The 53,385-nt window shown below is 65.5% G+C and carries 59 protein-coding genes (1 of these 59 only partly in view); 29 read left to right on the top strand and 30 right to left on the bottom strand.

Going from position 1 to position 53,385, the window contains the following annotated elements; all coding sequences use genetic code 11:
- Positions 1-763 carry the 3' portion of a hypothetical protein gene (locus WFK98_RS06270; RefSeq protein ID WP_266339642.1) on the top strand. 380 nt of this gene lie to the left of the window's left edge, so 763 of the gene's 1,143 nt are visible here — the last part of the coding sequence; the start codon falls outside the window, past its left edge; its stop codon occupies positions 761-763.
- A 164-nt stretch (positions 764-927) separates the two neighbouring features.
- On the top strand, positions 928-2,898 hold the full coding sequence (locus WFK98_RS06265) for a hypothetical protein (protein WP_336799648.1): 1,971 nt from the start codon (positions 928-930) through the stop codon (positions 2,896-2,898).
- A gap of 58 nt (positions 2,899-2,956) precedes the next feature.
- Here the strand turns inward: WFK98_RS06265 and WFK98_RS06260 are convergent, their stop codons facing one another.
- Positions 2,957-3,580: an FMN-dependent NADH-azoreductase gene (locus WFK98_RS06260; protein WP_266339640.1), complete on the bottom strand. Its 624-nt coding sequence runs from the start codon at positions 3,578-3,580 to the stop codon at positions 2,957-2,959.
- 113 nt (positions 3,581-3,693) lie between these two features.
- Between WFK98_RS06260 and WFK98_RS06255 the strand changes: the two genes are divergently transcribed.
- Positions 3,694-4,305 carry a TetR/AcrR family transcriptional regulator gene (locus WFK98_RS06255; RefSeq protein WP_266339639.1) on the top strand — a complete coding sequence of 204 codons (612 nt, stop codon included), beginning with the start codon at positions 3,694-3,696 and terminating at the stop codon, positions 4,303-4,305.
- 145 nt (positions 4,306-4,450) lie between these two features.
- On the opposite strand, the gene cydC is transcribed toward WFK98_RS06255, so the two are convergent.
- Both cydC and cydD read right to left on the bottom strand, forming a co-directional pair.
- Positions 4,451-6,106 (bottom strand): thiol reductant ABC exporter subunit CydC, encoded by a 1,656-nt coding sequence (cydC, locus tag WFK98_RS06250; protein WP_336799647.1) that lies wholly within the window; start codon positions 6,104-6,106, stop codon positions 4,451-4,453.
- Complete coding sequence (gene cydD / locus WFK98_RS06245) at positions 6,103-7,815, bottom strand: thiol reductant ABC exporter subunit CydD (RefSeq protein ID WP_336799646.1); 1,713 nt, start codon at positions 7,813-7,815, stop codon at positions 6,103-6,105. The genes cydC and cydD overlap by 4 nt, the downstream gene beginning before the upstream one ends.
- 207 nt (positions 7,816-8,022) lie before the next feature.
- Between cydD and WFK98_RS06240 the strand changes: the two genes are divergently transcribed.
- From WFK98_RS06240 to cydX, 3 genes are read left to right on the top strand one after another with little or no spacing between them, the layout of a single operon-like run.
- The gene (locus WFK98_RS06240) at positions 8,023-9,603 is read left to right on the top strand and encodes a cytochrome ubiquinol oxidase subunit I (protein WP_266339691.1); all 1,581 of its coding nucleotides are present in this window, start codon (positions 8,023-8,025) and stop codon (positions 9,601-9,603) included.
- A 15-nt stretch (positions 9,604-9,618) separates the two neighbouring features.
- Positions 9,619-10,770, top strand: a complete 1,152-nt coding sequence (gene cydB, locus WFK98_RS06235) for a cytochrome d ubiquinol oxidase subunit II (RefSeq protein ID WP_266339636.1) — start codon at positions 9,619-9,621, stop codon at positions 10,768-10,770.
- 15 nt (positions 10,771-10,785) lie between these two features.
- Positions 10,786-10,914, top strand: coding sequence for a cytochrome bd-I oxidase subunit CydX (gene cydX / locus WFK98_RS06230; RefSeq protein ID WP_266339635.1), 129 nt, complete (start codon positions 10,786-10,788; stop codon positions 10,912-10,914).
- A 110-nt stretch (positions 10,915-11,024) separates the two neighbouring features.
- Here the strand turns inward: cydX and WFK98_RS06225 are convergent, their stop codons facing one another.
- The gene (locus tag WFK98_RS06225) at positions 11,025-12,035 is read right to left on the bottom strand and encodes a hypothetical protein (protein WP_336799645.1); all 1,011 of its coding nucleotides are present in this window, start codon (positions 12,033-12,035) and stop codon (positions 11,025-11,027) included.
- A 66-nt stretch (positions 12,036-12,101) separates the two neighbouring features.
- Here WFK98_RS06225 and WFK98_RS06220 point away from each other — a divergent pair, with 66 nt between their 5' ends.
- On the top strand, positions 12,102-12,461 hold the full coding sequence (locus WFK98_RS06220) for a winged helix-turn-helix transcriptional regulator (RefSeq protein WP_336799644.1): 360 nt from the start codon (positions 12,102-12,104) through the stop codon (positions 12,459-12,461).
- Here WFK98_RS06220 and WFK98_RS06215 read toward each other — a convergent pair.
- Positions 12,458-13,444 carry a CorA family divalent cation transporter gene (locus tag WFK98_RS06215; protein WP_336799643.1) on the bottom strand — a complete coding sequence of 329 codons (987 nt, stop codon included), beginning with the start codon at positions 13,442-13,444 and terminating at the stop codon, positions 12,458-12,460. The two genes, WFK98_RS06220 and WFK98_RS06215, sit on opposite strands and share 4 nt — an antisense overlap.
- Before the next feature lie 242 nt (positions 13,445-13,686).
- Between WFK98_RS06215 and WFK98_RS06210 the strand changes: the two genes are divergently transcribed.
- Both WFK98_RS06210 and amaB read left to right on the top strand, forming a co-directional pair.
- Positions 13,687-14,970, top strand: a complete 1,284-nt coding sequence (locus WFK98_RS06210) for an NAD(P)/FAD-dependent oxidoreductase (protein ID WP_266339631.1) — start codon at positions 13,687-13,689, stop codon at positions 14,968-14,970.
- Between the two features lie 36 nt (positions 14,971-15,006).
- Positions 15,007-16,548: an L-piperidine-6-carboxylate dehydrogenase gene (amaB, locus tag WFK98_RS06205; RefSeq protein ID WP_336799642.1), complete on the top strand. Its 1,542-nt coding sequence runs from the start codon at positions 15,007-15,009 to the stop codon at positions 16,546-16,548.
- An 80-nt stretch (positions 16,549-16,628) separates the two neighbouring features.
- Here amaB and WFK98_RS06200 read toward each other — a convergent pair whose 3' ends face one another.
- The gene (locus WFK98_RS06200; protein WP_266339629.1) at positions 16,629-16,820 is read right to left on the bottom strand and encodes a CsbD family protein; all 192 of its coding nucleotides are present in this window, start codon (positions 16,818-16,820) and stop codon (positions 16,629-16,631) included.
- 60 nt (positions 16,821-16,880) lie between these two features.
- Entirely contained in the window at positions 16,881-18,086 is a 1,206-nt protein-coding gene (locus WFK98_RS06195) for an MFS transporter (RefSeq protein ID WP_336799641.1), read from the bottom strand.
- Positions 18,087-18,253: 167 nt separating this feature from the next.
- Between WFK98_RS06195 and WFK98_RS06190 the strand changes: the two genes are divergently transcribed.
- The 7 genes from WFK98_RS06190 (at position 18,254) to WFK98_RS06160 (ending at position 24,670) form a co-directional block, all read left to right on the top strand.
- Positions 18,254-19,141, top strand: a complete 888-nt coding sequence (locus WFK98_RS06190; protein WP_336799640.1) for a LysR family transcriptional regulator — start codon at positions 18,254-18,256, stop codon at positions 19,139-19,141.
- A 48-nt stretch (positions 19,142-19,189) separates the two neighbouring features.
- Entirely contained in the window at positions 19,190-19,792 is a 603-nt protein-coding gene (locus tag WFK98_RS06185) for an alpha/beta fold hydrolase (protein WP_336799639.1), read from the top strand.
- Between the two features lie 396 nt (positions 19,793-20,188).
- Positions 20,189-21,385 (top strand): substrate-binding protein, encoded by a 1,197-nt coding sequence (locus tag WFK98_RS06180; protein ID WP_266339625.1) that lies wholly within the window; start codon positions 20,189-20,191, stop codon positions 21,383-21,385.
- Between the two features lie 11 nt (positions 21,386-21,396).
- Positions 21,397-22,149 carry an ABC transporter ATP-binding protein gene (locus tag WFK98_RS06175; protein ID WP_336799638.1) on the top strand — a complete coding sequence of 251 codons (753 nt, stop codon included), beginning with the start codon at positions 21,397-21,399 and terminating at the stop codon, positions 22,147-22,149.
- Positions 22,142-22,846, top strand: a complete 705-nt coding sequence (locus tag WFK98_RS06170) for an ABC transporter ATP-binding protein (protein WP_336799637.1) — start codon at positions 22,142-22,144, stop codon at positions 22,844-22,846. Before WFK98_RS06175 ends, WFK98_RS06170 begins: the two co-directional genes overlap by 8 nt.
- 4 nt (positions 22,847-22,850) lie before the next feature.
- A complete protein-coding gene (locus tag WFK98_RS06165; protein ID WP_336799636.1) occupies positions 22,851-23,708 on the top strand; it encodes a branched-chain amino acid ABC transporter permease in 858 nt (285 codons plus the stop codon).
- Positions 23,705-24,670: a branched-chain amino acid ABC transporter permease gene (locus WFK98_RS06160; RefSeq protein WP_336799635.1), complete on the top strand. Its 966-nt coding sequence runs from the start codon at positions 23,705-23,707 to the stop codon at positions 24,668-24,670. The genes WFK98_RS06165 and WFK98_RS06160 overlap by 4 nt, the downstream gene beginning before the upstream one ends.
- Here WFK98_RS06160 and WFK98_RS06155 read toward each other — a convergent pair.
- Positions 24,667-25,488: an inositol monophosphatase family protein gene (locus WFK98_RS06155; RefSeq protein WP_336799634.1), complete on the bottom strand. Its 822-nt coding sequence runs from the start codon at positions 25,486-25,488 to the stop codon at positions 24,667-24,669. The two genes, WFK98_RS06160 and WFK98_RS06155, sit on opposite strands and share 4 nt — an antisense overlap.
- Positions 25,489-25,515: 27 nt before the next feature.
- A complete protein-coding gene (locus WFK98_RS06150) occupies positions 25,516-26,400 on the bottom strand; it encodes a FadR/GntR family transcriptional regulator (protein WP_336799633.1) in 885 nt (294 codons plus the stop codon).
- A gap of 220 nt (positions 26,401-26,620) precedes the next feature.
- Between WFK98_RS06150 and WFK98_RS06145 the strand changes: the two genes are divergently transcribed.
- Positions 26,621-28,585 carry an autotransporter outer membrane beta-barrel domain-containing protein gene (locus WFK98_RS06145; protein WP_336799632.1) on the top strand — a complete coding sequence of 655 codons (1,965 nt, stop codon included), beginning with the start codon at positions 26,621-26,623 and terminating at the stop codon, positions 28,583-28,585.
- 360 nt (positions 28,586-28,945) lie between these two features.
- Here WFK98_RS06145 and WFK98_RS06140 read toward each other — a convergent pair whose 3' ends face one another.
- Entirely contained in the window at positions 28,946-29,341 is a 396-nt protein-coding gene (locus WFK98_RS06140) for a PRC-barrel domain-containing protein (RefSeq protein WP_336799631.1), read from the bottom strand.
- Positions 29,342-29,739: 398 nt separating this feature from the next.
- Between WFK98_RS06140 and WFK98_RS06135 the strand changes: the two genes are divergently transcribed.
- The 3 genes from WFK98_RS06135 to WFK98_RS06125 are packed head-to-tail and all read left to right on the top strand — an operon-like array spanning position 29,740 to position 32,729.
- Entirely contained in the window at positions 29,740-31,242 is a 1,503-nt protein-coding gene (locus WFK98_RS06135) for a sensor histidine kinase (RefSeq protein WP_336799630.1), read from the top strand.
- Positions 31,243-31,275: 33 nt separating this feature from the next.
- A complete protein-coding gene (locus WFK98_RS06130) occupies positions 31,276-31,689 on the top strand; it encodes a response regulator (RefSeq protein WP_266339690.1) in 414 nt (137 codons plus the stop codon).
- A 2-nt stretch (positions 31,690-31,691) separates the two neighbouring features.
- Positions 31,692-32,729 carry a histidine kinase dimerization/phosphoacceptor domain -containing protein gene (locus tag WFK98_RS06125; RefSeq protein WP_336799629.1) on the top strand — a complete coding sequence of 346 codons (1,038 nt, stop codon included), beginning with the start codon at positions 31,692-31,694 and terminating at the stop codon, positions 32,727-32,729.
- 52 nt (positions 32,730-32,781) lie between these two features.
- Here WFK98_RS06125 and WFK98_RS06120 read toward each other — a convergent pair whose 3' ends face one another.
- Positions 32,782-33,495: an SOS response-associated peptidase gene (locus WFK98_RS06120; RefSeq protein ID WP_266339612.1), complete on the bottom strand. Its 714-nt coding sequence runs from the start codon at positions 33,493-33,495 to the stop codon at positions 32,782-32,784.
- A gap of 101 nt (positions 33,496-33,596) precedes the next feature.
- Here WFK98_RS06120 and WFK98_RS06115 point away from each other — a divergent pair, with 101 nt between their 5' ends.
- On the top strand, positions 33,597-33,782 hold the full coding sequence (locus WFK98_RS06115; RefSeq protein ID WP_266339611.1) for a hypothetical protein: 186 nt from the start codon (positions 33,597-33,599) through the stop codon (positions 33,780-33,782).
- A 1,232-nt stretch (positions 33,783-35,014) separates the two neighbouring features.
- Here the strand turns inward: WFK98_RS06115 and WFK98_RS06110 are convergent.
- From WFK98_RS06110 to WFK98_RS06100, 3 genes are all read right to left on the bottom strand, one after another.
- A complete protein-coding gene (locus WFK98_RS06110; protein WP_336799628.1) occupies positions 35,015-36,259 on the bottom strand; it encodes an NRAMP family divalent metal transporter in 1,245 nt (414 codons plus the stop codon).
- A gap of 110 nt (positions 36,260-36,369) precedes the next feature.
- Positions 36,370-36,942 (bottom strand): general stress protein, encoded by a 573-nt coding sequence (locus tag WFK98_RS06105; RefSeq protein ID WP_336799627.1) that lies wholly within the window; start codon positions 36,940-36,942, stop codon positions 36,370-36,372.
- Between the two features lie 17 nt (positions 36,943-36,959).
- Positions 36,960-37,256: a PepSY domain-containing protein gene (locus WFK98_RS06100; RefSeq protein ID WP_266339608.1), complete on the bottom strand. Its 297-nt coding sequence runs from the start codon at positions 37,254-37,256 to the stop codon at positions 36,960-36,962.
- Positions 37,257-37,562: 306 nt separating this feature from the next.
- Here WFK98_RS06100 and WFK98_RS06095 point away from each other — a divergent pair, with 306 nt between their 5' ends.
- The 3 genes from WFK98_RS06095 (at position 37,563) to WFK98_RS06085 (ending at position 39,822) form a co-directional block, all read left to right on the top strand.
- Positions 37,563-38,066 carry a YciE/YciF ferroxidase family protein gene (locus WFK98_RS06095; protein WP_266339607.1) on the top strand — a complete coding sequence of 168 codons (504 nt, stop codon included), beginning with the start codon at positions 37,563-37,565 and terminating at the stop codon, positions 38,064-38,066.
- Between the two features lie 141 nt (positions 38,067-38,207).
- Positions 38,208-38,828: a cysteine hydrolase family protein gene (locus tag WFK98_RS06090; protein ID WP_336799626.1), complete on the top strand. Its 621-nt coding sequence runs from the start codon at positions 38,208-38,210 to the stop codon at positions 38,826-38,828.
- Positions 38,829-38,862: 34 nt separating this feature from the next.
- On the top strand, positions 38,863-39,822 hold the full coding sequence (locus WFK98_RS06085) for an SDR family oxidoreductase (RefSeq protein ID WP_336800306.1): 960 nt from the start codon (positions 38,863-38,865) through the stop codon (positions 39,820-39,822).
- A gap of 36 nt (positions 39,823-39,858) precedes the next feature.
- On the opposite strand, the gene WFK98_RS06080 is transcribed toward WFK98_RS06085, so the two are convergent.
- Both WFK98_RS06080 and WFK98_RS06075 read right to left on the bottom strand, forming a co-directional pair.
- The gene (locus WFK98_RS06080) at positions 39,859-41,115 is read right to left on the bottom strand and encodes an NAD(P)/FAD-dependent oxidoreductase (RefSeq protein WP_336799625.1); all 1,257 of its coding nucleotides are present in this window, start codon (positions 41,113-41,115) and stop codon (positions 39,859-39,861) included.
- A gap of 51 nt (positions 41,116-41,166) precedes the next feature.
- Positions 41,167-41,367 carry a general stress protein gene (locus WFK98_RS06075; protein ID WP_336799624.1) on the bottom strand — a complete coding sequence of 67 codons (201 nt, stop codon included), beginning with the start codon at positions 41,365-41,367 and terminating at the stop codon, positions 41,167-41,169.
- A gap of 196 nt (positions 41,368-41,563) precedes the next feature.
- Between WFK98_RS06075 and WFK98_RS06070 the strand changes: the two genes are divergently transcribed.
- The 4 genes from WFK98_RS06070 (at position 41,564) to WFK98_RS06055 (ending at position 42,983) form a co-directional block, all read left to right on the top strand.
- On the top strand, positions 41,564-41,827 hold the full coding sequence (locus tag WFK98_RS06070; protein WP_336799623.1) for a helix-turn-helix domain-containing protein: 264 nt from the start codon (positions 41,564-41,566) through the stop codon (positions 41,825-41,827).
- Between the two features lie 339 nt (positions 41,828-42,166).
- Positions 42,167-42,421: a DUF982 domain-containing protein gene (locus WFK98_RS06065; protein WP_336799622.1), complete on the top strand. Its 255-nt coding sequence runs from the start codon at positions 42,167-42,169 to the stop codon at positions 42,419-42,421.
- 99 nt (positions 42,422-42,520) lie between these two features.
- A complete protein-coding gene (locus WFK98_RS06060) occupies positions 42,521-42,709 on the top strand; it encodes a hypothetical protein (protein ID WP_336799621.1) in 189 nt (62 codons plus the stop codon).
- A gap of 118 nt (positions 42,710-42,827) precedes the next feature.
- Positions 42,828-42,983 (top strand): hypothetical protein, encoded by a 156-nt coding sequence (locus WFK98_RS06055; RefSeq protein WP_336799620.1) that lies wholly within the window; start codon positions 42,828-42,830, stop codon positions 42,981-42,983.
- 178 nt (positions 42,984-43,161) lie between these two features.
- Here the strand turns inward: WFK98_RS06055 and WFK98_RS06050 are convergent, their stop codons facing one another.
- Positions 43,162-44,133, bottom strand: a complete 972-nt coding sequence (locus WFK98_RS06050; RefSeq protein WP_336799619.1) for a helix-turn-helix domain-containing protein — start codon at positions 44,131-44,133, stop codon at positions 43,162-43,164.
- Positions 44,134-44,841: 708 nt separating this feature from the next.
- Here WFK98_RS06050 and WFK98_RS27330 point away from each other — a divergent pair.
- A complete protein-coding gene (locus WFK98_RS27330) occupies positions 44,842-45,645 on the top strand; it encodes a glycosyltransferase family 32 protein (protein ID WP_420909638.1) in 804 nt (267 codons plus the stop codon).
- Positions 45,646-45,677: 32 nt separating this feature from the next.
- On the opposite strand, the gene WFK98_RS06045 is transcribed toward WFK98_RS27330, so the two are convergent.
- From WFK98_RS06045 to WFK98_RS05985, 13 genes are all read right to left on the bottom strand, one after another.
- Entirely contained in the window at positions 45,678-46,028 is a 351-nt protein-coding gene (locus WFK98_RS06045) for a hypothetical protein (protein ID WP_266339598.1), read from the bottom strand.
- A gap of 120 nt (positions 46,029-46,148) precedes the next feature.
- On the bottom strand, positions 46,149-46,394 hold the full coding sequence (locus WFK98_RS06040; protein ID WP_266339597.1) for a hypothetical protein: 246 nt from the start codon (positions 46,392-46,394) through the stop codon (positions 46,149-46,151).
- Positions 46,391-47,053: a lysozyme gene (locus tag WFK98_RS06035; RefSeq protein WP_266338547.1), complete on the bottom strand. Its 663-nt coding sequence runs from the start codon at positions 47,051-47,053 to the stop codon at positions 46,391-46,393. The genes WFK98_RS06040 and WFK98_RS06035 overlap by 4 nt, the downstream gene beginning before the upstream one ends.
- 124 nt (positions 47,054-47,177) lie before the next feature.
- Entirely contained in the window at positions 47,178-48,029 is an 852-nt protein-coding gene (locus WFK98_RS06030) for a DNA adenine methylase (RefSeq protein WP_420909642.1), read from the bottom strand.
- Between the two features lie 179 nt (positions 48,030-48,208).
- Entirely contained in the window at positions 48,209-48,892 is a 684-nt protein-coding gene (locus tag WFK98_RS06025) for a hypothetical protein (protein ID WP_266339594.1), read from the bottom strand.
- On the bottom strand, positions 48,892-49,320 hold the full coding sequence (locus WFK98_RS06020) for a hypothetical protein (RefSeq protein WP_266339593.1): 429 nt from the start codon (positions 49,318-49,320) through the stop codon (positions 48,892-48,894). Before WFK98_RS06020 ends, WFK98_RS06025 begins: the two co-directional genes overlap by 1 nt.
- The gene (locus WFK98_RS06015; RefSeq protein WP_336799618.1) at positions 49,317-50,141 is read right to left on the bottom strand and encodes a hypothetical protein; all 825 of its coding nucleotides are present in this window, start codon (positions 50,139-50,141) and stop codon (positions 49,317-49,319) included. Before WFK98_RS06015 ends, WFK98_RS06020 begins: the two co-directional genes overlap by 4 nt.
- 8 nt (positions 50,142-50,149) lie before the next feature.
- The gene (locus WFK98_RS06010; RefSeq protein ID WP_336799617.1) at positions 50,150-51,031 is read right to left on the bottom strand and encodes a hypothetical protein; all 882 of its coding nucleotides are present in this window, start codon (positions 51,029-51,031) and stop codon (positions 50,150-50,152) included.
- 20 nt (positions 51,032-51,051) lie between these two features.
- The gene (locus WFK98_RS06005) at positions 51,052-51,429 is read right to left on the bottom strand and encodes a hypothetical protein (protein ID WP_266339590.1); all 378 of its coding nucleotides are present in this window, start codon (positions 51,427-51,429) and stop codon (positions 51,052-51,054) included.
- Positions 51,430-51,470: 41 nt separating this feature from the next.
- Positions 51,471-51,836: a hypothetical protein gene (locus WFK98_RS06000; RefSeq protein ID WP_266339589.1), complete on the bottom strand. Its 366-nt coding sequence runs from the start codon at positions 51,834-51,836 to the stop codon at positions 51,471-51,473.
- A gap of 14 nt (positions 51,837-51,850) precedes the next feature.
- Positions 51,851-52,459 (bottom strand): hypothetical protein, encoded by a 609-nt coding sequence (locus WFK98_RS05995; RefSeq protein WP_336799616.1) that lies wholly within the window; start codon positions 52,457-52,459, stop codon positions 51,851-51,853.
- Positions 52,452-52,820 carry a hypothetical protein gene (locus WFK98_RS05990; RefSeq protein WP_266339587.1) on the bottom strand — a complete coding sequence of 123 codons (369 nt, stop codon included), beginning with the start codon at positions 52,818-52,820 and terminating at the stop codon, positions 52,452-52,454. Before WFK98_RS05990 ends, WFK98_RS05995 begins: the two co-directional genes overlap by 8 nt.
- Positions 52,821-52,833: 13 nt before the next feature.
- The gene (locus tag WFK98_RS05985; protein ID WP_336799615.1) at positions 52,834-53,226 is read right to left on the bottom strand and encodes a hypothetical protein; all 393 of its coding nucleotides are present in this window, start codon (positions 53,224-53,226) and stop codon (positions 52,834-52,836) included.
- Positions 53,227-53,385: the final 159 nt, after the last annotated feature.

The raw sequence follows: 53,385 nt of genomic DNA, 5'->3' as shown, positions 1-53,385 counted from the left end.
CGCCCCGACCGAGATCAACTCCAAGGCGAAGATCACGCCGTTCTCGAACATGGAAGTGACGGGGATCAGCGGCGGCGCGGCCGACGCGCCGGCTCCGGTCACCGTCGACGCCGTCAATGTCACGCTCGGCGACGTCATCGAAGGCGCGCCGAACGATGGCCAGCTGCGCATCAGCGGCGTCACCATCCCCGGCGAGGTCCTGAAGGCGGACGAGCAGACCAAGGATTGGGTCGAGCAGCTCGGCTATGACAAGCTGACCTTCGACGTCGGAATCGATGGCGCCTATGACAATTCCAAGCAGAGCTTCACCTTCCGCTCGATCAGCTTCGACGGCAAGGATGTCGGCAAGCTGGTGATCACCGGCACGTTCGGCGGCCTGCCGCGCGACAAGCTGCAGGATCCGGACAAGCTCTCGGAACTCGCCGCCACCGCCACGGTCGACAGCGCCAAGATCCGCTTCGACAATGCCGGCATCGTCGGCCGCATCATCGAGATGCAGGCGAAGGCGATGGGCGCCACCCCGGACCAGTTCGTCGAGCAGATCTCCGGCGCGCTGCCGCTGCTGCTCTCGGTCGTCGGCAACCAGGGCTTCCAGGATCGCATCGCCACCGCGGCGACCGCCTTCCTGAAAGACCCGAAGTCGCTGACCATCACCGCCGCGCCCGGCAATCCGGTCTCGATCATGCAGATCTTCGGCGCCGCCTCGGCCGCGCCGCAGACACTGCCGGACGTGCTGGCCGTCGACATCCAGGCGAACCAGTAAGCGCCGCGGACACAGGCGCCAGGAACGGACGTGCCAGGCGCGCCGAATGAATTCCCGGGCGGTGCAGACCGCCCGGTTTTTTCTATCCCGGATCGGGACATCTTGAATGTCACGGTCGATCGCGGCTCGCCGAGCCGCCCGGTCGTCCCGCCATGGAGTTACCTATGAGCCGTTCGTCGCTACGCGTCCGACTTCTCGCCGCCGGTGTCAGCGCCTTCGCCATGACGGCGTCGCTGCCCGCCCTTGCCGAGGAGCCGATCGAGACGGCGATCCGCAACTGGGTTTCGACGCTCGACGCCTCGCCCAACTGGGTCGCGGGCTTCTCCGAGCTTTCCTATGACGAAGGCCGGCGCACCGCGACGCTGCGCAACCTTACCATCCGCAGCGAGACGCTGGCGACCAAGCTCGAGATCAGCTTCGGCACCATCGCCATCACCAATTATGCCGAGGCAGCCGATGGCGGCTTCAAGGCGAGCGAGATCACGGCCGACAGCGGCAAGCTCGTGGTGGGCGAATTCGGCAGCTCGACGCTTTCGGATATTCGCGTCGACAACCTGTCGGTGCCGAGCTTCGTCAACTACGTGTTCGACCAGAACCGCATCTTCACCTCGCTCGCCAAGGGCTGGGGCATCATCGCCAAGGCTTCCGTCGACAGCATCCGCGTCGGCCGCATCCAGGCGACGGAGACCTCGGAAGGCCAGACCTCGGCCGCCAGCTTCGGCAGTTACGAACTGAAGGGCATGGCGAACGGCGTCATCGACCAGGTAACGATGGGGCCGATCTCGCAGGAGATGCCCTCGCCCGACGGACTGATCAAGTTCACGATCGACAAGATCGAGGCGCGCAAATACGACCTCGATGCCCTCTCCGCCGTGCTCGATCCCGACCGGTATGCCGGCGGCGTCGGCGATGGCAAGTGGCGCACCGCGCTTGGGCTCGAGGTCTACCGCAACTTCTCGATCGAGATGCCGGGCGCCTCGGTGCGCATGGGCTCGTTCGAAATGGAGAACCTGCGGCTGCGCCAGCCAAAGAAGAGCTTCACCGACTTCCTCGATACGTTCCTTTCCAAGCCCGACCTCCCCGATAACGAAGCGGCGCGGCTGGTGCGCGACAACTTTGCCGGCCTGCTCAGCTTCGCCGGGGTCGGTTCCCTGCGCCTCAGCGACCTCGACGTCACCGCCCCGGAAGTCGAGCGCTTCCATCTCGGCGATTTCCATTTCAACGACTTTTCCAGCGACGGCATCGGCGAGATCGGCGTGCACGACCTCGACGTCGCCATCCAGGACAAGGGTACGCTCGGCGCCGAGCGACTGGCGGTCGGCGGCTTCAAGTTCCCGTCGCCGGAACTGCTGGTCTCGTCGATGTATGCCAGCGAGAGCGGCATCGACTTCGATCCGATGCCGCTTATCCCGACCATGGGCTTCGCCGAAGCGGTCGGCGTCGACGTCACCCAGGGCGGCAAGAAGCTCGGCGCCGTCGATCGCGCCCGCATCGACCTCGGCGACTATATCGGCCCGGTCCCGACCAGCATCGCCAGCGACGTGCGCGGCCTCGACCTCGACCTGTCGCAGATCGACGACCGTCGCGCCCGCGAGATGATCAAGGGCCTCGGCTATGACCGGCTGGTCGCCGACTATGGCTTCCGCCTGTCGTGGCGCGAGGCCGACGAGGCGGTGATCCTCGACGGCTTCAAGCTGGCCATCAAGGACCTGGCGACGATGAATGCCGACGCGACGCTGACGGGGCTGACGCGCCAGGCCATCCAGGATCCCAAGCAGCTGGAAGGCGCGCTGTCGTCGCTGCTTTTCACGCGCGGCAAACTGTCGGTCGAGGACAAGTCGATCGTCGAGCGCGCCGTCGGGATGCAGGCGAAGAAGATGAACGTCGAGCCGGACAAGTTCCGCCAGCAGATCGCCGGCGCCCTGCCGCTGTTCCTGATGGTGCTGAAGAATCCGGGCTTCCAGGCGAAGCTGGCCCCGGCCTTGCAGGCCTTCATCAAGGCCCCGGGCACGATGACGATCACCGCCGCGCCGGCGACGCCGGTGCCGCTGTTGAAGCTGATCGAGACGGCCGACAGCGCGCCGCAGAAGCTGCCCGACCTGCTGCAGGTCGAGATCAAGACCACCAACCCGTAACAAAAAAGGCCGGATCCAGGATCCGGCCTTTTTCTTGGAATGCGCGCGGGATCGACGATCAGGCCGCGATGGAACGGGCCGTCTCCGACGCCTTGGCCTCGGCGGCCGCGACGGCGCTCGCCGCCTGCTCCGGACCGAAGGCGACGCCCTCGACGGTGATCTCCTCGACATCCTTCAGGCCGATGAAGGCGAGGATGAAACGCAGATAGGGCAGCTGGAAATCGGCCGGCTTCATCGGGCCTTCCGAATAGATGCCGCCCTTCGACTCGACCAGAACGACGCGCTTGCCGGTGACGAGACCGACCGGGGCGTTGTCGACATAGGCGAAGGTGCGGCCGGCGCGCGCGACATAATCGAGCCAGGTCTTCAGCGTCGAGGTGATGGTGAAATTGATCATCGCCGAGGCGATGACGATGATGTCGGCGGCGAAGAGCTCGTCAATCAGCGTGTCGGAAAGCGCGGCGATCGCCTTCTGCTCCTCGCTGCGCGCCTCGGCCGGCGTGAACACGGCGCCGAGATAGGCTTCGTCGACATGCGGCAGCGGATCCCGCGCCAGGTCACGGCGGACGACGGTTGCGTTCGGATTGTGGGCGACGAGGTCGGCCAGCACGCGCTCGGCCACCTTGCTCGAATGCGACGCGCCGCCACGCGGGCTCGACGTCACGAAAAGGATGTTGGTCATCGGTCTTCCCTTCACTATGTTACGGAAACCGGCCGAAACCCAGGGGGGAGCTGCGCCGATACCGTTTAGTAACATTAGCAAATGTTACTATCGGGTAACATCGAGTCAATGGGATGGATGTGAAAAGCGCTGAACAGTCTGTTCACAGCGGCGCGGCTGCGAAGCCGCAGCCGCCGCGCGAGCGCATTCTCGTGGCGGCGCGGGAACTGTTCGGGCGGCACGGCGTCCATGGCGTCGGCGTCGAGACGATCGCCGAGGCAGCCGGCACCAACAAGATGACGCTTTACCGACATTTCGAATCGAAGGACCTGCTGGTGGCCGAGTACCTGCGCGGCCTCGCCGCCGAGGGCGCCGCCATCTGGTGCGAGATCGAAACGGAGCATCCGGGCCAGCCGCTGGCCCAGATCGATGCCTGGCTGACGCGGATCGCCAACCATGTCGAGCACGGCAACGAGGCGGGTTGCGCGCTGGCGAAGGCGGCGGTGCAGATCACCGATCCGGACCATCCCGGCCGCGAGGTGCTGGATGCCAATACGCGCCAGCACCGGGACAATCTGATCCGGCTCTGCCGCGCCTCCGACCTCGCCGAGCCGGAATTGCTGGCCGATCAATTGTTCCTGCTGATCGAAGGATCGCGCGTCACCTGGCAGCATGTCGGCGACGGCCGCCCCGGCGCGGACCTCCCGACGCTGGCGGCCGGCATCATCGCCTCGCACCGGCGCTAGGGTCTCCTCCTTCACCTCTCCCAGAGGGAGAGGTCGACGGCCGCAGGACGGCGGGTGATGGGTTTAGGCCTCACCCGAGAGATCGCAGCCCCTCACCCGGAGCTTCGCTCCGACCTCTCCCGATGGGAGAGGTGAAGGGTAAGCCTCATCCCTCCAGCGCCAACGCTCCATCCTCCAACCGATAGACCCGATCGACCGCACCCTGCGGCAGGGCGGCGTGCGTGGCGAGCACCAGCGTGCGACCCGTGGTGACGGCGAGCAGGTTGGCCAGGAACGCCGCCTCGGTCGGCCGGTCGAGTCCTGCCGTCGGCTCGTCGAGCAGCAGCACCCTCGCCGGCGACAGCAGCGTGCGCGCCAGGCAGAGCCTCCGCGCCTGTCCGGCCGAAAGCGTCTCGCCGGATTCGCCGAGCCAGGTGTCGAGCCCCTGCGGCAGGCCGCGCACGAAGCCGTCGAGCCGGGCCTTTTCCAGCACGGCGAGAAGCGCCGCATCGTCGGCCGCCGGGTCGGCGATCCTCAGATTGTCGCGGATCGTACCGATGAACACGGGCGCATCCTGCGAAAGCAGCGCGACATGGGCATGGAGATCCGCCTGCCGGACTTCGCGGATACCGACACCGCCGATGCGGATCTCGCCGGCATCGACGTCGACGAGGCGGAGCAGCAGACCGAGCAGCGTCGACTTGCCCGAGCCGCTCTCGCCGACGATGGCGACGCGCTCGCCCGGATGCAGGGTCAGGTCGAGGCCGGAAAGGACCTGCTGGTCGCGGCCATAGGTGAAGCCGACCTTGGAGAAGACGATATCGCCCGTCTCGGGCAGCGCGACCGGTCGGGGAGGATCGATGACAGACGGACGCATGTCGACCAGCGACTGGACGCGCTTCGCCGCCGCGCTGGCCGCGCCAAGCCGGCCGGCACCGCGCAGGATCGGCCCCGAAACCTCGAAAATCGCCATGACGGCAAGCAGCGCGCCAACGAGGACAGGCCCCGAAACGCGGCCCGCTTCCAGCACGGAAAGGCCGACATAGAGCGTGGCGACCGCGGTGGCGCCCGTGCCGAGCACGACGAAGGCAGGCCCGAAGGCGATGCGCCGGCCCTGGCGCAGCCGCGCCGTCCGCACGGCCGCAGCCGCCTCGTCGACCGAGCGGCGGGCGCCGTCGACGGCGCCGAGCGCGACCAGATCCGCGTGGCCGTCGATGCCGTCAAGCACGGCACTGCGCAGGTCGGCCGCGGTGCGTACCGTGGCGGCGCCGCTGCGGCGGCCGGCGAGCACGATCAGCCCGGGCAGAAGCAGCGTCGTCAGGCCGAAGCCGATGAGCGCTACCGGCAGGCTGTCCGGCAGCACGATCCACAGGAACAGGCCGAGCCCGAGGGCGCCGAAAATCGCGGTCGCGACCGGGGCCACGACCTGCAGGAACATCATGTCGAGGGTCTCGACATCCGCCGTCAGCCGGGCGACGAAATCCCCGGTCCGGTGCGCCGCTGCCCGCAGCGGCACCAGAGGGATCAGCCGCGAAAAGATCCGGACACGAATATCGGACAGGATCTTGAAGGTGGTGGCATGGCCGGCGAGCCGCTCGCCATAGCGCGAGACGATGCGCAGGAACGAGAAGCCGCGCACCATGGCCGAGGGGCCGAAGAGGTTGAAGGTCAGCGCCGAGGTGGCGAGCGCAGCCCCGGTCAGGAACCAGCCGGAGACGCCGAACAGGGTGACGCCGGCGGCGAGCGTCAGGCAGGCAAGCAGAAGCGCCAGCAGAAGCCCGCCGGACCGCTTGGCGTAGAGGCTGAACAGAAGCCGCATCATGCCACTCCCAGCATGGACGCCGAGGCGGGCGCCCCGGCGCGGCTGACGATCCGCCTGCGGTCGTCGATCTCGCAGATCCGGTCCATCAACGCCGCGACGGCGGTCGAATGGGTGGCGATCAGCAGGGTGCGGCCGGCGGCGAAATCGAGCACCGCGCGCATGACGCGGGCCTCGGTCTCGCGATCGAGATGGGCGGTCGGCTCGTCGAGCAGCACCAGCGCCGGATCGCGCAGGAAGATGCGGGCGAGCGCTACGCGCTGCGCCTCGCCGCCCGACAGGCCCCTGCCCCGTTCGCCGACCGGGGTATCTAGCCCTTCCGGCAGCCTGTCGGCGAAATCGAGCACGCAGGCGCGCTCGGCCGCCGCGCGGACCTCGGCGTCGCTGGCGTCGGCGCGGCCGAGCCGGATATTGCTCGCAATGGTGCCATGGAACAGGCGCGAGCGCTGGCCGAGCACCGCGACATGGCGGCGAAGCGCCGCCTCGTCGATGTCGGCAAGCGACACGCCGCCGAGCTCGACGCGGCCCTGATGGGCGCGCAGACGGGCCAGCACCTCGATCAGCGTCGATTTGCCGATGCCGCTCGGGCCGAGCAGCGCGACCGTCTCGCCCGGCGCGATATCGAGCGACGCGTCGGCGAGGATCGCGCCGCGATCCGCCGCCGCGACGGTCAGGTGGCGCACCGTCACGCCGACGGCGCCGCGCGGGCTCCAGTCAACGCCCGGAATTGCCGCGGCCTCATCGACGGCCGGCAATGTCTCGAACACCGCCGAGAGGTTCGTCACCGCCGCCTTGGCCGAGGCGCGATCGTGATAATGGGCCGCGAGCGTGCGCAGCGGCATGTACACTTCGGGCGCCATCAGCAGGCAGAACAGGCCGGCCTGCAGGCCGAGCTCCGCGCCGCGCAGATCGAGCAGGCCGATATAGGTGAGCCCGACATAGAGCGCGACGCCGGCGACACCCAGCGCGGCAAAGAACTCGAGCACGGCCGAGGAAAGGAAGGCGATCCTGAGCACGGCGAGAGTGCGCGTCGCGAATTCATCGCTGGCGCTGCGGACGCGGACGATCTCGTCCTCGGCCCGACCGAACAGCTTCAGCACCAGTAGGCCGCGCAGCCGGTCGGCGAACATGCCGGAAAGCCGCGACAAAGCCGTCAGATGCTGGCGGCTCGCCGCCTCCGCGCCCCATCCGGCAAGCGCCATGAACAGCGGGATGAGCGGCGCCGTGACGAAGAGAAGCAGGCCAACCGCGAGATCGACCGGCATCAGCCCGACGGCAAAGGCGACCGGCACCACGGCGGCGGCGACCATCGCCGGCACGAAGCGGGAGAAATAGCCATCAAGCGCCTCGACCTGGTCGAGGATCTGGCTCGCCAGTTCGCCGGAGGCGCGCTGGCGCATCCAGTCCGGCCCGCGCCGCATCAGCGCCGCGAACAGGTCCTTCCGAATCGCCTGCTTGATGTCCTCGGCGGCGCGTATGCCAGCCGCTTCGCCGGCCCAGCCCAGCACCGCCCGCAGTGCAACCAGACCGAGCAGGCCCAGCATCGCCGTTGCCTGCGCCGCACTCGCAACATGGTCGACGATGGCCCGATGCAGGATGGTGGCGAGAAGATAGGCCTGCGCGACGGTGAGGCAGGCGCTGACGAGCGGCACCAGGATCGCCAGCCCCATGGCGCGACGACCGACCCGGCCGCGCGCTTTCAGCCACTTCATCACGGTCGGATCAGAACGGACAGACTTCGCGCCTGCTGCGGATTCGGAGGTGTTCATGCACCAAGCTTACAGTGTTCAGGATCATCCGGGCGCTGCCTGTGCCAATCCACCGCACGCGGCAGCTCGCTGCATTGATTTCGCTCAATGTTGCGTGCCTTATGAGCCGGTAGCTGTGAAATCCTGGCGACTCAAAAGGTATAGGCCATGATTGATATCGATATTGTTACTCTGTCGCGGCTGCAGTTCGCTGCCACCGCGATGTATCATTTCCTCTTCGTGCCCCTGACGCTCGGGCTCTCCTTCCTGATGGCGATCATGGAGAGCGTCTATGTTATGACCGGGCGCGAGATCTGGCGCCGCATGACGCTTTTCTGGGGCACCTGCTTCGGTATCAATTTCGCCATGGGCGTCGCTACCGGTGTCGTCATGGAGTTCCAGTTCGGCATGAACTGGTCCTATTACAGCCACTACGTCGGCGACATCTTCGGCGCCCCGCTCGCCATCGAAGGTCTGATGGCCTTCTTCCTGGAAGCGACTTTCATCGGCCTGTTCTTCTTTGGCTGGGACCGCCTGTCGAAGGTGGGGCACCTCATCGTCACCTGGCTGGTCGCCTTCGGCGCCAATTTCTCGGCGCTGTGGATCCTGATCGCCAATGGCTGGATGCAGCATCCGGTCGGTTCGGTCTTCAACCCTGACACGATGCGCATGGAAGTCACCGACTTCATGGCGGTTGTGTTCAACCCGGTCGCCCAGGCCAAGTTCGTCCACACCGTCAGCGCGGGCTACGTCACCGGCGCGATGTTCGTGATGGCGGTCAGCTCCTGGTACCTGCTGCGCGGCCGTCACCAGGAATTCGCCAAGCGTTCGATGGCGGTCGCCGCCAGCTTCGGCCTCGCCGCGGCCCTTTCCGTCGTCGTCCTCGGTGACGAGAGCGGCTACGTCGCGACGGAAAACCAGAAGATGAAGATCGCCGGCATGGAATCCATGTGGCACACCGAGCCGGCCCCGGCCGCGATCAACGTCATCGCCTTCCCCAATATGGAGAAGCAGGAAAACACCTTCGCGATCAGCATTCCCTACGTGCTCGGCCTGATCGGCACGCGCTCGCTGACCACGGAGCTGCCCGGCATCGTCAACCTCGTCGATACCGCGCATGACAAGATCCGCGACGGCATCGAGGCCTACAAGGCGCTGCAGAAGATCCGCGCCAATCCGAACGACACCGCCGCCCGGGCCGAGTTCGACGGCAAGTGGCAGAACCTCGGCTATGGCCTGCTGGTGAAGCAGTTCCGTCCCGACGTCGAGAACGCCACGGAAGAAGACATCACCAAGGCCGCCAATTCGACCATCCCGAACGTGCCGGTGCTGTTCTGGAGCTTCCGCGTGATGGTCGGCCTCGGCTTCTACTTCATCGCCTTCTTCGCAGCCGCCTTCTGGGTCGCCTCGCGGCACAAGCTCGGCGAGCAGCGCTGGACGCTGTGGCTGGCCCTCTTCAGCCTGCCGCTGCCCTGGCTCGCGATCGAGTGCGGCTGGTTGCTGGCCGAGTATGGCCGCCAGCCCTGGGCGATTGAAGGCGTGCTGCCGACCTTCTACGCGGCTTCCGGCCTGACCCTTTGGGATCTCGCCCTCAGCCTCGCGATCTTCCTGATCCTCTACAGCATCCTCGCCGTGATCGAGGTCATCCTGATGGTCAAGACGATCAAGAAGGGTCCGCTGGAATACAACCCCTTCCAGTCCGCCGGCGCCGAAGCGTTGCCGACGGCGGCAACCGCCGCCCCCAAGCTTTGATCCGCGAGGTTCGCCATGCACGACATCGTACCAATCGACTATGAATACCTTCGCCTGATCTGGTGGCTGCTGCTCGGCGTGCTGCTGATCGGCTTCGCGGTGATGGACGGCTTCGATCTCGGGGTCGGCGCCCTGCTCCCCTTCGTCGCCAAGACGGACGAGGAACGGCGCATCGTGATCAACGTCGTCGGCCCGGTCTGGGAAGGTAACCAGGTCTGGCTCATCCTGGGCGGCGGCGCCGTGTTCGCCGCCTTCCCGCTCCTCTATGCCGTCTCCTTCTCCGGGCTATACCTCGCGATGATGGTGATCCTGATCGCCCTCATCCTGCGGCCGGTCGGCTTCAAGTACCGCAGCAAGATCGGCGATCCGGGCTGGCGCTCGAAGTGGGACATGGTGCTGTGCTTCGCCGGCATCGTTCCCGCCCTGATCCTGGGCGTCGCCGTCGGCAACGTCCTGCTCGGCCTGCCCTTCGAGTTCGACGACACGATGCGGGTGTTCTATCGCGGCAACTTCTTCCAGCTGCTGACGCCATTCGCCCTCCTCGCCGGTCTCGTCAGCCTCTCCATGCTGGTCATGCATGGCGCGGCGCTGCTGACCTGGAAGACGTCCGGCCCGATCGCCGACCGGGCCCGCACCTTCGGCCGCTTCGCCGCGCTGGCCGCCATCGTGCTGTTCGCGCTGGCCGGCGTCTGGGTCACCTACGGCATTGGCGGGCATGTCCTGACCAGCGTCGTCGACCCCAACGGTCCGTCCAACCCGCTCGGCAAGACGGCGTCCGTCGTCACCGGCGGCTGGCTCGCCAACTACACGACCTATTCGTGGATGATCCTGGCGCCGATCCTCGGTTTCGTCGGCACGGCGCTCGCCTGGGTCGGCTTCACCGCCCGCAAGCCGGCCATCACCTTCATCACCTCGGCCATCGGCATCCTCGGCATCATCGCAACGGCCGGCGTCTCGCTGTTCCCGTTCCTGCTGCCGTCCTCGATCAGCCCGAATGCCGGCCTGACGATCTGGGATGCGTCTTCCTCGAAGCTGACGCTCTGGATCATGCTGCTGGTGACCTGCTTCTTCATGCCGATCATCCTCGCCTATACGGCCTGGGTGTACCGGGTGATGCGCGGCAAGGTCACGGGCGACAGCATGGCCAAGAACCCCAACGCCTACTGATCGGAGAAACGAGCAATGTGGTACTTCTCCTGGATCCTCGGCCTCAGCCTGGCCTGCGCCTTCGGCATCCTGAACGCCATGTGGTACGAGCTGCGTGACGATCGGCTGAAGGGACGCGTGGCGATCACGCCGCCGGAAGACTAGGCGGCGGAACCGGCGCGCCCGTCGCGCGCCGGCACATGAATGCAGAACGACCGCCCGACGGAACCGTCCGGGCGGTCGTTTCGTTTTGCAGGGTGCCTCCGTCCAGCGCGTCAGCCGCCGCGTCCCTCCGCATGGACCGCGATGCCCTCGGCGGCGAGTTCCCGAGCGAAATCGCCGAGGGCCCAGAGTTCCTCAATGTGATGGACGCCCGCGCGGGGAGCCTCCCGCAGGAGAAGCGCGACCCTGGCGGCGATCAGCGCGGTGATTTCGGCCTCGGCCCGGCCCTCCAGAGCCAGCCGGCGCCGCCGCCCGCCCTTTCCCACGGCCTCGACCGCCAGCGCCGTGCGATCGGAGCCGAGCCGGAAGCGGGCCATGCTCCAGCGCAGGAGCCGGCGGAACCAGTCGCGCCGCGCCAGCCCCGACAAGAGGCGCAGCGAGCTCGCGCCGATCAGCGGCGAGGCAAAGCCTAGCCGTGTGGTCACGCTCGGCCACCCATGCCGGCGCATCAGGACATGCTGATCGGCGAAGGCGAAGGGGATGGTGGGAACGGCCCGGCCGGGGACGCCGAAATCGAGCGGCACGATCTCTCCCGGCCCGAGCGGCTGCAGATTGTCCAGCGTCCAGTCCACGGCGGCGGCGCCGTGCGCGTCGCCGAGACCGAGCAGCACGCCGATCGTGACGCCCACGGGCCGATCCAGATCCGCAACAACCTCGCGCGCCATCAGGTTGGTCAGACCCGGCGCGAGGCCGACGGAGAGCACGGCGCTGCCGCCGCTCCGGCGCGCCAGCCCGTCCAGCGCCTCGACACGCGCCAGCACGGCGTCGGTCGCGGAGATGTCGATATAGGCGAGCCCACGCCCCAGCACCGTAGCGGGAAAATCGGCGGTCGCGAGGTCGATGCAGACGACGACCGTGCCGATCCCGTCGAGCGCCGCGTCCCAGCCGGCCGGATCGGCCATGTCGATGACGGCTCCTTCGCAGCCGAGTGCGGCTGCAGTCGATCGCGCCCGTGCGCCGTCCCGGCCGGCGATCCGCACGCCCGCGGCGCCCGCCCGGACCAGCCGCGCGGCGATCCTCTGCCCGACATGGCCATAGCCGCCGACGATCAAATATCCCGCCATCGCTTGTTCCCTGCTGCCTCCGGGCCGATATCACGCCCGATGACGCCGCAAGGACCATACCGAATCGTGACTATCCAAACGGAAAGCCCGCCGAGCGACGATGCGCCAAAGGCCTGTCGCCCCGCCGACTGTCTGGCCGAGGACTGGCTGAGCTTTCTCGGGCATCGATGGAACGCGCTGGCGCTCTGGCAGCTGACGGCGCGGCCTCTGCGCTTCACGGAGCTGCAGGCCGCGCTGCCCGGCATCACGCCCAAGGTCCTGACCGAGCGGGTGGCCGGACTTGTGGCGCGCGGGCTCGTGCTCCGGTCGGAGAGCAACCATTACCCGCGCGAGGTGAGCTACAGCCTCAGTCCGCGCGGACGCGCGCTCGGCCGGATCCTGCTCGATCTCTACGACTGGGCCGAAGCGGACGCCGCCGCCCGCTAGTCGAAAAAGCCGAGGCGCTTCAGCAGGAGCAGCGTGCAGACGGAGGCGAGGCCGCCGATCAGCGTGGCGCTGATCCAGCCATGCGCGCCCTCGAGAAAGGGCAAGCCGCCGGTATTCATGCCGAAGAAGCCGGTGACGAGCGTCGGCGGCATCAGCAGCGCCGTCATGATCGACAGGAAATAGAGGTGGCGGTTGCTGATCGTGGCGAGCTTCGCGGCGATCTCGTCCTGCAGGAAGCGCGCCCGGTCCTGCACCTCCTGCACCTCCTGATCGAGCGTTTCGATCCGACGCAGCAACCTTTCCGCCGCCGCGCGCGAAGCGACATGGCTGTCGTCGGCATGCTCGTCCTCGGCGAATTCGCGCAGGATGCTGCGCAGGCCGGAAAGCTGGCGGTGCAGTTTCACGGCTGTGCGGCGCAGGGGCCCGAGCCGGCGCGACTCGTCGTGCAGGCTTTCGTCGAGCACCCGATCCTCGATCGAATCCGCCTCGGCGCGCGACGCCCGCAACGTCTCGGCGACGGCGCGAAGCACCTGGTCGATCATCATCTCGAACAGGGCGACGGGCCCGCCGACGACCTGCCCGCCATCGACCTTCTTGCGGGTCAGGGCGGCGGCGCGCACAGGATGGCGGCGGCCGGAAACGAGATAGCCGGGGCCGAAAGCAAAGCGCATCGGCACCGTGCGGTCGCTGTCTTCGTCGGGATCCTGCAGCGTGTCGGAGAAGCGGCCCCAGACCGACTGGGTGTCGTATTCGAGCGCCGGGTAATCGTCGGCGCTGAGCAACAGGCGGCGCGCATCCTGCCCGAGCCAGCCGACGCAGTTGACCCAGTCGCGCGCAAGCCTGTTGACGAAGTCGAGATGGACCCAGAGGAACCCTTCGCCCGGCGCCGTCGGCACGATCGTATCGTCGAGCGGAACCGGGCGCGCGCGCCCCTCGCCATCGAACCGATAGGCCCAGATCACGCCGGAGGCGGGTCGCGCCATCCGCTCAGCCGGCAATGGATTTTCTGCGTGGCTCATCGATCGTGGGCAACTCGAAATCGTTCAGGCGCGGTGCCTGCCGCATCACTGCGACGACAGTCATGACAGAACGATGACAGTCCTGCGGGGCGTCATGACGCAGCGGCGGGAAGCAACCGGATTTTCATTGTCGACAGACCGCCAGCCAGCCATGATCGCCCCTGCCCCTCCGGCACCTGACCGACTGGAACCTGGCGGAACCGCACATGCAGAACGACCCGCGATCGCACGGCCTCTGGGAACGCACGGCGCCCGCCGCTCCGGCCACCTCGCCGCTTCATCGCGATATCAAGGCCGACGTGGTGATCGTCGGCGGCGGCTATACCGGCCTCTCGACGGCATTGCACGCGGCGCGCGACGGGCTCGACGTCGCGCTGCTCGAAGGGGTGGAGTTCGGCTTCGGCGGCTCGGGCCGCAATGTCGGCCTCGTCAATGCCGGCATGTGGGTGATGCCGGACGATCTGCCGGCCACGCTCGGCCGCGATCACGGCGACCGCCTGCTCGACCTGCTCGGCAACGCGCCGAAGCTCGTCTTCGAGATCATCCGCAGCTACGACATCGCCTGCGAGCTGGAAACGGCCGGAACGCTGCATTGCGCCGTCGGCGACAAGGGCCTCGCCGAAATCCGGCAGCGCGCGGCGCAATGGAGCGCGCGCGGCGCGGCCGTGCGCCTGCTCGATGCCGACGAGACAGCGGCGAAGCTCGGCAGCCGCGCCTATGCCGGCTCGCTGCTCGACCTTCGGGCCGGGACGGTGCAGCCGCTCGCCTATGCACGCGGCCTCGCCCATGCCGCGATCGGCGCCGGCGCGCGGCTGCACACGCGAAGCCCCGTCCGGCAGGCGGAAAGGGTCGCTTCCGGCTGGCGGGTGAAGACCGATCAAGGCAGCGTCACCGCGCCGTGGATCGTCGTCGCGACCGACGCCTATACCAACATGCCTTGGCCCGAGATCCGCAGCGAACAGGTTCACCTGCCCTATTTCAATTTCGCCACCGCGCCGCTCCGCGCGGAACTCCGCCGCTCGATCCTGCCCGAGCGGCAGGGCGCGTGGGACACCAAGGAGGTGCTGAGTTCATTCCGCTTCGACCGCGCCGGACGGCTGGTGTTCGGCAGCGTCGGAGCGCTGCGCGGCACGGGCGCCTCCGTCCACCGCGCCTGGGCCAAGCGGGCGCTCACAAGGATCTATCCGCAGATCGGCGACGTCGCCTTCGAGGCCGAGTGGTATGGCCAGATCGGCATGACCGACAACAGCCTGCCGCGCTTCCACAAGCTGGCGGAGAACGTCATCGCCTTCTCGGGCTATAATGGTCGTGGCATCGCGCCGGGAACGGTGTTCGGCCGCGTGCTGGCGGAGCACATCGCCGGCAGGATCGCCGAAGCCGACCTGCCGCTGCCGGTCACGCCTCCGGTCGAGGCGCGCTTGCGCCGGCTCAAGGAAGCCTATTACGAATTGGGCGCGCAGATCGCCCATCTCGCCGATGCCCGGCTCTGACCGCCGCGCGGACACCACGGAATTCGAGGAAACACCATGACGATCGCCATCAAGAACACCCTCGCGGCCGAGGTCGACGCCCTGCTCTCCGGCCTGGGCGTCACCGCGGCGCGCACCGGCGGCACGCTCGCCGTCCATTCGCCCATCACCGGCGAGGAACTGGCCCGCCTCGTCGAGACCGACGCCGCCGGCGCGAATGCAGCGATCGAAGCCGCGCACGCCGCCTTCCTGGCCTGGCGCAGCGTGCCGGCGCCGAAGCGAGGCGAGTTGGTGCGCCTGCTCGGCGAGGAACTGCGCGCCCACAAGGCCGCGCTCGGCCGCCTCGTCTCGATCGAAGCCGGCAAGATCGTCTCCGAAGGCCTCGGCGAAGTGCAGGAGATGATCGATATCTGCGATTTCGCCGTCGGCCTGTCGCGCCAGCTCTACGGCCTCACCATCGCCACCGAACGCGGCGACCACCGGATGATGGAAAGCTGGCACCCGCTCGGTGTCACCGGCGTGATCTCGGCCTTCAACTTCCCCGTCGCGGTCTGGTCGTGGAACGCGGCGCTGGCGCTCGTCTGCGGCAACAGTGTCGTCTGGAAGCCCTCCGAGAAGACGCCGCTGACAGCACTCGCGACCTCGGCCCTGTTCGAGCGCGCTCTGAAGCGCTTCGTCGCCGAAGGCGGCGCGGCGCCGGAGGGCCTCGCCGCGCTTCTGATCGGCGGACGCGAGATCGGCGAAGTGCTGGTCGATCACCCGCGCGTGCCGCTCGTCTCGGCCACCGGCTCGACCGCCATGGGCCGCATCGTCGGCCCTCGCCTCGCCGGCCGCTTCGCCCGCGGCATCCTCGAGCTCGGCGGCAACAACGCCGCCATCGTCTGCCCGTCCGCCGATCTCGACCTGACGCTGCGCGGCGTCGCCTTCGCCGCCATGGGCACGGCCGGACAGCGCTGCACCTCGCTGCGACGCCTGTTCGTGCATGACAGCATCTATGACAGCTTCGTGCCGCGCCTGAAGCAGGCCTATAGCTCGGTGACGATCGGCAATCCGCTGGAGACCGGCACGCTGGTCGGCCCGCTGATCGACGCCGCCGCCTACGAGGGCATGCAGACGGCGCTGGATGCGGCGAAGGCGGCGGGCGGCAGCATCACCGGCGGGGCCCGCGTCGACGCCGACAGGGCGGCGAACGCCTATTACGTCCGTCCCGCCATCGTCGAAATGCCGGAGCAGAGCGGCCCGGTCGCGCACGAGACCTTTGCGCCGATCCTCTACGTCATGCGCTATTCGGCCTTCGAGGACGTGCTGGAACTGCACAATGCCGTGCCGCAGGGCCTCTCCTCGTCGATCTTCACCAACGATCTGCGCGAGGCCGAGACCTTCCTGTCGGTGCGCGGTTCGGATTGCGGCATCGCCAACGTCAACATCGGCCCGTCGGGCGCCGAGATCGGCGGCGCGTTCGGCGGCGAGAAGGAAACCGGCGGCGGCCGCGAATCCGGCTCCGACGCCTGGAAGGCCTATATGCGCCGCGCCACCAACACCATCAATTACGGCAAGACGCTGCCGCTGGCGCAGGGCGTCAAGTTCGACGTCGCCTAGGACATCGCTGCAAAAGCAAGACCCCGGCCGGTGCGAACCGGCCAGGGTCTCGTCGTTTCGTCAACGATGGAAGAAAGGCGTCAGGCCTTGTCGATGGCGCTCTTCACGGCATCCTTGGCCTTGCCGACCGCCTGCTGGGCCTCGCCCTTCAATTCCTGAGCCTTGCCCTCGGCGCGCAGGCGATCATTGTCGGTCGCCTTGCCAATGCCCTGCTTGACGTTACCGACGGCTTCGTTGGCAAGGCCCTTGATCTTGTCGCTGGTGCTGCTCATCAAATCATCCTCATGATTGTCATTGCGGGAGGACAACCGCCGAACTGGCGGATGGTTCCGCTATGAAACCGGGAAGCCGTGACGGCGCGCCGCCCACGCCACGACCAGCGTCGGCAGCAAGGCGAGGATCATGGCCCACGGAAACGAGACCACGCCGAGGCTGTCGAGCAGCACGCCACCCGCGATGCCGCCGCATGCGATGGCGAGGTTCCAGACCGTGACGACCATCGCCTGCGCGACATCTGCCGCCTCCCTGGCGGTCTTGGCCGAGGCGGTCTGGAACAGCACCGGCGCACCGCCGAAGACGATCCCCCAGACCGCGACCGCGCCATAGACCACCGCGGTCGAATGGCTCCAGAACGCCAGCGCCAGCATCGAGGCGATGAAGGCGACGATGCTCGTCAGCACCACCTCGCGCAGCCAGCGATCGATCAGCACGCCAGCGATCCAGAGGCCGCCGACACCGCCAATGCCGAAAACCAGCAGGATGCCGTCGACGCGATCGAGCAGGCCGAGCGGCGCGAGGTAGGGCGCGATGTAGGTGTAGAGGATGTTGTGGGCGAGCACGAAGGCGAAGATGACGAACAGGATGGAGCGGATGCCCGGAATCCGCGCCACGGCGCTGAGCGACAGACGCTTGCCTTCCGGCTGCCCCGGGAAATCCGGCACCTTGGCGAGGACCAGGCCGATCAGCACCACCGTCAATCCGCTCATGATGCCGAAGGCGAACCGCCAGCCGACCAGGCCGCCGAGAAAGGTGCCGGCCGGAACGCCGACCGAGAAGGCGAGCGGCGCGCCGATGCCGCTGATCGCGATCGCCCGCCCCGCCAGATGCGATGGCACCATCCGCGCGGCATAGCTTGCGAGCAGCGCCCAGACCAGACCTGCGGAGACGCCGGCGAAAAAGCGCGCCGCCAGCGTCAGCCAGAAATAGCCGGACATGGCCGTCACCGTATTGGTCACGGCGAAGCCGCCGATCGCGAGAAGCAGCAGGCGGCGACGGCGCAGGCCCTGCGTCGCCGTGATCAGCGGGATCGCCGTCAGCAACGAGCCGAGCGCATAGACCGTGATCAACTGCCCGGCCATGCTCTCGGAAACGGCGAGGCTGGCGCTGATCCGCGGCAGCAGCCCGGCCGGCATCACCTCCGTCAGCATGGTGATGAAACCGGCCATGGCGAGCGCCAGCAGGCCGGCGAGCGGGAGCGGATCGGAACGGCTGGCGACATGGCCGTCCGGCGGCAAGTCGGTTGGCGTGATGGATGTCATGAACAAGGCCTCTGCCAGAGTTGGGACCGAAGCGGAGACGGCGACGCCAGGTAACGGCGCAGTCTCGAACTCCGGGGTTCGGACGGAAGCTAGAGGCTCGCCCCTGCCCGACAAACAGGCTATAGTTCACAACACTTCCGACAATAACGTCTCGCATCGAGGAGCGAATGGACAGTCTCGGAGCGCTCGGCGCCTTCGTTCAGGCCGCCGATTCCAACGGCTTCACGGAGGCCGGGCGCAGGCTCGGCGTATCGCCGTCCGCCGTCAGCAAGGCCGTCGGACGGCTGGAGGAGCGCCTCGGCGTCCGCCTCTTCCATCGCTCGACGCGGACGATCGCGCTGACCGCCGAGGGCTCACGCTTCCTCGAGCGCTGCCGACGCATCCTCTGCGAGGTCGAGGCGGCCGAGGCCGAACTGACGCAGACGCAGGCCGAGCCGCAAGGCAGGCTACGCGTCAGCCTGCCCTCGATGGGCATCCTGTTCATGCCGAAGTTCGCGGATTTCAAGCGCCGCTATCCGCTGATCGAGGTCGAACTCGATTTCAGCGACCGGCTCGTCGACGTGATCGACGAAGGTTTCGACGCCGTGATTCGGACGGGCGATCCGGCGGATTCGCGCCTGATGGTGCGGAAATTCGGCAGCTTCCGCCGGGTTCTGGTCGCCTCGCCGGCCTATCTGGAGCAGCATGGCCGACCGAGCCGGCCGGAGGATCTCGTCGATCACGCCTGCCTGATCTTCCGCTATGCGACGACCGGCAAGCTCGACCGCTGGCCGCTGCACCGCGATGGCGAGCTGCTCGCGATCGACCTGCCGACCACGGTGGTGATGAACACGCTGGAACCGCAGATCTGCCTTGCTGAGCACGGCCTCGGCATCGCCTGCATCCCCGACCTCGCGATCCACCGCCAGCTGCAGGCCGGCACGCTCGTGACCGTGCTCGACGACTGCATGCCGGTGACGACCGGGCTGAGCGTGCTCTGGCCCTCCAGCCGCCAGCTGTCGCCCAAGCTGCGCGTGTTCGTGGATTTCGCGGCGGAGTGCCTGCTAGAAGCCTGAGCGACGCCGCGCCCGCCCATTTCCGCCATCGATCCAGAGGCACGCCCCATGACGATCTTCTTCCTCCCCGGCGCCGGCGGCAGCGCCTCGTTCTGGCGCCCGGTGTCGGATCGGCTGGACCGCGACGAAGACAGGCATTTCTTCGCCTGGCCGGGCCTCGGCAACGAGCCGGCCGAGCCGGATGTGAACGGCATCGGCGATCTCGTCGGGCGCGTGGTCGACGCGCTCGAAGAGGCCTCCGGCCCTTCCGTGCTCGTCGCGCAATCCATGGGCGGCTATGTGGCGATGCAGGCGGCCCTCGCGGCGCCCGGGCGAGTCCGCAGTCTCGTCCTCGCCGTCACCTCGGCGGGCGTGCCGATGGATGAACTCGGCGCCAGCAACTGGCGCGAAAGCTATCGCTCAGGCTTCCCGCATGCGGCGCCATGGATCGGCGATCCGACGGAGGACCTGTCGACGAAGCTGCCGGAGGTAACGTCGCCCTGCCTGCTGCTCTGGGGCGATTCGGACCCGATCAGCCCGGTCGCCGTGGGCAAGAGCCTGCTCGGCCTGCTGCCGGATGCGCGCCTGCACGTCCTGGCCGGCGCCGACCACGACCTCGCCATCACCCACGCCGCCGAGGTCGCGGCCCTGATCCGCGCGCATCTCGCATAGCGCCAATCCATCCGTTCCGATGCGGCTTCCCGAGGGCGACATCCGCGCATGACGCGTCGGCGACCACCGACCGGAGCCCGGGGACGAGCAAGCCGGCTCAACTCTCCCGAGGGATTGCGAGCAATTCTCGCCGACGCGCGACGACGGAGCGGCTTGGGCGCGGACTGCGCTTTCACGATCGCTTATTTTGTTTGATGAGCAACGATATTCGTTCGCCCAGCCGGAAGGGATCTGGCCGAGAACGCTGCGGGTCCTGGAAGTGACCGGCTCAATTCTGAGCATTTGTGCAAATTGCGGGCGCACGATCAAGACCTCTTGACTGTTAGAGTACAAATGAAATGATTTCTTCTCTGCTATCGACTTGCGAAGACAAGCGCAGAGCAAAGGGGAACGATCATGACGCGAGACAAGAACCTCATTCTGGGTGGCCGCCTGAGCCGCCGTTCCTTCATGGGCGGCGCTGCCGCACTGACCCTGCCGCTGGCGATGCCGAGCCTGGCGCGCGCCCAGGCGGCGCCCTTCAAGCTCGGCGTGCTGCTGCCGTTCTCGGGCGGTCTCGAACTCTTCGCCCAGCAGGGCATCCAGGGCGTGAAGATGGCCGTGGACGAGGCGAACGCCGCCGGCGGCGTGCTCGGCCGCCAGATCGAGATCGTCCAGGCCGACGACAAGACCGATCCGCGCACGGCCGTCGAGCGCGCCACGCAGCTGATCCGCCGCGATGCGGTCAACGCGATCGTCGGGCCCGTCACCAGCGCCAACCGCGACGCGATCAAGTCGACGATCGAGCGCGGCAAGACCCCGCTGCTCTACGCCACCGACTATGAGGGCGGCGTCTGCAGTCCGTGGATGGCCTGCTACAGCGCCGTGCCGGCGCACTTCGTCGAGCCGCTGATCCCGTTCCTCGCCGGCCGCGGCGCCAAGAGCTTCTACCTGTTCGGCGCCGACTACACCTGGCCGCAGAAGATGAATACCGCGATCCGCACCAAGATCGAGGCCAGCGGCGGCAAGGTCGCGGGCGAGGAATACACGCCCTTCGGCATGAAGGATTTCGCCCCGACCTTGCGCAAGATCGAGGAATCCGGCGCTGATTTCGTCATCCTGACGCTGCCGGGCGCCGACGGCGTCACCTTCGTCAAGCAGTTCGCCGCCTCCGGCCTCAAGGGCAAGGTCGGCGTCTCCTTCCTCGGCTTCAACGAGAACTACCTGCCGGGCTTCAGCGGCGAGGAAGCCGAGGGCATCATCGCCCCGCTGCCGTTCATGCAGTCGCTCGACCGGCCAGAAACCAAGGAGTTCGTCGCCAAGCAGCAGAAGATGTTCGGCGACGACGTCGTCGTCACCTACTATGCCGACTCCCACTACGGACTGACGAAGTTCTACCTCGACGCGGTCCGCAAGGCCGACACGGACGACAAGGCCGCCATCATGGCCGCGCTGCCCAACCAGTCGATGATGTCCGGCAATGGCGAGGTGACGCTGCGGCCGTCCGACCGGCATGTCGACCTGAACATCCTGATCGCCTCGGTGAAGGGCGGAAAGCTCGGCATGGAGGAATATATCGGCAAGGTGATCGCACCCGACCAGTGCAGCCTTTGACGAGGTCTTCCGTGACCGTCGACTTCCTGAAAATTGACGGATTGCGCAAGAGCTTCGGCGGCATCCATGCCCTGCAAGGGGTGAGCTTCACGCTCGGGGCCGCCGGGATCAAGTGCATCGTCGGACCGAACGGTTGCGGAAAGAGCACCCTGTTCAACGTGCTCACGGGCGTCCTGACCCCGAGCGCCGGCACGGCGACGCTGGCCGGACGCCGCATCTCCGGGCTCGCCGCCCACAAGGTCAGCCGCATGGGCGTCGGGCGCAAGTTCCAGGTGCCCGGCGTCCTCGCCGACCTCTCCGTCATGGAGCACATGGAGATCGCGCTTGCCGCCCGCGCCACGGGCGGCAAGGTGTGGCGGACGCTACGCTGGCGCGGCAACCGGGCCGAGGCGATCGCCATGCTCGACGAGGCCGGTCTCGCCGACTATGGCGACAAGGTCGCCTCGCAGCTGCCGCACGGCATCAAGCAGCGCCTGGAGATCCTGATGCTGGTCGCGCGCGGCATGAAGCTGCTGCTGCTCGACGAGCCGACCGCCGGCATGACCGCCACCGAGACGCAGGCGACGATCGACCTGATCCGCCGGATCAACCAGACGACCGGCGCGGCGATCCTCGTCATCGAGCACGACATGACCTTCGTGCGCAGCCTCGCCTGCCCGCTGATCGTCATGATGCGCGGCGAGGTGCTGCGCGAGGGCAGCTATGACGAGGTCCGCGCCGACCCGCATGTGCGCGCCGCCTATCTCGGAGACCGCCATGCTTGAGATCAACGCGGTCCGCTCCGGCTATGCCCGCGGCGCCGACGTGCTGAAGGGCATCGACCTCACGGTCGCGCCCGGCGAGCGCCTCGCGATCATGGGGCGCAACGGCATGGGCAAGACCCTGCTGGCGAAGACCATCATCGGGCTGATCAAGCCCTCCGCCGGCGCGATCACGCTCGAAGGCAAGCCGATCGGCGGCCTGCCCGCCCACCGGATCAGCAACATGGGCGTCGCCTATGTGCCGCAGGGGCGCGAGATCTTCGACGATTTCTCGATCCTCGAGAACCTGCGCATGGGCGTGATCGGCAAGCCCGGCCTCGGGCTGGAGCATCTCGACCAGATCTATGACTGGTTCCCGATCCTGCGCGAGCGCCACGCCCAGCGCGCCGGCACGCTCTCGGGCGGCCAGATGCAGCAGCTCGCCATCGCGCGCGCGCTCATCGGACGGCCGAAGCTGCTGCTGCTCGACGAGCCGTCCGAGGGCATCCAGCCCAACATCGTGCACGAGATCGCCGAGAAGCTCGCCGCGATCAGCGCCACCGAGGGGCTGACCGTCGTCGTCATCGAGCAGAATTTCGAGATGGTCGAGATCCTCGCCGAGCGCGTGGCCTTCCTCGAGAACGGCCTGATCACCGGCGAGAGCCCGACGGCGCGGCTGATCGCCGACCCTGAGCTCATCACGCAGAACATGGGACTTTGAAGCCATGGTGTCCTTGTTCGGACTGGCGCTGGATGCTCTGAACTACGTATCGGTGCTGCTGCTGGTGTGCGTCGGGCTGGTCGTCATCTTCGGCCTGATGCAGGTCATCAATCTCGCCCATGGCGAGTTCTTCCTGCTCGGCGCCTATACGGTTCTGGTGGCGCAGGGGTTCGGCGTCCCGTTCTGGCTCGCCGTGCCGCTCGCCTTCGTCGCGGTCGGGCTGGTCGGGCTCCTCTGCGACGCGGCCATATTGCGTTTCATCTACGACAGGCCGGTCGACACCATCCTCGCCACCTGGGGCCTGTCGCTCGCGATCCGGCAGGCGATCGTCATCGTCTTCGGCCCGCAGTCGCAGCAGGTCGCTGCACCGCTGACGGAACCGGTCCAGCTCTTCGGCGTCGCCTATTCCTCCTACCGCCTGGTGGTCATCCTGATCGCCATGCTGGTGGCGCTGGCCGTGTTCCTCGTGCTCTACCGCACGTCCGTCGGCCTCGCCGCGCGCGCCGCAATGGCCAACCGGCAGATGGCGCAGTGCCTCGGCATCAACATGCGCCGGCTCGACCGCGCCACCTTCAGCGTCGGCGCCGGTCTCGCCGGCCTCGCCGGCGCGGTGATGGCGCCGCTGATGAGCGTCGATCCGCAGATGGGCATGGGCTTCGTGCTGCCCGCCTTCCTGTCGATCCTGGTCGGCGGCGTCGGCAGCCCGGCCGGCGCGATCTGGGGCTCGATCGTCATCGGCAGCTCGACGACGCTGGTGTCCGCCTGGTGGACGCCGGTGATCGCGCAGATCGTGGTGTTCCTGCTCGCCATCGTCGCGATCCGCTTCCTTCCCACCGGCCTGTCGGGACTGCGCAGAAAATGACCCTTCGTCTAATTCCGACCCTGGCGGTCTGGGTGGTGCTCGCGGCGCTGCCGACGGTGCTCGGCCTGTGGGAACTGGCCATGTTCGGCCAGTTGCTGATCTATGGCATCGCCGCGATCAGCCTCGCCTTCATCTGGGGCCAGGGCGGGCTGGTCAGCTTCGGCCAGGCGCTGTTCTTCGGCGCCGGCGCCTATGCGATGTCGCTGACGGCCAAGGGCATGCTGCCCGGCATTCCCGAATCCCCCTGGCTCGGCCTGTTCTTCGCCATCGTCGCCGGCGCCGTGTTCGGCGCGCTGACCGGCGTCGCGCTCTTCTTCGGCAAGGGGCTGCGCACGGCCTATTTCGGCATCATTACCATCGCCGCCGCCGTCATCGCCGAACGCGTGACCACCAACTGGCGCTATATCGGCGGCTTCAACGGCCTGCTCGACGTGCCGCCCTTGCCGCTCCCCGGCGGGCTCGACAGTGCCGATCCGCTTGCCGGCTACCTGCTGGTGCTCGGCTTCGCGCTCCTCGCCTTCCTCTTCCTGCTCGCCGTCGAGCGCTCGCCCTTCGGCACGGTGCTGCGCGGCATTCGCTGCGACGAGCGGCGCATCATGAGCCTCGGCTATTTCGTACCGCTCTGGAAGGTGATGGCGCTCGCGCTTTCAGGCGGCGTGGCCGGCCTCGCCGGCGGCCTGTTCGCGGCCCAGTTCGCCTTCGTCTCGCCCGCCGTCATCGGCCTCGCGCTCTCGACCGAAATCCTGATCTGGGCGGCGGTCGGCGGCAAGGCCGTGCTGATGGCGGCCTTCATCGGCGCCATCTTCGTCAAGTACATGGAAGGCTACCTGTCGGAGACGATCGGAAACTACTGGCTGCTCGTCACCGGCATCGCCTTCATCGCCGTCGTCGTGCTGTTCCCGGAGGGCCTGCTGGGGCGGGTGTTCAAGCTGCCGCCGCCGGCGCGCCTGCGCCGCGACTAGCCCCCGAGCCGCAGGCCCTGCCGCGCCTGGAGGGCGGATCCAAGCGGCAGGATGCGCCCGAGCGGCTCACGAAGGGCCGGCGTGCCGGCGAGGACGGCATTGCCGCGGAGCAGGCCGCCATCGGCGGTGAAGTCGCTCGCCCAGCCGCCCGCCTCCTCGACCAGCAGCAGCCCGGCGAGCACGTCCCAGCTGTGCAGGAACAATTCGCAATAGCCGTCGATTCGACCGCAGGCGACCTGGGCAAGCCCGATCGCGGCAGAGCCGTTCTGGACGAAGGCGAAGTCGTTTTCCAACAGCCGGCCCACCAGCGCGACGTAGTCGACAAGCGGACGCTTCGATGAATAGCCGGCATCGATCAGGGCGTCGGTCGGGCCGCGGGTTTCGCGTACCCGGATCGACCGCCCGTTGCAGGTCGCGCCAAAACCGCGCCGGGCGACGAACATCTCGTCGAGGATCGGGTTATAGACAACGCCGCTCTCGGTGCGGCCCTCCGCATGGAAGGCGATCGACATGGCGAAATGCGGGATCCGGCGCGAGAAATTCGTCGTGCCGTCGATCGGGTCGATCACCCAGAGATTCGCGGCCTCCCCGCCCCCCGATTCCTCGGTCAGGATGCCGTCCCCCGGAAAGGCCTGACCGAGCCTTCCGATCAGGAAGCGGTCGATCTCCAGATCCGCCTCCGTGACGAGATCATGCGCGCCCTTCTCCGTGGCGCGGATGCTATCGCCCGCCTCGAAGTAGCGCCGCGCGATCGCACCGGCCTCGCGGGCGATTTCCTGGGCAAAGGTGTGTCGGCGAGCAATCTCGCTGCTATGCATGGTGGTCTTCGACTATCGATATGAGGGTTATTTCAGGCGGCCGAGACGGGCATCCAGCGAAGCGCTGACATCCGCCTCCGCGCCCTCCAGCAGGGCAATCAGCGCGCGCGAGGCGGCGTCCGGATCGCGCCGCTCGATGGTTTCGACGATCTCGCGATGCAGGCCGAGCGAATGCATCTGTCCGGCAGGGTTGTCGTCCGTCAGGCGGAAACTGATCACCAGAGCCGTCTCGATCAGGGCGGAGAGCGAGCCGATCAGCTCATTGCCGGACATGTGGAGGATCGCCTGATGGAAGGCGAGATCCGGAACGGCGAACCGCTCGCCGTCGCTGCCGGCCTGTTCCATCTCGTCGAGCAGCGCGCGCAGCTCGGCGATCTGTTCCGGCGTCGCGCGCTCGGCCGCCAATGCGCCTGCCATCGGCTCGATCGCCCGGCGCAGCTCGAACAGGGAGCGCGCTTCCTCGGCCGTGGTGCGCGTGCTGAAGCGCCAGAGCAGGACGTCGGGATCGAGAAAGTTCCAGTCCTTGCGCGGGCGGACGCGCGTTCCCGTGCGCGGGCGCATTTCCACCATGCCCTTGCCGGCCAGGACCTTCACCACCTCGCGCAGGCCCGTACGGCTGGCGCCGAAGGCGGCGCTCCAGTCGTCGCCGTTCGGCAACTGGTCGCCCGGAACGAGCTCGCCGCGCACGATGCTGAGGCCGATGTCGTTCAACAGCCGAGCATGCAGGCCGGACCGGGAAGAGCCCTCGATCCGCGGTCTCGTGCGGGATGCCCTCGCGAGGGCGTCGGCATTCTTCATATCATTCACACCATTCACACAGATGTCATGCCCCAGCCCTACTAAGCACACCATCGGCCACGCATCCAGAGTATTCGATACAAAGACGCATAAATATTTCTCGATATAATTCAATATCTAAAGATCTTATCGATCTGGCTGGATCCATATTCCGGCCCGATACATCTATTCATAGCGATGTATCCCGCGCATTGATTTTGCTGACTTCTATTAATTCAGCGAGATCACCACAAATCGATTTTGAATCTTGCCACCGTCGAGGGCTGCCGCCGTCGGGGAACGATGTCGCGCGGGCTGAGAAATCGACGCAATGCACCAACAGGAATTCGACAGCATGCCATCCACGATGATCGATACTGCCGGCGAAACCGCCCGCCGCCCGGCTCCGCATCAGCGCCGCCTTGCCGCCATGAAGAACGCGGCCGCCGGCCGCCTTCCGAAGACCCTGATGTCCAGCCTGCTCTGGTCGACCGCGCTCGTCGCGACGTCGCTGCCGGCGCTCGCCGTCGAACCGTGGATCATGGTCGAGCGCAACTTCTTCCTCGATGCCGACCCGGCCCGCGGCCAGGGCGTCACCTCGGACGGCACCTACTGGTACTTCTCGGGCACGCATTCGCTCGAGATCGCCGACAGCAACTTCAACACCGTCTCGATCAATTCCGACGCGATCGCCGCCTCGCTGAAGATCCCGTCCGAGTTCTCGGATGCGGGCCTCAACCACATCGGCGACATCGATTACGCCAACGGGCTGCTCTACATCTCGCTCGATTCGAGCAACCGCGACCCGGTTACCAACCTCAAGTACAACAACCCTGTTTTCGCGATCTATGACGCGACGACGCTGGAATATACCGGCCAGGCCTATGTGCTCAATCCGCCGGGCGGCACCGTCGACATCGCCAGCTGGGTGGCCGTCGACGCCAAGGCCGGCCTCGCCTATGGCATGGCCTATGACAACGCCACGCAGATCGCCGTCTACAACCTGTCCGACTTCAGCTTCAAGGAATACATCCCGCTGTCGCAGGTCGTCGACCAGGCGCAGGGCGGCAAGATCCTCGACGGCTGGATGTATTTCTCCAGCGACGACGCCGAGAAGACGCTGAGCCGCGCCAATCTCAAGACCGGCGAAGTCGAGGTTCTCGGCTACCTGAAGCTCGACGCCGAGCAGGAGGTCGAAGGCCTTTCGTTCAAGTGGACCAAGGACGGCTGGTCGCTCAACGTCCTCGACCGCGAGGAGAGCTCGCCCGGCAATGGCGAGGAAGGCGTCGCCTTCTACAAGTACCTGCGCCCCTACGGCAACGCCCTCTCCGGCGAGATCCATGCCGACATCAAGGGCGGCCTGGTCGAGGACAGCCGCTATGTCCGCGACGCGGCCAACCGTCGCCTCCGCTCGGCCTTCGACGCGATCGCCACGCCGCCGTCGGTGACCGCCACCATCGACGCCAACGGTCTGCATGCCGCGCCCGCCAACACGGACGGCATCGTGCTCTGGGGCGAGGCGCTGGCGCTTACGGCCGATGCCAAGGGCTCGGGCTATGCCGCCGATTTCGACCGCACGGCGGCCGGCTTCGTCGCCGGTGTCGACGCCCCGGTCGGCGGCTGGCGCGTCGGCCTGCTCGGCGGCTACAGCCATTCGAGCTACAATGTCGACGATCGCAACTCGACCGGCTCGAGCGACAACTACGACATCGGCGTCTATGCCGGCACCCAGTGGGGCGCGCTCGGCTTCCGCTCCGGCGCGATGTATGGCTGGCACGAGATCGACACCCGCCGCAACGTCGTCTTCCCGGCGTTCAGCGAGTCGCTCGCCGCCGACTACAACGCCGCGACGGCGCAGGTCTTCGGCGAACTGGCCTATCGCCTCGACATGGGCAAGAGCGCGGTCGAGCCCTTCGTCAACCTCGCCTATGTCCACCTCGACACGGACGGGTTCTCCGAGAACGGCGGCACCATTGCGGCGCTTTCGACCGACGACTCGACGACGGAAAACACCTTTTCGACCTTCGGCGCCCGCGCCTCGACGAAGTTCGACCTCGGCAAGACCAAGACCGCCCTGCACGGCATGCTCGGCTGGCAGCACGCCTATCAGGACGTCACGCCGGTCTCCAGTTTCGCCTTCGGCACCGGAGCCTCGTTCGACATCGCGGGCGTTCCGATCGCCAAGGACGCGCTGGCGCTCGAAGCCGGCTTCGATGTCTCCCTGACCGACAGCGCCACGCTCGGCGCTTCCTATTCCGGCCAGATCGCCAACGACGTCCAGGCGCACGCCTTCAAGATCAACTTCGACGTGAAGCTCTAGCCGCCCGCCCTCTCCCTCCCCGCCGGCGCCGAGCGCTGGCGGGGTCCGGAGGACAGCCCCATAAAGAAAAAGCCCCGGATCTTGCGATCCGGGGCTCTTTCTTTGCTGGTTGCGGGGACACGCAACCAACTTAGCTTGACACCAAGAACAGATAGCGAATTGGGCGGCTTTCTGCGGTTCACGAAGGTGCTGCCAATCTAGTGTCTTGGATACCAGAGGATCTGTCCACGCCCAGCCTAGCGCACCAAAAGCTGTCCGACGCTTTCGGCATCAGGACTATGAGGCAGTCGGCGCAATCTCTGCCTGTTCCGCGTCTCCGGTCGCCAGCCGCGACGATGGCCGCGCCGTCGCGGGCAACCTTTACTCGGCGTACTTGAATTCCGGCGCCGTCGTCAGGCTCTCCTTGGTCGCGGCATGGAGGATCGTTTTGCCCTTCTGGGTGGTATCCAGTTCCCGATATGGGACGGCGACGAGCTTCGAGCCCAGGCCCAGGAAACCGCCCACCGATACGATGGCGTAGGGTACCTGTTGGTCGGCGGTGAGGATGAGGTCGTCGACCGAGCCGATCTTGTCGCCATTCTCGTTCTCGACGGTCGAGCCGATAATCTTCGACGCCCGCCAACCGGTGGCGATCGTGGCGGGGTCGAGCTTGACCTCGCCGACCGTCTCCTTCGGCGCGGGCTTGGAATCCTCCGCGTGGGCCGGAACGGCGATGGGAGAGGCCAAGACCGCCAGAACGGCCAGTTTCGCGAACATCTTCGTCATCCGAGTGTCTCCGGGTTGTTGCGTGATCATCAACCCGCGCATAGCGGAATCGTTCCTTGCCGCAGTTAATGGCCGGGACAGGAAATTAGCCTGGGGCGTCCGCGGCCTTGCGAAGGCAGTCTCCGAGATAGATGCGGAACTGCGGTGCTGTCCGCCTTGAATGCTGCAGCATCTTCCCGATGTCGCGGGCCTCGGTCCCGCTTCTTCCAGCCGTCATCGCCGCAGCCCAAGATTGTGCCCGGCTGCAGATTGCCGTGGCGACGTTGAGAATGGCACGCCTGAGCCGCGAAAGGGGGCAGAAAGACCCTGATGATGCCCCTTCCCTCCTCCCTACCATTGGCGTACTGACAAGGGCGTCCAGCAGTCGACTGGGCCTGAAATGTGGTCCCATGCCGATCTCGAAAAGCGCCCTCGTCCGCTCGACGGTCCTCTTCATCCTGCTCGGCCTTGCGGCCCTGCTGGCCATCGTCGGAGCCATGTTCTGGCTCGTCAGCGAAACGGCCGACAGCTCGAAGGATCTGATGCAGGCGCGTACCGAGCGCTCCTTGCTGATCACCCTGCGAAGCCTGGGCCAGGACGCCGAGACCGGTCAACGCGGCTACCTCTTGACAGGAAACCCGCTGTATCTGGCGCCCTATGAGGACGCAGTCGCGAAGTTCCCAGCCCAGATGGATCGTGTCCAGGCGGCCTTCGAGGGAGATAAGGAGCAGGCGGCCCTGATGGCTCGCCTGCGGCAGACGCTGACGGCGAAGTTCGACGAACTGAAGCGGACGATCGACCTTGCAAAAGGCGGCCAGCACGACGCGGCCATCGCGATCGTCAATGCCGACAGCGGCCGCGAGCTCATGGACGATGCCCGTCAATTCTTCGAACGTTCCATCGCCCGCGCTGATCAGGCCGTGCTCGACAGCATCGCGCGCCAGCAGCGGGGAATCGAGCTGCTTCGCTGGGTGACGTTCCTCGGCGCCCTGGTCATCCTGGTGGTCGTCGGCGGGTCCGCCTGGACAGTCTGGCAATATACTCGCCAGCTGGTGATGGCGCAGCGTGAGGTCGCGACCCTCAACGCCGACCTCGAGCGACGCGTCAGCGAGCGTACCGCCGACCTTGGCCGCGCCAATGAAGAAATCCAGCGCTTCGCCTATATCGTGACGCATGATCTGCGAGCGCCGCTCGTCAACATCATGGGGTTCACGAGCGAGCTCGAAGCGAGCCTGGACGCGCTGCAGGACTACGTCGGCCGCGATGAAATGCCATCCACCGGCGACGAGGACGACAAGAAGGCGGCGGCAGCCCGCGTGGCGGCGTTCGACGATCTGCCCGAGGCGATCGGCTTCATCCGCTCGTCGACCCGCAAGATGGATGCGCTGATCAATGCCATCCTGAAACTGTCACGCGAAGGACGCCGCACCCTGAAGCCGGAGAGCATCGAGCTTCAGGCGATCCTCGAGAACGCCGCGGACGCCGTACGCCATCAGATCGTCGAGGGGGGCGGCGAAGTCACCATCGCCGGTGCGCCGCCGGCGCTGCTGTCGGACCGCCTCACGCTGGAGCAGATCTTCGGCAATCTGCTCGACAATGCCGTCAAATATCGGGCGCCGGACCGGCCCCTGCGAATTCACATTCAGGCCGGAACGGGCCCCGGTAACACCATCCAGGTCAAGGTCGCCGACAATGGCCGCGGCATTGCCGCCCAGGACCATGAGCGCATCTTCGAGCTGTTTCGTCGGTCGGGATCGCAGGATCAGCCCGGCGAAGGCATCGGGCTGGCGCACGTCCGATCCATGGCCCGCAATATCGGTGGCGACATCGTCGTCCGGTCGGAACTGGGAACGGGGTCGACATTTGAACTCACATTCGCGCGCGACCTGCGCAAAATCATCGGAGCTGCCTAAGTGAACCAGCACGCCAAGCCGGTCGTCATCGTCATGATCGAGGACGACGAGGGCCATGCCCGCCTGATCGAAAAGAACATCCGTCGCGCCGGCGTCAACAACGAGATCCTCCCGTTCACGAACGGCACTGACGCGCTAAAGTATCTGCTGGGGCCCGATGGTTCGGGTCTGGCGAGCGCCGGTCGCCAGATCCTCGTGCTCCTCGACCTGAACCTGCCGGACATGACCGGCATCGACATCCTCGAGAAGATCAAGTCGAACGCCCATACCCGCCGATCGCCAGTCGTTGTCCTGACCACGACGGATGACAGTCGCGAAATCCAGCGCTGCTACGACCTCGGTGCCAACGTCTACATCACCAAGCCGGTCAATTACGACGGTTTCGCCAATGCGATCCGTCAACTCGGCCTGTTCTTCGCGGTCATGCAAGTGCCGGAAACCGAGTAGCAATGCCGAACCGGCCCGTCTCTATCCTCTACATCGACGACGATCCGGGCCTCACCCGGCTCGTGCAGAAGACTCTCGGCCGACGTGGCTATACGGTGGAATCGTCATCGACCGGTGAGGCAGGTCTGGCACGGCTTGCTGATGGCGGCATCGATGTCATCGCCCTCGATCACTTCCTTCCGACCGGTACGGGTCTCGATTTCCTCGGCGATCTCGCCCGATTGCCCGAGCGGCCACCGGTCGTTTACGTCACCGCCTCCGGTGACACGACGGTGATCGTCGCGGCCCTCAAGGCCGGCGCCGCCGACTACGTGCCCAAGGCCGTCGGTGAGGAGTTCCTGGAGATCCTTGGCAGCGCGATCGACCAGGCGGTCGAGAAGGCGCGCCTGCAAAGGGCGCGGGATCTCGCCGAGCACGAAATGCGGATCGCCAAGGAGCGCGCTGAGATCCTGCTGCACGAGGTCAATCATCGCGTTGCCAACAGCCTCGCGATTGTCGGCTCGATGATCCGGCTTCAGACGAATGCTGCGGCGGATGCGCATGTGAAGCAGGCGCTGGGCGAGGCGCAAAGCCGAATTGCAGCCATCGCCGGCGTTCATCGCCGGCTGTACTCGTCGCACGACGTGCGCAATGTGGAACTCTCCGCCTATCTCTGCGGCCTGGTCAGCGAGCTCGAGACCGCCATGAAGGCGTCGGGACACACCTCGACGACCCTCTGCCAGATGGAGATCGCATTCGTCCCGACGGACAAGGCGGTGACGGTCGGCGTCCTGGTCACCGAACTGGTGATCAATGCATTCAAATACGCCTACCCCGACCAGCGGACCGGCGAAATCCGCGTGATCCTCAGGCTCGACGACGCGGACCGGCTGGCGCTCATCGTCGAGGACGACGGCGTCGGCCGATCCAGAGCAAACTCGTCCGGTGGAACGGGCGTCGGAAGCCGTATCGTCAGCGCGATGGCCACGAGCCTCGATGCGACGATCACCTATTCCGAGCCGCCCGGCTGCTCCGCTCGGCTATCCTTCAAGGCGAGTTAGCGGACGCGTAGACGGCAAGAACGACATCGTCAAAGCTCCCGGCCAGGCGGCGCTATCCATCCTGCTTCGTCCCGCGGGCGACGACCTGGAGCGCGCCATCCGGCAGCGGTCGCTGCATCTCCGGCACCTCGTTCGCCGGCGCCGTCATCCAGCGCTCAATCTCGGCCTCGGTCCGCAGGATGACCGGCATCGCCTTCGGGTGGATCGCCTTCACCTCGGCGTTCGGCTCCGTTGTCAGGAAGCCGAACAGGTCGTTCGTCGTTTCCCCTTCCCTCACCTTCCGCACGCTGGTCCAGTTGGTCCATATACCGGCGAAGAAGGCGAGCGGCCGATCCTCGGAAAGGGCGAACCAGATGTCGCCGCCGGCGTCGCGGTTGAATTCCGAGAAGGAGGTGAAGGGCACCAGGCATCGGTTCTCGACCCCAAGCCAGCGCTGCCAGTGCTTGCTGCCGATGTTGCGGATATTGGTGGTGCCGGAGTCCGGCTCCATCCGCAGCAACTCCTTGAAGTCGACCGTCTGCCCCTTCGCCTCTAGCTTGGCTGCCCGCTTCTTGGTCGCCTCCATCAAGGCGAATTGCGAGGTCGGCATGCCCCACCGGGCCGTTGCCAGCTCGCGGACACCGTCGGCACTGGTGCGCACGATCGGCGCGGCATAGTCGGGGAAGATGCCGGGCAACGGCGGCACATTGCCGGCGTAGTCGCGCAGCGCTTTGGCGAAGGCGCGAATGGCATCCTGCGTTCGGGTCATCGAGTAAAGGTTGCACATGGGGCGAGCCTATCGGGGAGATCGGCCGCCTTCAACCAGAGGCAGATTGACTCCCTCGCGCATGAGAACAAAATAGGAACATAAACCCAGAGGTGACCACCATGGCGCATGCCGCCAAGACCATCGATGCCGAGCAGACCGCGCTCGACGAGCGGGTCGATAGCCTGCTCGCCGCCCACAATGGCGACGCCCGCGCTGTGATCGAGACGCTCTTGCTCACAGCAGATAGCCGCGCCGCGAGGATCTCGTTCGGCTATGTGCGCGGCCGACTACCCGATGAGCCATGAGCATTGGTCGCCCCCTCTCGCCTTGGGCGGTCCTATCGCGGCTGGAACAGAGGGTCAGCCAGCAGAAGGAGGTGCGGCTCACACCGGCGACCGCGGCCCTCTTGTTGCAGGCCCTGCGCGCGTATCTGGCCAACCCCAGACGGGATGAGATCGCGGCCATCATGTGCATGCGCCACAACATCAAACGCGAGCCCTGCCAGCCACTCTGCCGACGGTGCAGGGAAACGGCATGGGAGTTGAAATGCCTGATGCGTGGAGAGATAAACCCCTTCGGCGACGGGGACGATCGCTAGCAGCGGTCTTGTCTAGAACGCCTGGCTGACGTCGAGAGCCAGAAGTCCGACAGCCAAGCAACATCCGATCGTGGCCGCAACCAGACCGACATACATCATCGCGTAGGCAAACGATCTAAACATGCTCGCAAAGGTAGCATGCGAAAAAAGCTGATGATATCGGCACTAGAGTACCGTGCCATTCCGTTCCGGACTATTGTATTCCCTGACCATTCATTCAAAACTGCATTGACTCTCATGAAGGGAGCCGAGTTGTGAGCGCGCAATGTCGGAAGATGACTCTCCCTATAGCCTGCCGAGACGGGCACTTGATGGAGAGAGACGGGACCACTCGCATGGAAGTCCTGTTCATCCGCGGATTGCGCATCTCGAAGAAGAGCTGGCCCAACGGGACGCCAAGATCGCCGACCTCAAAAGCTTGGTCTGGGTCCTCTGGGCTACGCTATTCTGCGTGTTCCTGGTATGGGGACTGAGGGAATGGCTGTCCAGATAGCTAGCTCGTCTCCAAAAGAAGCGGCGCCAGAGCGAGCTTTCCGTGAGTTCCTATTGATGACATTTGATGAAACCCGCCCCGAGGCGCGAAGTCAGACCCTCTTCTCCATCGCAGCGGCAGCCATTCCGGGTCTACGGCAGCCAGCGCCAAGCGGATCGTGATATCTTCTTTGCGGCTCATGAAACCCAACCTCTCAATCGCGAGGAGTGTGCAATCAGGGAGAAAGCAATAGGGCCGCGCACGCCGCGTCTCTGAGCAGACCTTGCGGCGGGCGGGCCCCTGAGCGCCATCAACTAGGCCCTCGACAAGCCAACGCGTCGGGCCCGGGGCGGTTGCGAATGGATGCTTTCGTGAGAGCCAATATTGAAGGCGCGCCTGAGTGCCAATCTCACCGCCAGCGCCCATCAGCGCAGCAGAGTTCTCACGAGCTCCTGGAGCTGCGAAGGTCAGAAAATGACCATCGCCAACGCCGTTGCGCCCATCAGGAATGTAGTCAGCCACCCCAGAACCTTAAGCGCCAACGGGGCGGTATAGTCCGCCATGACAGAACGCCTTGAGACGGCGACCATCATTCCAGCGAGAACCGGAACCGCCACTATTCCGTTCACGACCGCACTCCAGAAGAGCGCCTTGATGGGACTGAGCGGCGTCCACTCGATCGAGAGCCCGAGTACCACCCCTAGTGCGATCACTGCGTAAAAGGCCTTGGCCCGCATTGGGCGATGCTCAAGGCTCGCTCTCCATCCGCCGATCTCGCAGATCGCATAGGCCGACGACCCGGCCAACACCGGGACGGCAAGCATCCCTGTTCCAATGATTCCCAAGCTGAAAATGGCGAAGGCTAAATTGCCAGCAACTGGCTGCAGCGCCTTCGCGGCGTCCGCCGCGCTTGCGATGTTCACCTGGCCAGCCGCGTGCAACGTTGCCGCCGTTCCCAGCATGATTGCGAGCCCGACGATGTTCGAGACAGCCATGCCGACAAAGGTATCCCAGCGAATTCGGACAAGCGCGTCCTCGCCCTGAGATGGGGCTTGCTTCAGCGGCTTCCGCTCGGGGACCCGGTGGATCTCCTCGACCTCCTGGGAGGCCTGCCAGACAAAGAGGTAAGGACTGATCGTCGTGCCGAATATGGCGACTATCGTCGTAGTGGCATCCCGGCTGCTCAACCGCGGCACCAACATTCCGATAGCCACCGTCGCCCAGTCGATCTTGACCATGAAGAGAAGCGCGACATAGGACAAAAGGACGAGCGTCAACCACCTCAGATAGTCGGCGTATCGATGGTAGGGAATCCAAAGCTGGAGGATCAGCGACGCCAGTGCAAAGGCAACGGTGAAGGCGAGTTGGGCCCGTCCGGCCAAGAGCGCAGCGGCCTCCCCCATCGCCGCCAGATCCGCACCGACATTGATCGTGTTTGTCACGAACAACAGCGCCGCCAGACCCAAGACCACCCAGCGGGGCAGCGTTGCTCCCAGACTATGGATGAGCCCCCTGCCGGTGACACGCCCGATGCGGGCGCTCAGCATCTGAACAGCGACCATGAAGGGGTACGAGAAGACCAGCGTCCAAAGGAGCGTGGGCCCGAATTGGGCCCCTGCCTGGGAGTATGTCGCAATGCCGCTGGGGTCGTCGTCTGCCGCACCGGTAATGAGACCGGGACCCAGCCGCTTCAATTGCTCGCCAAGGCTCATGGCCGCCTACCTGGAAGCCTCAGCTCGCGCCACAAAGGCGGCGCGAGCGCGAAACCGAGATCAAGCCGTGGGGTAGGAACATCCGCAACGGCCTGCCCCGCAGGGAATGCCTAGATCTCATCCTCTCGCCGAAAAGCGGAAGGAGGCGCGTTGGGATCAAAGCGCGTCCAGCCTCCCCGCTCGTAGTCGGCTCGACGCAGGTCGAGGTCGACAGAGCCGCGCTGGAGGATCGTTGTCGCGGCTCCGACGTCCGCGTCCTCGACACGCGCGGTGACCAAGGTCCCGCCGCGCCGGACACCCTCGGCATAGACGTTTGCGTCCCTTTCGGGAATGCCCGAGCTGGTCATCGCGCCAACGATACCGCCTGCAGCGCCGCCCACGACCGCTCCGGCGGCAGCGCCCGCAGCCGTCGAAACGAGCCAGCCTGCCGCCACGACTGGCCCGACGCCGGGGATGGCCATCAGGCCGAGCCCCGTCAGAAGTCCGCCCAAACCTCCGACCGCGGCGCCCAGGCCGGCGCCGGCGCCCGCATCGGCTCCCACGTGCGAATCTTCGATCTCGCCGTTCTGGCCCGATGCAACCACGCTGATGTCGTCCCCTGCGACGCCAAGGGCCTGGAGCTGGTTGACGGCGGCCGCGGCCTCGGCACGACTATCAAACAGGCCGGAAACTGTAGTCGTCATTTTGTATGCTCCCATCGCTACTTGCTGGTGACGTTGCCCTGAAAATCGACCTGGACATCGACGGTTGCGCCATCCTTGGTCGCCTTGCCGCGCCAGATGCCGTTGTCGTCCTTGGAGAGGCCTGACACAGCGGTAAATCCGGCATCAACGATGCGAGCTCGCGCCTGTTCTTCGGTGAAACTATTGGCGCCGGGGACCGGGGCCTTCGGGTTTGTGGATCCCTGGGTCGATACAGCGGGGGTCGTCGCATCCTCCGCGATCGCGGGCAGACAAAGGGCGGCCGAGACCAGCCCGGCTAAGGCTATGGCTTTCATGGAAGTCTCCTCCAAAGGCGCTCCATCTTGAGCGCAGGCGACGAAGACCAATCCCCGCGAAGGCACGAAGTTCCCGAACATTGCACCCTTGCGGAGAGCCCGGCCCAAAGCCGGCGGCGCTGCGGACAGCGCTTCTGCGAATTTCATGGGACGCGGAACCATGGGCCGTGGCGACAGTTGAAACAGCTTCATCCCCGGACCGCCAGGCGTAGCTGACCGCGGTCGGAGGAAGGGGCGGCTGGAGCCGTCATTGCCAGATCGAACCAAGCATCAGCAGCCCGGTACGAAACCGAGGAGGAAACTGTCATGAGCCTGTTTTCGAAAGACATCACGAGCCTGGACGAATTGTTCGTGCACCAGCTCCGGGACATCTACTACGCCGAAAATCAGATCCTGAAGGCCCTTCCCAAGATGGCAGAGAAGGCCAATTCGGCGCCGCTTGCCGAGGCTTTCCGCAATCATCTTGCCGAGACCAAGGAACACGTGAACCGCCTCGAGGAGGTGTTTGAGCTTCACGGTGTCCAGGTGAAGGGCGTCGACTGCCCGGCGATCGACGGCATCATCGAGGAAGCGGACGATGTCGCCGGCGACGTCGACGATTCGGCCGTTCTCGATGCGGCGCTGATTGCGTCTGGCCAGGCGGTCGAGCACTACGAAATGGCCCGCTACGGCACTCTCGTCGCCTGGGCAAAGCAGCTCGGCCGTGACGATTGTGCGGCGCTGCTGCAGCAAAACCTGGATGAAGAAGGCGCAGCCGACAAGAAGCTCTCAGCGCTGGCAGAAGGCGGCGTCAACGCTCGCGCGGCGTGAAGATGGCTCGCTGGCGCCTGCTGCGTACCCTGCTGGGAACGCGGCTGCGCTATCGCAAACCGCCCCGCATCCGGGCACGGCCCTGGTACTATCCCGGATAGTCAGGACCGTCCTCTGGGGCTCAGGAGATGGACGGCCGCTGTGGACGAAATCAAGTCATCGTCGTTTCCGTGGCAACCGACCGAGCGGACCGTTCATCTCTGCATCGACATGCAGGGCCTGTTTGCGGCGGATGGACCATGGCCGACACCCTGGCTGGAGGCTGCTCTTCCGAACATTCTACGCATCGCGGAGTTCAGACCCGAGAGGGCCGTCTTCACCCGCCTCATCCCGCCTCGTACTGCCGAGAACGCCCGGGGCACCTGGCGGCATTACTACGACGTCCATGCTCATGCGACCCGGCAACAGCTGAAACCGGTTTCGCTTCAGCTGTTGCCACCTTTGGCTGCGCTCGTGCCGCCAGCGCTTGTCATCGACAAGCCCGTCTATTCCGCATTCCTTGGGTCCGATCTGCGCCGCATCCTAATGACGCGGAAGGCCGATGGACTCATCATCACCGGCGCCGAAACCGATGTCTGCGTACTCGCAACGGTGCTTGATGCGGTCGATCTCGGATATCCGGTCTTTGTGATCGCCGACGCGATCTGCAGCTCGACAGACGCCTCGCATGACGCAGTCGTCACCCTTTACCGGACGCGCTTCTACCGCCAGGTGCAGGTTCTATCGACGGATGCGCTGCTGGAGCGCTGGCCGCGAAACTGATGCTTTCAAACAACTCCTTAGAAGGGAGGCAACGATGAACTCGGCGAACAAGGCTGCGGAGAGGCAGCGCCGGATCCAGCGACAGGTCGACAGCAACGACGCCTCCGCTTCGCCACGACGCGTCGAGGCCATGCAGGCCGGCGCGCGTGCCTATCCTGCTCCCCCCTTTCCGAAGCAGCACCACCCAAAGCCTGGACATGAGAGCGAGATCGAGCCGGCCCCGATGTATGAGGCACCCTTCTGGAAGGGATCGGGAAAGCTCGATTCCAAGGTTGCGCTGATCACGGGCGGCGATTCCGGCATCGGCCGGGCCGTTGCGGTTCTTTTTGCCCGCGAGGGGGCTGACGTCGCGATCTTCTACCTCACGGAACATGACGATGCCGAAGAGACGAAATCCGCCGTCGAGGCAGAGGGGCGGCGCTGCGTCCTGATATCCGGCGACGTCAGCCGACGAGAGGATTGCCACGGCGCCGTTGCAAAGACCCTGAAGGAATTCGGCCGCCTTGATGTTCTCGTCAACAACGCGGCGTTCCAGGTGCATTCCGACGCCTTTTCCGACTTGACGGAAGATCACTTCGATGCGACGCTAAAGACCAATCTCTACGGCTATTTCCATATGGCCCAGGAAGCGGCTGCGCACATGAAGCCCGGCTCGGCCATCGTCAATACCGGTTCGGTCACCGGACTTACGGGCTCCAAGAACCTAGTCGACTATTCCATGACGAAGGGCGGCATCCATGCTTTCACGCGGGCGCTGTCCGCGAACCTGATTTCAAAGGGGATCCGGGTGAATGCGGTCGCACCGGGCCCGGTATGGACTCCGCTCAACCCGTCGGAGAAGAGCGCCGAGGACGTAGCGCAGTTCGGTGCCGACACGCCGATGAAACGCCCCGCGCAGCCGGAGGAGATTGCTCCGGCCTATGTCTTCCTCGCGTCGCCCCAATGCTCGAGCTACATCACCGGCGAGATCCTCCCGATCGTCGGAGGCTACTAGCACTCAGCACTGGTACTTAGCTCCGCCTCTCCTGGTTCATCGGTCCAGCGCGAAATCACTGAACCACTGTCGTTCCTCGCCGGCGACGATCGCAGCGATCATGCGCGAGGCAATATAGCTGAACGTGATCCCGTTGCCGCCGTAGCCATAGGCGGCGATAGCCCGGGGCGCCCGGGGAACCCGGCCTATAAGTGGCAACCCGTCGGCGGTTTCGCCAAACGCGGCCGACCAAGAATGGCTGACGTCGAACTCCAGCTGCGGCTGCAGGCCGCGCATGCGCTGGACGAGCCGGGCAGCTTTCTCCGGCATCAAGGATTCCCGCGCGTCCGCAACAGAAATTGCGGCGTCCTCGCCACCGATCAACAGCCGGTCCTGACTATCAAACCGGGCATAGAGATAGGGGTCCGCCGCCTCCCATACCAAAGCACGGTGCGGCCAGAGACGGGCCTCTGCCTGCGGAAGGGTAGCAACACACCAGGTCGAGACAATCCGGTGCAGGTCGGAGGGAACAAAGGACGGCATGTCATAGCCCGTCGCGAGCACGATATGTCGGGCCTCAATTACCGCGCCGGATGCGAGCACTGCCGCGGCACCGTTCTGGGCGAATTGGTAGTCGACGACGGCGTCGGCTACCAGTCGTGCCCCACGCTCGAATGAACGGTGCAGCAGTCCGTTCGCCAGGCGAACGGGATCAGCTTCCGCCGCACCTGAGACGACCAGCGCTGCCGGTCGGCTCATGCCAAAGGATTGCTGCAACTCAGCGTTGGATAGATGGGTACTGGGAAGGCTGGCCCGGAGCCTCGCCTCCTGTTCCGCCGCCAGGCTGTCGGGTGAGGCGTCGGACTCGGCCAGGTAGAGGGACGGCCTCGCCGCAAAATTACAGTCGATGGCAAGCCCCGACACCAGTTCACCGAGTTCGCGCACCGCCGCAAGGCAGCGACCGTACAGCATGGAGGCCTTGGTGAATCCGTAGCGTTCTGCCAGCTCTACAAGGGATGTGTCGATCTCCCAGAGCAACATCGCGGTGCTTGCCGCCGTGCTGCCGCGCCCCGGAAAGGATCGATCCACGATCAGGACGGATTTCCCCTGACGCGTCAGCGCCTCCGCTGCGAATGCCCCCGTGATGCCGGCGCCGACGACAACGACCTCACAGCCGGCGCCACCTCTTAGTTCGAGAATGGGTAACGGAGGCCGTTCATCCGACCAAGGCGCTCTGCCGGAACGCAAAGGATGGATGAGGGGACTTGGCGAAAACTCGGCATTGAGACGTGGATAAGAAGGCAGTCCAGACATCCCCTCCCCCCGAACCGACAGAGGCCCGCCGGATGGCGGGCCTCTCGCAACTTATCGCTGGTCGTTCTGGCGGCCGGGGCGATCCTTGTTGTGGTCGGCGCCGCCCTGCTGACGGTTGCCGCCATGCTGGCTCTGCTCGTGCTGCTTCTGGCCACCATTGCTATGCTCGCCGCCCTTGCGTCCGGCCTCGGAGGCCTTCTTCGGGTCGTTCGCGAAGTTTCCGGCGCCGCCACGCTTTTCATTGTCGGGCATTGTTCAAACTCCTCTCTTGCGCTTCCCCCCGATAGGACAAGTTCTCAGCGCCAAGGTCGTTCCGAGGACACCGCTAGACATGCCGTTCAGGTGGAGGTAGCGCTCCCCTCGGAGCCCAGGCATGTCGCATACATGATAACGGACCAATATATGCATCCATCCGTCCTAAGCCGCGTTGGCTGGCAGGAGGCCCCGTATGCGGACACCAAGGAACCTGGAGCATGGCCCGGACGGCGACGAAGATCTGCCAGAGGCAGTGATCGCCTTGATTGGAAGCGGCGTCTCGCCCCTCACCGCCGTGCGGCAATGGCGAGGGCTCTCGATCGAGGATCTCGCCATCCGATCTGGTGTCAGAGCTTCGGTCATCCGGAGCGCGGAAGGGGGAACCGAGCTTTCGCCCGAGGCGCAGGTGAAGCTCGCATGGGCGCTCGATGTCGGCGCGGACCTGTTTATTGACTAGCGACGCCTGAACAAAGCTGCGCCCGCTGCATCGCGGGGGAAGGATGATCAGCGGGCGCGCCTTGAGTGCATCGATAGTGTCCGCACTCGACGGATCAACGCCATCCGACGGCGATAGTTGCGCCGCCCCCGCACCCAACTCGCCTCGCCGGGTTCATACTGTGGCTGCAGCGCGTCGATGGCTTGGCAAAGCTCGGAGTGCGCGCCTCGAAGCCACAGGCCCGCAGGGTGCGGCGACGGAATCACCTTCAGCGTGGCGCGGGCCGCGTCTTGCTCGGGAATTCAGGTCTCCCTCATGAAGGCCGGTGCTTATCCGATTCCTTGCCCTATTTAGCCGGGCATGAACCACAAGTTCGCACCGGTCTACATCTGGAATTCCGACGGCAAGCAGTTGGCGGTCAGTGACGTGCTACGCGTTGCCAAGTGGTTGACCGAGCTATGGCCGGCCGAATACCGGGGCACCGACCGGCACATTGAAGCCATGGAGATCTGCCTCCTGGAGTTGGAGGGCAACGCGACGCCAGACGATGTTCGCGCTCTATTCGTCGAAGCGGCGTTCGAGGCCGACCTCTTGGCAGTCGACCTGTTGGCATGAACCGCCCTCCCCGAATTGCAAAGGCGCAACCAGGGAGAGTAAGCTGCTGCGACCGTCGGCATGGTTTCGGGCGCCGATGGCAGGGACCGGGAGGTTGAAATGTCCCAGAAGATCTCCTCCGTTATTGTCGAGCTCAACCACTTGGCGGAGCAGGCTCCCGACGCAACAGCTCGTGCCGATCTGCAGGAAGCCGCCCGCACGCTCCAACGGAAAACGACAGCGTCAGACCCAGACCATGATCGGGACGACCGACTTCCCGACGCCACCGATCTGTCGCCAGACGACTGACCAGACTTCAACGCTTTTGCCTCGACGCCTCGATCAAAGGCGTCGCCCGCACTCGGCTTCTGCAAATGGTGGCAGGCGGAGGTACTCTTCAGGCTGTCCAACATCGTCGGAGTCGCAAATGCCGGAAGAACGGGTTCAATACAAACTGATGCTTCCGGTCATCCTGAAGATGGAACTGGAGATGGCTGCGGCGCGGCGGCGGCGAAGCCTGTCGGCAGAGGTCGTCGAACTGTTGAGGTTTCGCTCCTCACCGGCGAGGATTCCCACCCCATAGCGCTCGAGATGCGCCGGCAAGCTTTGTGGATCGACATTCAGACGTTGAGAAAGCGTCTCGATGAGCTGAGCGAGAAGCTGGAAATTCTAACCGACGGGTCGTGAGCCGTGTGCCTCTGCCGGCGGCCAGAATTGCTATTGCCGCTTCAAGCTCCCATCGTGCATCGCGTGGGAGCGGATCAGCGGTCCAGTTCAGCCAGGAACTTATCCAGCTCGCCAACATGGCGCGGCCGTGCATGGTTCGCCACGCGGTACTCGGACGGGCTAACGCCGAAGCAGGACTTGAAAGCTCGCGAGAATGTTGAAGGGTCGTAAAACCCATAGCGAGCAGCGATGGCTCCGATCTTTTCCTGGTCGTTGGTCACCAACACCTCCGCGATCGCATTGAGGCGCTCCTTTTGAATGACGGCTTCGACGCCCTGATCGGGAAAGATGCGGTAGAGTGCGGACCGGGAGAGACGGAATGTGCTGCAGAGCATATCTATCCCGAGATCCGGGGCTTGGACGCTAGATCGGATCTCGCGAAGAATGCGTTGGTTCATCAGAAAACGCTGCACCTCTCGGGCGTTCTCGGGGTGTCGGGCGAGAGGCGACACCGTAGCGGAAATCAACGCAAGGAGCGTCTTGCGGACCGCTAGCGGGTCGATCGACAGACCGTCGAACAGGCGCCCCCGGAGCGAACTAAGCAGATCCATGAGCAGACCCGCGGAGCCAGACTCGACGATCGGCTCATGGATGCTATCCAAGGTCGACGCCAACTGAACCGATACGGCATCGCGAGGAATGAAAAGGCTGATGACGTCGGTGTCGCTGCCCTGCCCGGAAAACGGCATTCCAAGAGAGGACACATACAGGGTCCTTGGTGCGTAGGGCTGTCGCCAACCATCTGCGATCGGAAGCATAAGCGACCAATGATCTACCGCCGGCTGCCTAACTTGGGTCCACCTTCGCGCATAGCCGAGTCCGGGCATCCGCATGGAAACGAGACCGACACCAGCGAAGTCCCATGCGTTCAGGACTGCCGGAAAGCCTGGTGGTCCGTCCCGCGTGTCGACGCGGGCGACATCAATGACCGTCTCCATGGCGGCGTGCCACATGTCGAACTGCTGATTGGCAGAAACAGTTTCGGTGTCAATCTGAAATCCCGACATTGAAGCCTCGTCAGTCCGCTCCAGCCTTGCAACAGCGGAGGAGAAGGCTACGTCCTTCTGTTGTCGTCTTCCAGACTCCTCGGATGCGGCGGGGCCCTCCACCGCGTCGCATTTGCCCACTCTGCCGGGACGGCGAGCAAGAGGAACAGTCCCCGCTAGAACGCAGGGCTGACGTCGAGCGCAAGAGGCCCTGCGACCCACCAGCATGTGATGGCGGCGGCAATCATGCCTGCATACATCGGTGCAAAGGCGAGCGCTCGTGGCATGTCCGTCAAAGTAGCATGGATCTGGGGTTGGCAGTATGTCGCCTGCTAGAACGAGGCCGCTAGGATGTCGACCGCGGCCTTCCAGATCGCCCACCAGCACAGGAGGGAGAACCCGGTTAGGCTGACGAAGACCGTTGAGCGAGTAATGGCCCGTATCATGCTCGCCAAGGTAGCGCCGATCACAGGCTGGTGAAAGCGGCGTGACGGCCGCCACGGCCGCCGCCACATCAGCGTGATGTTCGACGTGACGCCCAGAGAGAGAACCTGAGTGAACCTAACGCGGGTGGGAATGCCTCAGGGAGGCGCCCACGAAGCACCCGCTTGCTTCCGTTGGCGGCCTGGATGACAGCCTGCCTTGGTGGCGAAGCCTGGACATAGGTTATACAAAGCCGGCCAAGGTGCGGCTGAACCGCCGCGTCCACGGATCCCGGAATATCGACTCATGCCAAGAACAAGAATTGGTCCCGTTCACCAGATACTGATCAACCGCCCCTTCAATCGCGCACCCGTCCTCCCCTCTCTCGTTCAGGATAATGTCGACAGACTGAAGCAGCTATATCCCCACTCGCCTTATCGACTTTGGTGCCACGACAGCCTGCGCACCGACCTAGACGCCTTGGGAGGTGATGTTGTCTCAACCTTCGACAAGCTCCGGCCCTTTGCATACAAAGCAGATCTTGCTCGCCTGTGTCTCCTGTACATCTATGGGGGCTTGTACTCGGATCTCTCGCTCTTCTTCCTGAACGCATTCGCGCCTCCCGAGTGGGCGGAGTTCAGCGCCTTTCAAGATGCACCTCAATCGGGCCAGCACTGGACCTCCACCGCCAATGGAATTCTCTGGTCCATACCTGGCAGGACAGAGCTGGAGTTGGCTATCACGGCGATCATGGCGAACTGCTCGTTAGAGTACTACGGCAGCAGCTCGCTTCACCCAACGGGTCCAGCCCTGTTGGGGAAGGCAATGATCAAGGCACTGGCGAATGACTCGGGCGATCGAACCCGGGAATCCCAGTGGATTGGCAAGGCGCGGCTACTTACCCCCGGATCCAGGACAGGAAATCTCGCGTTTTTCGACCCTCATGACAATCTCGTGGCAGTATCACGAAAGAAGGGAGGGACAAGTCTATCGGAGTTGGGGATCGAAGGGGGCAACGATTACAATACGCTATGGAATAGACGTACCGTTTATGGCGAAGGCAGGAAACGTCAGTTAGTGAAGGGTTTCATGCGACGCTTTCAACGATAAGGACAATGCTCCTCCGCTAGCACTCGCCGGGGCTAGTGCTTGGATGGAAGACTTTTCAGTGCCTCGATCGTCGCGGTAAGCGCGGCGATCTGCCCGGCTTGGCTGTCGACCTTGTCGGTGAGCTTGATCAACTGGGCGAGCACCTGGTCCTGATACCGGATCCGGTCCTCGCGCCCGGTGGCTTCGTTCCCCTCCAACACGGTGACGCGGGTCTCCAACTTGGTCGCGGTTCCAACGGCGGCGCTGGCATCGGCAGCAATCCCGTTAAGGTAGAGCCAGAACAGAAAGCTGATGGCAGCGAGAAGCCCCGGCGTTGCGACCATGGAAAGCCGCGACAGGATTAGTATCGTCGTGTTCGCGGCAATCTTGTCTGCAGCAGTCATCGTGCCTTCCACCCGCATGCCTGTTCGCCATAGCTGTCGTGCTTCAGGATCTGCCGCTTCGTCCCCTCGGTAAGCCTGTCCTCGACGGACGGCAGGATCGGCGCCGCGACGTCGCAGAAGTTACCTGCCGTCCCGCATCCAGCGAGACAGCCTGCCACCAACGTCAGCAGCCCCAAGCTGATCCACCTCGGCATCGCTGGCCCTCCTCTTCGATATGGCCTTGAGTTTGTCGGCCGCCTGCCTGGCCTGCTCCTGCCCTCGCCCCACGGCGATCAGCTTCAGCGCGAGGCCGGCCAGGATCAGCAGCAGGGCACCGATGGCCGCCACATAGCGGCCGACGCGCGTCGCGAAGAACCAGGCGATCACCGCGACGCCTGCAGGGTCCGGCGGATGAAGTAGAAGGCGGCCACGGCGGCGCCGATAACGATCACCGCGCCAATGGCATAGGCGATCGGCCCCGGCCCATTGGCCGCCGCGATCACCGTGCCGGCGGCAGTCGCGGCCGGCATCAGCACTTCCGGCTTCGTCAGGATGTTCGCCTTGGGCGGCGCCGCCGGCACCGACGCGCTGGAGACGAAGGAGCCCTTCACCCAGAGGCCACCCTCGGCATTGCGGCGGTTCACCAGGCCGGTGATCTTCTTGCCGTTGTCATTGACCCACTTCGCCATCTCGGCCGGGACCGAGGCGTAGTCGCCCTTGTTCAGCTTCTTCAGCAGGGTCGAGCCGCGGAACTGTTTCTCGCCGATGTTGAAGACGAAGGAGACCAGGGCCGCGAACTGGTTGTCGTTGAGCGACACCTTCACCAGCCGGTTGATGATCTCCTCCGCCTCGCGCAGATCCAGCCGCAGCAGCTCCTCCGCCTTGGCTTCCGTGATGACCGCGCCGGCCTTCACGACATAGTTGCTGTCCGACGTGTGGCCGTAGCCGATGGTCAGGACGTTGCCGGTGTCGAGGTAGGCCTTCGCCTTGAAGCCCTCGAACCCCTTGATCATGGCGATGCCTGCCGCCGTAACTTCGCGGGTCATGTCGTCTCTCCGAATTGTGAAGCGGGATCGATTGAAAGCGCCAGAGCGCGCACCCAGAGTCTGGTCCTGGCTAGATGAAGCACTCCGCCCGCCGGCTAAGCCGCGCGGGCGCTCTTTTGCCGGCTCAGGCGCCAGCGAGGGTTTCGAACAAGGGCATACCGCCTTGCGGTGATGGCACCCCCTTCTCGTTGGTGATGATCAGCTCGGCGACCGTCTGGGCCGCGCCGGAAGCGATCGTATAGGTCGTCTCGACTTCCTCGATCGCGAAGCCGTCAAAGGCCGCGCGCACCTCCGGCGTATCGTTGATCGACAACATGAAGCCGCCGGCGATCGTGCGCAGCTGCGTCGCCAGCTTCACGAAATCGTCGGGACCGAACACACCCTTGCCGTAGTCGTCTTCCGATCCGGCATAAGGCGGATCGAGATAGAACAGCGTCCCGTGCCGGTCATACCGTCCGATAAACTCGCTGTAGTGCAGGCACTCGATCACGACGCCGGCGAGACGCTCGTGAACCGCCTCGAGGATGGGGCCGAGCTTGGTGACGTCGAAGCGGGCCGGCATGTCCGGGGAGACACCGAAGGTCCGGCCGCGAACCTTGCCGCCGAAGGCCAGGCGCTGCAGGTACAGAAACCGCGCCGCGCGCTCGAGGTCCGTCAACGTGGTCGGGTCCGTCGCCGTCAGCCGCTCAAATTCGCGGCGGCTGGCGACCTGGAAGCGCAGCATGTCCAGAAAGGCGACGTAGTGGCGCTGCAGCACGCGGAAGAAGCCGGCGACGTCGCCGCTGATGTCGTTGATCACCTCGGCCTTGGGCGCCCTCTCTCGCTTGAGAAAGACGCCGCCCATGCCGACGAACGGCTCGGCATAGGTGATGTGGTCGATCGCGTCGATCAGCTTGACCAGGCGCGCCGAGAGATTGCGCTTGCCGCCGATATAGCCGGCGACAGGCGAGACCGGCCTGACCGGCCGGAATTCCATTTCCATGGTTTGTTTACTCGAATCGATCACGCTCGGGGGGCTGTGCACAGCAGCGGCGGACGTGACGTTGAGCTTTTTGGCGTCTTGCGGGGGCTCGGTGCCCACCTGTCCCGAAGTTCGGAGCGTTCGCGCGCTCCGGGCCGTCCGCTCCTTTTCGAGCGGCACGGATCTCTAGGCGCCTACCGCCAGTAGGCCGCCGCCATGCGCGGACGGTTCGGCGTGGCACAGTCCGCCGTGATCGCGATCAACGTCTCGAGGTCGTTGCCCATTGCAGCCGTGGCGACATGCGCAGCGAAGACATTCATGGCCTGCGTCGCCTGCACATCGAGCCCGATCCAGGTGATAGCGCCCGTTCCGATGTTGAGCGCCACCGCGATCGCGACGTTGCCGGTGTCAGTCGGGCTGAAGGTGGTCGTCGGGTCCGAGTTGGCCGGCGTCGTACCCGTGGTGACGAACGTCCCGATCGGCGTGGTGCTTTGCAGGTTCTCGAGCATGAACATGTCGAGCGTGCAGCCGCCGGCGGTGCCGTTGGACGAGACGACGATGGTCGCCGACGACATGTCGCTTGGCGCGACATACTGGTAGATGCCGACCATCGTCAGTCCGTTCGGACTCACCGCATTGGGCGAGGCCGCATTCCCGTTGACCGTGCAGCCATTGTAGTTGCGGTTCGCGCCGGAGGCGTCCGAGGTCAGGCACATGACCAGAACAGCGCCGGCCGGAACCGTCTGCCCGAACGACTGCGATGAGAAGGTGAACGACGTCGCGCCCGAAGTCTTCGGTGTCGCCGAGCCGAGAAACGTTACCTTGGCGCCGGACTCCAGAAGGGTGCCGAAGCCCTCGAGGTGATTGACCGCATACATCAGTCGTCGCCCGGCGCCAGGATCTCGTCAGGGTCGAGGTCAACCGCCTCGAGCACGGCAATGGTGTCGGGATCGTCGGAATTGACGAAGGGATAGTCACGCGAGATCCAGCGGACGAACTTCGAACCATCCTGCATCAGGATCGCCATGATCTCGGTCAGCTTGCCCGGATACCGATCGACGCGCGCCTCCACCAGGGTCTTCGCCACCTGGCGCTTCGGCTGCGGAATGGCTGCAGGATCCTGCACCAGGCGCAGCACACGATCGGCCTCGACAGTGTCACCGAAGGGCTCGCCGTATTCCTCGACGATCGGCAGCCAGCGCCAGCCGGGCTTGGTGCCGGCATCCGGGTCGATGAGACGCGCCGGCGAGATCCGGGCGATGACGCCCTGCGGCGAGACGAGCGCGATCAGACTGGCTTCGGTCATGCGTCATTGCCTGTGTTGAAGCTGATCATCAGCTTGATGCCGATCAGGATCGCGTCGCCGGCCATGTTGTCCGAGGCAACCACGCGCGAGACCTCGAACACGACAAGGTCGCTCTCGGCCGGAGTGTTGCCGATTTCGATGGGCGCGCTCTCCGGGCCGATGTAGAGCCAGTTCTGGCCGTTCCAGGCATCATCCGACACCTGCGCGGTCCCGAAGACGCCGTTGATGCCGTCTGCATTGCCAAGCGCGCGGCCGGCCAGCGACCAGACGACATTCTGGCCCGTCGCGCCGCCGGTATTGGTCCAGTAGGGAATGAAAGTGACCGTACCCACGTCCCAGCCCTTCGGCATGGCAACGGCGAAATGCGCGTATTCCTGCGTCGTCGTGTCGAAGTCCATCGTCGACAGGCTGATGTCGTTCGAACCGGAATCGTACTTGCCCCGACCGGCCGGGCTGGTCGCGCGCGGCATCATCGCGCCGGCGGGGATCCAGATCGTTTGCGGACCGACAGGGAAGTGCCGCGCAAGCGGCGTCACGAACATCTGCGCGGCTGTCGTGACATTGAGCAGCGAGCCGGTCGTCGACTTGATCAGGCTGCGCGAGAAGCTCGTCGTACCGGCAATATAGGTGCCGATGCCCCACTCGAAGGCCGAGCCCTCTTCGAGAACGTAGGCGAACTGGTCGCCATTGACCGCTCCGGCAGCAGCGAGGGTTTGATAGTAGCCCGTCGCGGCATTGCCCACGGCAGATCCGAGCGTGAGATTGCCCGCTCCGCCGGCCGCGACGGTCATCCGCACCCGGTCGAACAGTTTGACAGCCATCTTGTTCCTTACTGGTAGTTGGTGCGCCAGGAGCCGCCACGGCCCATCCAGCCGTGCGTTACGGGCTTCCATGTGCCGCCCTTGCGGACGAAGAGCTTGGCCGGCACCGCGATGCCGCCGCGCTTGACGAAGAACAGGCTGCCGCCGATCAACCCCAGCGAGATCTCGGCTGGCAGTGACTGCACATCGCTGCCATGCAGGGCATGGATCTGGCCCAGAGGCGACGCGCCCACGATGGCCGGCTGGGAGACGAGGGATTGCCCACCAAGCGCGTGGATCTGGCCGAGAACGGCGCTGCCGATCTCCGCAGGTGCTCCGACAAGCCCGAGGCCGACGAGCGGCACCAGAACGGCCAGCGATCCTGCATCGATTGCAGCGGGCGCGCCGATGACGGGCAAGCCCGCCAAGGCATGGACCTGGCCGAGCGCCCCCAGACCGATCGCTGCAGCGCCGGAGAGTACCTCCTGCCCGGCCAGGGCGTGGATCTGGCCGAGCGCCGCCGTGCCGATCTCGGCGGGCGCGGTAGCGACCGACAGGCCAAGCAGAGCCACGCCGGCGACGCCAAGCGAACCCAGTCCGATTTCAGCGACCACACCGGCAAGGCTCTGGCCGGCCAGAACGTGGACCTGGCCCAGCGCCGCCATTTGGACGACCGCCGTCGCGGAGACCAGGCCTGCGCCCGTCAGGGCATGGACTTGCCCAAGGACGCCCGCTCCGACGACGGCCCCCGAAGAGGTCACGGCGGCGCCGGAAAGAGCATGAACCTGGCCAAGCGCCGCCGTGCCGATCTGGGCATTAGCGGAGACGACGTCGCTGCCTGAGAGCGCGACGATGTTGCCCGGCGCCTGCCGGCCAAGCGGGACAGAGCCGAGAGGAGCTGATCCGAGCATCTATCCTCGCAGGATGAAGGTCAGGCCGGGCCGAGCAGGGAGACGTCCATGGCGCCAAGCGTGAAGACGTTGCTGGCCGTCACCGGTTGTGTTGCGGTCAGCGCTTGGGCGACCAGCAGGCGACTGTTGACGGTGTCGAGGCCCGCCCAATGTGACGCAGTGCCGGTCGTGGTGATCGATCCATCGGAAATTGCGGTCGATGTCACCTTGCGCCCACCAGAGCGAGCCGCCGGAGAGCCGAAGGCACCGCCTACGGAGAAGGCCTTGCTACCGAGCGCATTGGTAGCGTTGGCGGCCGTGAAGGTAGCCGGCTCGGCATTGCAGACGGCGATCTTGTCTGCCTCGGCGTCGAGCACGTTGAGGCCGAGATCAAGCACCCGGTCGTTCAGATAGGGCATGTGAAGACCTTTCAGTTTGGATTGATGGGCCGCCGGCCAGGTCAGCCGGCGGCGATCTCGGTCGCGCGAGCGATTGCCGCAACCTCATCGGGGTGGTCACTGTCTTCCTGCCACTTGCCCCGAGCATCGAGCAGATAGACGTAGAAGACATTCCGACCGGCGAGCCAGTCGAGATAGGCCATTGGCTGGCCGAGCAGGATGGGCTGGCCGAGAGCGTCACGGTGCGACCAGCCAATCTGTTCCCCGTCCTCGTTCAGAACGGGTTGGGACACCTGATAGTGTGCGGCGGTGTTTTCGTTCGAGAGCAGCGCTTCCGTTGCCTCCGCAGTCTTCCTGGCCGGCCCGCGCTCGACACGCGCCTTGCCGCCGATCTCGATAAGGTCTTCGTTGATACGGATCGTTTCCATGGTCGGTCCTTTGGTTAGGCGGGAACTTTCAGCCAGAGCGCATTTTCCGGCGCGGTGCCGGTCGGGTCGTTGGTGCTGATGGTGATCAAGGGAATGCCGAGCGCGGCGAGCACGTCGGCCGTCGTCGCGCCGGGCGCGCCGGGTGTGCCGGCATTGCCCTGCATGCTGGTCGGCCCGGCCCAGTCGCCGGAGGTCGCGCTGGCCTTGATGTAGATCTGGAACGGCACGACGTCGGTGCGGACGAAGATGAAGCCCTTCGCTGCGGCGTTGTTGGCCGCGCGATCGGTGAGCGCGCCGGTCGCGTCCGGCTTGAAGCCGATGCCCGCCTCGAGCGCCGCGACGATCGACGTCAGGCGGGCGTTGATCTCGACGGCGGTGTGCCAGCCGACGCCAGTGCGCAGGATCCGATAGTCCTGCTCGTCGGTGAGCATGGTGCCATTCCAGGGCGTCGCCAGCGTCAGGCTGGTGTTGCTCGGAACCGCCTCGATCACCGCAAAGCCGTTGCCCTTCAGCAGCGTATCGCCGGGCTTCACCTGGCTCAGGAACGCCGTCAGCGTGCCGAGCACGGCAAGACCGCCGGCGGCGACGGAAATCGAGCCGGCGTGATAGGTGCTGTCAGCCATTCAGGAACTCCTCGAGCGCGGCTTCGATGGCGGCCGGATGCGGCGCGGAACGAATGGCGGCCTGCGTCGCCTGTCGGCGAGCCTCGATCGTCGCCAGCGTTTCCGCCCCGGCCGTTGCCTTCTCGACGACAGATGCCGCCAGTGCGGCGACCCGGACCCCCTTGGCGCGGGCCTCGGCCTTCAGCATCGGCGCCCCGCCCTCGCCTGCCAGCACGCGCTTCGCCTCGGCCAGCTTCCGCGCCCGCAGCATCGCGATCGGCGACGCCGTCTGAGCGTAGATCTGCTGGCCGACGAACTCGTCGAGATGCGCGAGGGCGCCCGCCCGGAACGGGTCCAGGTTCTTCGTCAGTCGGATTTTCAAGGGAAGGCTCCGGCTAGGTGGCCGTAATCTCGGCCGACCAGGGCATGTACGGGAACTGGTCGAAGACAATCGAATAGGTCGCAGGCATGTCGGCCGTCAGCTCCAGCAGCCCGCCCGCGACCGTGACGGGCTCGCCGTCGACGAGCACGACGCAGGGATCCGGCAGGCCGGCGATCTTGACCTTGCTGCGCTTGTCGGCCGGGATCTCGGTGCGGTTGATCGTGATCGGCGCCACCGGCCGGGCGGCAAGCTCGCCGTCGAGCACATAGCTCTGGGCGAAGGCCGCATCGTCCGGGACCGTGAGAAACAGCTGACGCTCCGCCAGGCTGACCAACTCCTCTGGCGAAAAGGCCCCGGAGGCCTGGCCGGTCAGCCTGCCCTCGGCATCGTGATAGAACAACCGCATCAGGTCATCTCGTTGTCGAAGACGTTGTAAGAAAACACTGCGCCCGCCGTGGTGTTGTTGATCGTGAAATAGTTGCTGGCCCGGCGATAGGTGACCTCGAACCCCCGCCCTGGTCCGCGCACGCCGCTGGCGCCGTAGAACATGTCGACGAGGATCAGC

Source organism: Kaistia sp. MMO-174 (assembly GCF_037147815.1).
In the GTDB taxonomy this organism is placed as follows: Bacteria; Pseudomonadota; Alphaproteobacteria; order Rhizobiales; family Kaistiaceae; genus Kaistia; species Kaistia nematophila.
Note: the sequence above shows the minus strand (reverse complement) of the source record. Positions and strands in the feature narration are given on the sequence as shown.

Excerpts from the sequence above, each read along its gene's own strand:
- WFK98_RS06265 (WP_336799648.1), top strand. The coding sequence starts at position 928 with ATGAGCCGTTCGTCGCTACGCGTCCGACTTCTCGCCGCCGGTGTCAGC.
- WFK98_RS06260 (WP_266339640.1), bottom strand. The coding sequence starts at position 3,580 with ATGACCAACATCCTTTTCGTGACGTCGAGCCCGCGTGGCGGCGCGTCG.
- WFK98_RS06255 (WP_266339639.1), top strand. The coding sequence starts at position 3,694 with ATGGATGTGAAAAGCGCTGAACAGTCTGTTCACAGCGGCGCGGCTGCG.
- cydC (WP_336799647.1), bottom strand. The coding sequence starts at position 6,106 with ATGATGCGGCTTCTGTTCAGCCTCTACGCCAAGCGGTCCGGCGGGCTT.
- cydD (WP_336799646.1), bottom strand. The coding sequence starts at position 7,815 with ATGAAGTGGCTGAAAGCGCGCGGCCGGGTCGGTCGTCGCGCCATGGGG.
- cydB (WP_266339636.1), top strand. The coding sequence starts at position 9,619 with ATGCACGACATCGTACCAATCGACTATGAATACCTTCGCCTGATCTGG.
- cydX (WP_266339635.1), top strand. The coding sequence starts at position 10,786 with ATGTGGTACTTCTCCTGGATCCTCGGCCTCAGCCTGGCCTGCGCCTTC.
- WFK98_RS06225 (WP_336799645.1), bottom strand. The coding sequence starts at position 12,035 with ATGGCGGGATATTTGATCGTCGGCGGCTATGGCCATGTCGGGCAGAGG.
- WFK98_RS06215 (WP_336799643.1), bottom strand. The coding sequence starts at position 13,444 with ATGGCGCGACCCGCCTCCGGCGTGATCTGGGCCTATCGGTTCGATGGC.
- WFK98_RS06210 (WP_266339631.1), top strand. The coding sequence starts at position 13,687 with ATGCAGAACGACCCGCGATCGCACGGCCTCTGGGAACGCACGGCGCCC.
- amaB (WP_336799642.1), top strand. The coding sequence starts at position 15,007 with ATGACGATCGCCATCAAGAACACCCTCGCGGCCGAGGTCGACGCCCTG.
- WFK98_RS06200 (WP_266339629.1), bottom strand. The coding sequence starts at position 16,820 with ATGAGCAGCACCAGCGACAAGATCAAGGGCCTTGCCAACGAAGCCGTC.
- WFK98_RS06195 (WP_336799641.1), bottom strand. The coding sequence starts at position 18,086 with ATGACATCCATCACGCCAACCGACTTGCCGCCGGACGGCCATGTCGCC.
- WFK98_RS06190 (WP_336799640.1), top strand. The coding sequence starts at position 18,254 with ATGGACAGTCTCGGAGCGCTCGGCGCCTTCGTTCAGGCCGCCGATTCC.
- WFK98_RS06185 (WP_336799639.1), top strand. The coding sequence starts at position 19,190 with ATGACGATCTTCTTCCTCCCCGGCGCCGGCGGCAGCGCCTCGTTCTGG.
- WFK98_RS06180 (WP_266339625.1), top strand. The coding sequence starts at position 20,189 with ATGACGCGAGACAAGAACCTCATTCTGGGTGGCCGCCTGAGCCGCCGT.
- WFK98_RS06170 (WP_336799637.1), top strand. The coding sequence starts at position 22,142 with ATGCTTGAGATCAACGCGGTCCGCTCCGGCTATGCCCGCGGCGCCGAC.
- WFK98_RS06165 (WP_336799636.1), top strand. The coding sequence starts at position 22,851 with ATGGTGTCCTTGTTCGGACTGGCGCTGGATGCTCTGAACTACGTATCG.
- WFK98_RS06160 (WP_336799635.1), top strand. The coding sequence starts at position 23,705 with ATGACCCTTCGTCTAATTCCGACCCTGGCGGTCTGGGTGGTGCTCGCG.
- WFK98_RS06155 (WP_336799634.1), bottom strand. The coding sequence starts at position 25,488 with ATGCATAGCAGCGAGATTGCTCGCCGACACACCTTTGCCCAGGAAATC.
- WFK98_RS06145 (WP_336799632.1), top strand. The coding sequence starts at position 26,621 with ATGCCATCCACGATGATCGATACTGCCGGCGAAACCGCCCGCCGCCCG.
- WFK98_RS06140 (WP_336799631.1), bottom strand. The coding sequence starts at position 29,341 with ATGTTCGCGAAACTGGCCGTTCTGGCGGTCTTGGCCTCTCCCATCGCC.
- WFK98_RS06135 (WP_336799630.1), top strand. The coding sequence starts at position 29,740 with ATGCCGATCTCGAAAAGCGCCCTCGTCCGCTCGACGGTCCTCTTCATC.
- WFK98_RS06130 (WP_266339690.1), top strand. The coding sequence starts at position 31,276 with ATGATCGAGGACGACGAGGGCCATGCCCGCCTGATCGAAAAGAACATC.
- WFK98_RS06125 (WP_336799629.1), top strand. The coding sequence starts at position 31,692 with ATGCCGAACCGGCCCGTCTCTATCCTCTACATCGACGACGATCCGGGC.
- WFK98_RS06120 (WP_266339612.1), bottom strand. The coding sequence starts at position 33,495 with ATGTGCAACCTTTACTCGATGACCCGAACGCAGGATGCCATTCGCGCC.
- WFK98_RS06115 (WP_266339611.1), top strand. The coding sequence starts at position 33,597 with ATGGCGCATGCCGCCAAGACCATCGATGCCGAGCAGACCGCGCTCGAC.
- WFK98_RS06110 (WP_336799628.1), bottom strand. The coding sequence starts at position 36,259 with ATGAGCCTTGGCGAGCAATTGAAGCGGCTGGGTCCCGGTCTCATTACC.
- WFK98_RS06105 (WP_336799627.1), bottom strand. The coding sequence starts at position 36,942 with ATGACGACTACAGTTTCCGGCCTGTTTGATAGTCGTGCCGAGGCCGCG.
- WFK98_RS06100 (WP_266339608.1), bottom strand. The coding sequence starts at position 37,256 with ATGAAAGCCATAGCCTTAGCCGGGCTGGTCTCGGCCGCCCTTTGTCTG.
- WFK98_RS06095 (WP_266339607.1), top strand. The coding sequence starts at position 37,563 with ATGAGCCTGTTTTCGAAAGACATCACGAGCCTGGACGAATTGTTCGTG.
- WFK98_RS06085 (WP_336800306.1), top strand. The coding sequence starts at position 38,863 with ATGAACTCGGCGAACAAGGCTGCGGAGAGGCAGCGCCGGATCCAGCGA.
- WFK98_RS06080 (WP_336799625.1), bottom strand. The coding sequence starts at position 41,115 with ATGTCTGGACTGCCTTCTTATCCACGTCTCAATGCCGAGTTTTCGCCA.
- WFK98_RS06075 (WP_336799624.1), bottom strand. The coding sequence starts at position 41,367 with ATGCCCGACAATGAAAAGCGTGGCGGCGCCGGAAACTTCGCGAACGAC.
- WFK98_RS06070 (WP_336799623.1), top strand. The coding sequence starts at position 41,564 with ATGCGGACACCAAGGAACCTGGAGCATGGCCCGGACGGCGACGAAGAT.
- WFK98_RS06065 (WP_336799622.1), top strand. The coding sequence starts at position 42,167 with ATGAACCACAAGTTCGCACCGGTCTACATCTGGAATTCCGACGGCAAG.
- WFK98_RS06060 (WP_336799621.1), top strand. The coding sequence starts at position 42,521 with ATGTCCCAGAAGATCTCCTCCGTTATTGTCGAGCTCAACCACTTGGCG.
- WFK98_RS06055 (WP_336799620.1), top strand. The coding sequence starts at position 42,828 with ATGCCGGAAGAACGGGTTCAATACAAACTGATGCTTCCGGTCATCCTG.
- WFK98_RS06050 (WP_336799619.1), bottom strand. The coding sequence starts at position 44,133 with ATGTCGGGATTTCAGATTGACACCGAAACTGTTTCTGCCAATCAGCAG.
- WFK98_RS27330 (WP_420909638.1), top strand. The coding sequence starts at position 44,842 with ATGCCAAGAACAAGAATTGGTCCCGTTCACCAGATACTGATCAACCGC.
- WFK98_RS06045 (WP_266339598.1), bottom strand. The coding sequence starts at position 46,028 with ATGACTGCTGCAGACAAGATTGCCGCGAACACGACGATACTAATCCTG.
- WFK98_RS06035 (WP_266338547.1), bottom strand. The coding sequence starts at position 47,053 with ATGACCCGCGAAGTTACGGCGGCAGGCATCGCCATGATCAAGGGGTTC.
- WFK98_RS06030 (WP_420909642.1), bottom strand. The coding sequence starts at position 48,029 with ATGGAATTCCGGCCGGTCAGGCCGGTCTCGCCTGTCGCCGGCTATATC.
- WFK98_RS06025 (WP_266339594.1), bottom strand. The coding sequence starts at position 48,892 with ATGTATGCGGTCAATCACCTCGAGGGCTTCGGCACCCTTCTGGAGTCC.
- WFK98_RS06020 (WP_266339593.1), bottom strand. The coding sequence starts at position 49,320 with ATGACCGAAGCCAGTCTGATCGCGCTCGTCTCGCCGCAGGGCGTCATC.
- WFK98_RS06015 (WP_336799618.1), bottom strand. The coding sequence starts at position 50,141 with ATGGCTGTCAAACTGTTCGACCGGGTGCGGATGACCGTCGCGGCCGGC.
- WFK98_RS06010 (WP_336799617.1), bottom strand. The coding sequence starts at position 51,031 with ATGCTCGGATCAGCTCCTCTCGGCTCTGTCCCGCTTGGCCGGCAGGCG.
- WFK98_RS06005 (WP_266339590.1), bottom strand. The coding sequence starts at position 51,429 with ATGCCCTATCTGAACGACCGGGTGCTTGATCTCGGCCTCAACGTGCTC.
- WFK98_RS06000 (WP_266339589.1), bottom strand. The coding sequence starts at position 51,836 with ATGGAAACGATCCGTATCAACGAAGACCTTATCGAGATCGGCGGCAAG.
- WFK98_RS05995 (WP_336799616.1), bottom strand. The coding sequence starts at position 52,459 with ATGGCTGACAGCACCTATCACGCCGGCTCGATTTCCGTCGCCGCCGGC.
- WFK98_RS05985 (WP_336799615.1), bottom strand. The coding sequence starts at position 53,226 with ATGCGGTTGTTCTATCACGATGCCGAGGGCAGGCTGACCGGCCAGGCC.